Origin of the sequence: Nocardioides sp. (assembly GCF_030150155.1) — a bacterium.
GTDB lineage: Bacteria > Actinomycetota > Actinomycetes > Propionibacteriales > Nocardioidaceae > Nocardioides.
Genome location: NZ_JASLGR010000036.1, coordinates 1 through 57,353, shown reverse-complemented (window position 1 = coordinate 57,353; position 57,353 = coordinate 1). Strand labels below are relative to the sequence as shown.

Sequence of the window (57,353 nt, the reverse complement as noted above, 5' to 3'; positions counted from 1 at the left end):
GCACCGGCTGGAAGACGTCCTCGGGAGCCCCGTCGACGATCGCGGTCAAGCTCAACGCCAGCGACTCCACCCAGTTCGAGCGCACCTCGGCACTGGAGGAGTCCGACGCCACCATCTGGGCGATGGGCCGGGCCACCGTCAGTGCCACCCACCAGTTCAAGGTCGCCGCCGACGGCTCCTTCGACGTCGAGCTCGACCTGCCTGCCGGTCTCACCTCCGGGCAGTACCTCTCGGTCCGGATGGCCAGCGGCAAGTTCGGCACCGGCGACGTGCAGCGCTCGGTGCTGAGCCCCCTGCTCGCCATCGACGGGACCGCCTACGTGGCACCCGACGACGGCGCCGACGTGGCCTGCAAGCCCACCACCGCGGCGACCACCGTCACCGTGCTCACCCCGACGGTGAAGCTCGGTGGCCTGCTCCAGGTCAGCGGCACCGGCTGGTGCCACCCGACCGGCGGCGCCTCGCGGATCGGGGTGAAGATCGACGACGGCACCTACAGCCACCTCGACTCACATGTGCACAGCAACCGCACCATCTGGGCGATCATCCAGGCCGACCACGCCACCGGCAGCTTCACCGCCTCGATCGCGCTGCCCGACGGCACCACCGCGACCTCGATCCCGGCGTTGACCAACGGCTCGCACACGCTCCGCTTCCTGTCCGGCTCGCTGCGGGCCAACGACAAGATCCGTTCGCTCGACGCCGACTTCGTGGTCGGCACCTACCGGCCCAACGGCAGCCCCGACCCGCTCGCCCCCTCCGCGCTCAAGGCCGGCACCCGGGGCGGCCTGAGCGCCGCCCTGAAACCGACGGGCAAGCTCCGCGTGAGCCTGCCCTCGCAGCCGGTCGGCACCTGGGTCTTCCTCTCCGTGTACGTCGCCGACGGATCGCCCCGCTATCCGTGGTCGGACCGCTGGTTCCGGCTCGACGCCCGCCACGGCATCACGGTGCGGGTGCCCTCGGACACCCCGACGGGATCGGTCCGGGTGGTCGCGCAGTCAGGGGAGCAGGGCTCGGTCGGCACGCTGCTGGGCTGGGACCGCACCACCCTGCGCTCGGTGGTGGTGACCCGGACGGTGGCTACCACGGCCAGCGTGGTCGCGCTGCCGACCGCGACCCTGGTCGTCCCCGCGCTGCCCGCCTCCTCGTTCAAGGCCCTGGCCTCGATCGAGCGGCACGGCGCCACCGCCGCCGTGACCGGCCCGGTGGTGACGCTGTCGCTGCCCGAGGCCACCCCGGGAGCGCCGGTCTTCGTCACCGTCTTCCGCGCCGGTGCCCAGATCCAGGCGGGCTGGGTGACCCCCGATGCGGCCCACCAGGTCCGACTCGACCTCGCCTCGCTGGGCGAGGGCGTCTTCCGGATCAGCGCCCAGGACCGCTCCGGTGCGCTGATCGGCTGGGCGCCGGTACGGATCGGGGCCACCGCCGCGACGCCGGACTCCACCGAGCCCGCCGCCTCGACCGGGGCCGAGGTGCCTGCCACGGCGACGCCGTTGACGGTCACCGCCTCGTCGTTCTTCTCCGTCGCCGACGGCTGGCTGCTGGGGCTGGGCGCCGTGGTCCTGGCCGGCACCGGCGTCGTCGTCCGTCTCCGAAAGGTGGCGCCCTGATGCGCTCGCTCTCCTGGACCCGTGCGGGTCGACGTACCGCTGCGATGGTCGCCTTCGGGGCGGCCCTGCTGGCCGCACCGGCCGCGCACGCCATCCCCGACGACGGCGCCGGGGCGAACACCGCCGGCACCTCCGCCTCGGCCAGCCCGCGCAGCCTGACCGCCGGCTCCACCCTGCACTTCACCGTCAGCGGCTTCCCGGCCGGTGAGGTGGTCTACCTCAAGCTCGACGACGGCCAGTTCTGCTCGGCCAAGGCCGTGCACGGCGCCTGCGTCGTGCACCAGCAGCGGCTCTCGTCCTCGGGCTCGGCAGCGGGCTCGTTCGTGCTGCCCAGCGACCTCAAGCCGGGCCGGCACTGGATCCGCTTCCTGGCCAGCAAGGAGATGAAGGACGCGGCCGGCAACTACCTCGGGGTGAAGGGCTACACCACCCGCCGTGGCTCCGACTTCACCATCGTCGCCGGTGCCGCCTCCTCCTCCGGTACGTCGTCCACGGGCGGCACCACCGGCACGACATCGGACGCCGGGACGACGGCGCTCGCCGCCGGCAAGACCCTGGTCGTCACCGACCCCGCCGCGACCGCGACGAGCAGCGCCACCCCGAGTCCTGCGACCACGCCGAGCGCCGCTGCCACGACCGGCAGCGGTGCCGTGGACGAGGAGTCCTCGGCGATGACGCCGCAGGAGAAGGCCTCGATCGAGGCCGCCGTCGACGCGGCCCTGGCCGACGACAGCGCCCCGACCGCCCGGGTGACCACCACCTCGGAGGCAGGCTTCCCGTGGGTCGGCGGCGCCGGGCTGCTGGCCGGACTCGTCGCCGCGGTCGTGCTCGTCGCGCGTTCTCGTCGTCGTGCGTGAGCGCTCGCGCCCGCTGGTCCTGGCACTGGCCCTGGTCGCCCTCGTCCTCGCCGTGCTGGCCAGCCTCACGTTCGGCTCCCACCGGCTCGGGATGGGGGAGACCTGGCGGCTGCTGCTGCACCCCGACGGCTCCACCGCCTCCGAGGTGCTGCACGGCCTGCGGGTGCCCCGCACCGTCATCGGCGCGGTCATCGGTGCGGCCCTGGCGCTGTCGGGCTCGGTGCTCCAGTCACTGACCCGCAACCCGCTGGCCGACCCCGGGATCCTCGGGGTCAATGCCGGTGCGGCCCTGGCCGTGACCGCCGCGGTCGCTCTCACCGGCGTCTCCGGGATCGGGTTCTACCTCTGGTTCGCGCTGCTCGGGGCGGGGATCGCCGCCGCCGGGGTGCTGCTCCTGGCCGGGACCGGTGCCGCCCTGCACAACCCCGCCCGGGTGGCCCTGGCCGGTGTCGCCGTCAGTGCCGCGCTGGCCGCGATCACACAGACCGTGGTGCTGGCCGACCAGGAGGCGTTCAACGAGTTCCGCTACTGGATCGCCGGGTCCCTGGAGGGACGCGGCTGGCACGAGCTCGCCCTGACCGCCCCGCTCTTCGTCCTCGGCGCGGTGGTCGCACTGGTGCTCGCCCCGGCCCTGAACGCACTCTCGTTGGGGGATGACACCGCCCGCTCGCTGGGCGTCCCGGTCGCCCGGGTGCGCACCCTCGGCGTGATCGCCGCCGTCCTGCTCGCCGGTGGCGCGACCGCCGCGGCAGGGCCGATCGGGTTCGTCGGCCTGGCCGTCCCGCTGCTGGTCCGTGCCCTGATCGGCAACGACCAGCGCTGGATCGCCGTGCTGAGCGTGATCCTCGGCGCTGCCTGGCTGCTCGCCGCCGACACCCTGGCCCGGGTGGTGCTCGCCCCGCAGGAGGTCCAGGTCGGCGTGGTCGCCGCCCTGGTCGGTGCCCCGATCTTCATCGCCCTGGTCTCCCGGCGGAAGGTGCCCTCGCTGTGAGCACGCAGATCACCCTCCGTGCCGGTCGTGGGGCCGGTCGTGGAGCCGAGCGTCGCTGGTCCTTCCGCTTCCATCGGCGTACCGCCCTCGTGCTGGCCGTCCTGCTGGTCGCGATCCTCGCGGTGGCCACCACGGCGATGATGCTCGGCGACTACGAGCTGAGTCCGACGCAGGTCTGGTCGGCCCTGGTAGGACGCAGCGACGACCCGCTCGGCACGTACTTCGTCCAGGAGCTGCGGGCGCCGCGGATCGTCGCGGCGGTCACCGTCGGCACCGCGCTCGGCATCGCCGGGTCGCTCTTCCAGAACATCACCGGCAACCCGCTGGGCAGCCCCGACATCCTCGGCTTCACCACCGGTGCGGCCACCGGTGCCCTGATCCAGATCATCGTGCTCGGCGGGACCACCCACGAGGTGGCGCTCGGCGCCCTGATCGGCGGCCTGGCCACCGCGCTCGCGGTGCATCTGCTCACCCGGGCGACCGGGATGACCGGGCAGCGCCTGATCCTGGTCGGCCTCGGTGTCGGAGCGCTGCTCTCGGCCGTCAACACCCTGCTGGTGGTGCGGGCCAACCTGGTCGCCGCCCAGACCGCTGCACAGTGGCTCGCGGGGTCCCTCAACGCGATGCTGTGGCCGCGGGCGCTGCTCACCCTGGGCGCGGTCGTGGTGCTCGCCGTGGCCGCCCTGGCCCTGACCCGGCCGCTGGCCCAGCTCGCCCTCGGTGACGACGTGGCCCGCGCCTCGGGGGTGCCGGTCACCCGGATCCGCACCACCGCGGTGATCCTCGCCGTCGCCCTGGTCAGCGTCGCCACCGCCGCTACCGGACCGATCGCGTTCGTCGCCCTGGCCGCGCCGCAGATCTCGCGCCGCCTGGCCGGATCGTCCACCCCCGGCCTGATCGGCCCCGGCCTGGTCGGTGCCCTCCTGGTGCTGGTCAGCGACGTGCTGGCCCAGCGCCTCTTCGCCCCGACCGAGCTCGCGGTGGGCGTCATCACCGGCGCGCTCGGCGGGGTGTACCTGATCGCCCTGCTCGCCCTGAGGAGAAACAAGTGAACCAGGACTACCGACGCAGCGCCCGCTTGCACGCCAGCGAGCTCGCCGTCGGCTACGGCCAGCGCCGGATCATCGACGGCCTCGACCTGGAGGTCCCCGACGGCGTCTTCACCGTCATCGTCGGCCCGAACGCCTGCGGCAAGTCCACCCTGCTGCGCTCCTTGGCGCGGCTGCTGCCCGCTGCCGGTGGGGCGGTCACGTTGGACGGGCGGGCCGTGTCGACGTACGAGGCGAAGGCGCTGGCCCGCGAGATCGGGCTGCTCCCGCAGAGCCCGACGGCCCCCGACGGGCTCACCGTCGCCGACCTGGTGGGGCGCGGACGCTACCCGCACCAGGGCCTCTTCCGGCAGTGGTCGGCCGCCGACGAGGCCGCCGTCGAGGCGGCGATGGCGGCCGCCGACGTCGCGGTGCTGCGCGACCGGGCCGTCGAGGAGCTCTCCGGCGGACAGCGGCAACGGGTCTGGCTGGCGATGGCGCTGGCCCAGGAGACCTCGCTGCTGCTGCTCGACGAGCCCACCACGTACCTCGACATGAGCCACCAGCTCGAGGTGCTCGACCTGGCCCGCAGCCTGGTCGAGGGCGGCAAGACCGTGATCGCGGTGCTCCACGAGCTCCATCTCGCCTTCCGGTACGCCGACCACCTGGTCGTCATGCGCGAGGGCCGGATCGTGGCCGAAGGGGCACCGAACGAGGTCGTCACCGCGGCGCTGATCGAGGAGGTCTACGACCTGCCCTGCCGGATCATCTCCGACCCGGTCTCGGCGACGCCGCTGGTCATCCCGGAGGCGCGATGAGGCCCGCGGGCGGTGCGGAGACTCCGGCCCGCCGGCGCCCGCCCAAGCGCCCCCGGCCCAGCCCGGTGCCGCGGGTGGCGTCGCCGCTGATCGCGGGTCTGGGCGAGGCACCCGCGGATCTGGAGCGGTTCTGGGACGACGTCGCCCGGGTCGCGCCCCTGATCCAGGTGCACGAGCCCGGCGCCGACGGCGAGCAGACCATGACCGTCACCTTCGTGTGGCGCGACACCGACGGCGACGCCGAGCAGGTGCTGCTCTTCGCCAACCGGCTCACCGACGAGACCTCGCTGGCCCAGACCCTGCTCGACCACGTGCCGGGCACCGACCTGTGGCATGCCTCCTTCACGATGGGCGCCGACTGGCGCGCCTCGTACTCGTTCCTGGTGCATCGCCGTGGGGAGCCCGCGCCGTGGGTGGTCGGCGACCAGGTCGCCATCCGGGCCGCCCTGGACCGCGGTCGCCCCGATCCGCTCAATCCGCTCACCTGCCGCAACCGGGCCGGGGTGGAGCAGTCGGTGGTCGAGGGCCCCGCCGCCCCGGCGCAGCCGTGGCTGATCGAGCGTGGCGGCATCGCTCGCGGCACCCTCGACCGGGGCGAGGGGCCGGGCGGACGGACGCTGTGGCTCTACGACCCGCCGGGGACCGCACCCGACGCGGCGCTGCCGCTGCTGGTCGTGCTCGACGGCGAGGTCTGGGTCGGACCCCAGTCGCTGCCCACCACCCTGGACAACCTGATCGCCGACGGCCTCGCACCGGTGCGGGCCGTGCTGGTCGACTCCGGGGGGCGCGAGGCACGCTGGGCGGACCTCTCGGTGGACGGCACGGGGGCGTCGTACGTCGTCGACGAGCTGCTCGACTGGGTGCGCGCCCGACGCGGGGTCGTGCCCGGCCCCACCGGCGTCGCCGTCGCGGGCCAGAGCCTCGGCGGCCTGACCGCGCTCCGGCTCGGGCTGAGCCGCCCCGACGCCGTCGGCACGGTGATCTCGCATTCGGCCTCGCTGTGGCAGGACGACCTCACCCACCTGCTCGCCGTGCCCACCCCGGGCCGGGACCGGGTCCGGGTCTTCCTGTCCCACGGCTCCCAGGAGTGGGTGCTCGACCCGCCCCACCGGGCGCTGGCGACCCGTCTGGCCGAGGCCGGGATCACCACCGAGGTGAGCGTCCACAACGGCGGCCACGACTACGCCTGGTGGCGCGGGGGAGTGGCCGACGCGATCGCCTGGTCCGCCCGACTTCCGGGTTAGCCACCGCCGACTTCCGGGTTCACCCCCGCCGAGATCCGGGTTCACCACCGCCGAGATCCGGGTTCACCACCGTCGACTTCCGGGTTCACCACCGCATGCGGAATGGGCACACCCGGCTGGGGCGTTAGGTCTGCGTGCGTCTGTCTGTCCTCGACCTCGTCCCGGTCCGCTCCGACCAGTCCTCGGCCCAGGCGGTCGCCGCCTCGGTCTCGTTGGCGAGGACCGCCGACGAGCTGGGCTACCACCGCTACTGGGTGGCCGAGCACCACAACATGCCTGCGGTCGCGGCGACCAACCCGCCGGTCCTGATCGGGATCCTGGCCGGAGCCACCCAGCGGATCCGGGTCGGCTCGGGCGGGATGATGCTGCCCAACCATGCCCCGCTGGTCGTCGCCGAGCAGTTCGCGCTGCTGGAGGCGGCGTACCCCGGTCGGATCGACCTCGGTGTCGGGCGCGCGCCGGGCACCGATCAGGTGACCGCGTGGGCGCTGCGGCACAGCGGCCCTGCCGACGCCGACGACACCGTGAGCCGGTTCCCCGAGATCGTCGACAACCTGCAGGCGATGATGGACCCGCTCGGCGTCTCGGTCGCGGTCAACGGCCGCCGGCACGCGCTGCACGCCACCCCGGCCGCCGCCTCGGCACCGGAGCTGTGGCTGCTGGGCTCCAGCCAGTACGCCGCTGCGCTGGCCGCCCAGAAGGGGCTGCCGTACGTCTTCGCCCACCACTTCGCCTCGCAGACCACCGAGACCGGGCAGGCGCTCGAGCTCTACCGGCGGACGTACGTGCCCTCCCCGGAGCGCCCCGAGCCGCGGACCTTCCTCACCGCCAACCTGGCCGTGGCCGAGACCCGTGCCGAGGCCGAGCGGCTCGCACTGCCGCAGCTGCTCACCATGCTCCGGCTGCGCACCGGCGCCCCGCTGGCGGCCCAGCCGCTGGTGGAGGAGGCGGAGGCCACACCGATCGCGGAGGGTCAGCAGGGCCTGCTGGACGCGATGCGGCAGCGCTGGATCATCGACGACGCGGCCGGTGCTGCAGCCCGGGTGCGTGAGCTGGCCGAGCGGTTCGAGGTCGACGAGGTGATGGTCAACCCGATCACCGGTGCCGTGGCCGGCACTGACCCGGCGACCGCCCCGACCCGCGAGGAGACGCTGCGTCTGCTCAGCGGCCTGCAAAGCTGACAGCGACCCCCAGCGACACACGACAGACCAAAGACGAGTGCCGGCCGACCCCTGGATGAGCAGGGGCCGGCTGGCACTCGTCGTTGTCAGGCCTCCTCGGGCGCGATCGGCTCGTCGAGCTCGATGTCGCTGCGCTCGAGCTCATGGCTGAGCGCCTCGAGCTCGGCCCCACCGGCCATCAGGGTGATCAGCTCGTCGCGGGTGATCTGGTCCTTCTCGTACTCACCCATGCTCCGGCCGCGACGCAGCAGCAGGAAGCGGTCGCCGATCGGGTAGGCGTGGTGCGGGTTGTGGGTGATGAAGACGACCCCCAGCCCTCGCTCCCGGGCCTTGGCGATGTAGCGCAGCACCACACCCGACTGCTTGACCCCCAGGGCCGCGGTGGGCTCGTCGAGGATCAGCACCTTCGCGCCGAAGTACACCGCGCGGGCGATCGCGACACACTGCCGCTCCCCGCCCGAGAGCGTCCCGATCGGCTGGTCGACGTCGCGTAGGTCGATGCCCATCGCGAGCAGCTCGGCCTTGGTGGTCTTGCGCATGAAGTCGACGTCGAGGTGCTTGAACGGGCCCTTCCCCTTGACCGGCTCGGAGCCGAGGAAGAAGTTGCGCCACACCGGCATCAACGGCACCACGGCGAGGTCCTGGTAGACCGTCGCGATGCCCTCGCTCAACGCCTGCCGCGGGTTGGAGAAGTGCCGCGGCGTGCCGTCCACGATCAGCTCGCCCTCGCTGTGCGGGTGCGCCCCGGCCATGATCTTGATGAAGGTCGACTTGCCGGCGCCGTTGTCACCCAGCACACAGGTGACCTCACCGGCCCGGACCCGGGTGGTGATGTCGCGCAGGGCGATCACCGACCCGTAGCTCTTGCCGATCCCGTTGACCTCGATCAGGGCGGTGCCGCGCGGCGGGACGTCGGCCGAGCGGACCTTGGCCGCGGCCGCCTCCCGCTCGGCCTCGGCCTTGGCCAGGGTGGCCTTGCGGGTGGCGTACTCGCGTGCGACCTTGCCCACCCGCTTGCCGGTAGGGGAGATCCGGTCGCCGGCCAGATCGGTCGGCTGCAGGGCGGGACCGGACCGGTCCGGCTCGCCGGCCGGGGTCGGCGGCACCTGGTTGTCACTCATCGTGCGACCTCCGCTCGCTTGCGCACCCAGTTGTTGATCAGCACCGCGCCCAGCAGCATCACGCCGAGGAACGCCTTGAGCCAGTTGCTGTCCCAGCCCGAGTAGACGATGCCCTGGAACGTCATGCCGTAGATCAGGGCACCGAGCGCGGCACCGACGGCCGAGCCGAAGCCACCGGTCATCAGGCAGCCGCCGACGACGGCGCAGATGATGTAGACGAACTCGTCGCCCACACCGGTGGTGGCCTGCGCCGTGCCGGTCTGGAAGAGCGAGAGCATGCCGACCAGCCAGCCGGCGGCAGCGGTGGTCATGAAGAGTCCGACCTTCGTCGAGGCCACCGGTACGCCGACCTGGCGGGCGCTGGCCGGGGCGCCGCCGACAGCGAAGATCCAGTTCCCGGCCCGGGTCCGCATCAGGACCCAGGTGGCGATGATCGTGACGATCACCCACCACATCACCGAGATCTGCAGCTCCAGGCCGAGGAAGTTGAACGTCGAGCCGAAGTAGTTGGTCAGGTCGTAGTAGCCCGGGACGTCACGGACGCCCTGGACCGCGACCTGGCCGATGATCAGCTTGGTGACGGCGAGGTTGACGCCCTGGAGCACGAAGAACGTGCCGAGGGTGACGATGAAGCTGGGCAGGCCGGTCTTGTTGACCAGGATGCCGTTGAGCGCGCCGATGGCGAGGGCCAGGACGAGGGCCAGCACGACGGCCAGCCAGATGTTCATCCCCCAATGGGTGGTGACGATGCCGACGAAGAGACCGGTGGTGCCGGTCATGGTGCCGGCCGAGAGGTCGAACTCGCCGCCGATCATCAGCAGGGCCACGGCGACGGCCATGATCCCGAAGAGGCTGGCGCTGGCCAGCCACGTCGGAGCGCCGGCGGTGGTCATGAAGGTCGACGCCTCGATGGAGAAGAAGGCCATCACGACGATCGCCGCGACGAGTGCTCCGATCTCGGGTCGGCGCAGGATCCGGGTCACCCGACCCGACGAGGCGAGACGCTCGTCGGGCCCGGCGGCACCGGTCGGTGCAGTGGTGGTCGCTGACATCGTGCGGTACCTGTCAGCGCGTTCCGTTGGCGGCGAACTGGGCCACCTGGGCAACGTTGTCCTTGGTCACGAAGGCAGGGCCGGAGTAGACCGGCTGGCCGCCGCCGACGTCGTTGCCGTTGCGGTCCTTGAGTGCGATCACGACGAGCGGCATGTAACCCTGGACGTAGGGCTGCTGGTCGATCGCGAAGGCGATCTTGCCGCCCTCGATCGCGGTGGTGACGTCGGAGGAGACGTCGAAGGTGCCGATCGGGGCGGTTGACTTGGCCGACTCCTCGGCCTGGACGGCCGCCGTACCGACGGCGTTGTTGAGCGTCAGGATGGCGTCGACCGACTTGTCGGAGTTGAGCTTCGAGGCGATCGTCGCCTGAACGTTGGCGATGTTGGAGATGTTGACCTGGAGGTTCTCGACCTTGCCGCCGAATGCCTTCGCGGCGCCCTTGCAGCGGCTCTCCAGACCGATGTTCCCGGCCTCGTGGATGACACAGATCATGTGCTTACCGCCGAGCTCCTTGAACTTGGCGCCGGCCGCTTCGCCGGCGAGTTCCTCGGACTGGCCGATGTGGGTGATCGCCCCGAACGCCTTGGACTCCTCCAGCCCCGAGTTGATCGTGACCACCGGGATTCCGGCCTTGACCGCGTCCTGGACCGCGCCCTTCACTCCGTCGGGGTTGGCCATCGAGACGACCAGGCCGTCGACCTTCTGTGCGATCGCGTTCTCGATCAGCTGGCTCTGCTTCGTCGGGTCGGGGTCACCGTTGTACTGCATGGTGATGTTGAGGTCCTTGCCGGCCTGCGTGGCACCGGACTTCACCACGTCCCAGAACGGGTCGCCGGGGGCCGAGTGGGTCACGACGGCGACGGTCAGCTTCTTCGAGCTGTCGGTCTTCGTCGTGGACGCGCCGTTGGAGCTCGAGGAGCCCGACGGGGACTGGTTGGAGCACGCCGAGAGGGCGAGCACCGTTGCGGCGACGCCGGCGACGACGATCTTGTTGATCCTCATGGTGTGGTGCCTTTCGTGTGGTGTGGTTCTGGGCCGCAACGGCCCCATCAGGATGACGTGGGGAACGAGAAACTGGCCGCAGCGGCATGCGTCGGCTCGGGCCAACGAGATGTCACCACCTTGGCATGGGTGTAGAACGTGATGCCCTCGGGGCCGTGGATATGCGATTCTCCGAAGAGTGAGTCCTTCCATCCGCCGAACGAGTAGTAGGCCATCGGGACCGGGATCGGGACGTTGATCCCGATCATGCCGACGTGGACGTCGCGATGGAACCGACGCGCTGCAGCACCGGAGTCGGTGAAGACGGCGGTGCCGTTGCCGTAGGGGTTGGCGTTGATCAGGTCGATCGCCTCTTCGAGGGTGTCGACCCGGACCACGGCGAGCACCGGGCCGAAGACCTCTTCGCGGTACGCCGACATCGACGGGGCCACCCGATCGAGCAGCGTCGGCCCGAGGAAGTAGCCCTCCTCATGGCCGGGCACGCTCAGCTCGCGGCCGTCGACCACGGGCTCGGCACCGGCCTCGACGGAGTCGGCGATGATCCCGACCATGCGTTCGCGGGCGGCGGCGGTGATCACCGGTCCCATCTCGGAGTCGGTACGCCGACCCGGGCCGACCACCACGCTGCGGGCCTTGGCGGCCAGGGCGTCGACCAGGGCGTCGGCCTGCTCGGCGGTGCCGACGGCGACGACGGTGGAGATCGCCATGCAGCGCTCCCCGGCGGAGCCGAACCCGGCGGCGATCAGGTGGTCGGTGACGTAGTCGAGGTCGGCGTCGGGCAGCACCACGGCGTGGTTCTTCGCACCGCCCAGCGCCTGGACCCGCTTGCCGGCCTCGCTGGCACGGCGGTGCAGGGAGGAGGCGATCGGGGTGGAGCCGACGAAGGAGATCGCGGTGACGTCGGGGTGGTCGAGCAGCGCGTCGACGGCCTCCTTGTCACCGTGCACGACGTTGAAGACGCCCTCGGGCAGCCCGGCCTCGCGCCACAGCTCGGCCAGGATCAGGGCGGCCGAGGGGTCGCGCTCGCTGGGCTTGAGCACGAACGTGTTGCCGCACGCGATCGCGATCGGGAACATCCACATCGGCACCATCGCAGGGAAGTTGAACGGGGTGATGCCCGCGACCACGCCGAGCGGTTGCCGGTAGGAGAGCAGGTCCACGCCGCCGGAGACCTGGTCGGAGTAGTCGCCTTTGAGTAGCGCGGGGATGCCGCAGGCGAACTCGACCACCTCCAGGCCGCGTTGCACCTCGCCACGGGCGTCGGAGAGCACTTTGCCGTGCTCGTCGGTGATCGCCTCGGCGAGCCGGCCCATGTTCGCGGCGACCAGGTGCCGGAACGCGAACAGGATCGAGGTGCGCTTGCTCAGCGAGGTCTGCGACCAGCTGGTGAAGGCGTCACCGGCCGCGCGTACGGCGTCGGCGACATCAGCCGCGTCGGCGGCGGCGACCACGGCGGTCTGTGCGCCGGTGGCGGGGTCGTACACCGGCAGGGTGCGGCCCGAGGTGCCCTCGGCGGGGCGGCCGTCGATCCAGTGGGTGATGCTGCGCATGGTCTGTCCTGTCCTGGGTGGTCGTGTCAGTGCTCGGGGTGGCCCGGCCGGGCCGAGGGCCGCAGGTGGGGCCGCTGGCGCGCCTTGGCGGCGTCGTAGCGCTCCCGGGCGGCGCGGGTGGTGTCGAGGGTGGAGACCTCCGCGACCGGCACGTCCCACCAGGCGGTGTCGGACGGTCCGGGGATCCGCGGGTCGGTCTCGACGTGGATCACGACGGGGCCGCCGCTGATCGAGCGGGCCTGGCGCAGGGCCGAACGCAGGTCGGCGATGGTCTCGGCGCGCAGCACCGTTGCCCCGAGGCTGGCGGCGTTGGCGGCCAGGTCGACCGGCAGCCGGTCGCCGTCGAGTCGACCGGTCGAGGTCTGGCGGCGCCGGTAGTTGGTGCCGAAACGCTGGGAGCCGAGCGACTCCGAGAGTGCGCCGATGGAGGCGAAGCCGTGGTTCTGCACCAGCACCACGGTGAGCTTGATCCCCTCCTGCACGCAGGTGACCAGCTCCGAGCTCATCATCAGGTAGGAGCCGTCGCCGACCATCACCACGACCTCGCGCTCGGGCGCGGCCATCGCGACGCCCAGGCCGCCGGGGATCTCGTAGCCCATGCAGGAGTAGCCGTACTCGACGTGGTAGCCCTTCGGGTCCACGGTGCGCCACAGCCGGTGCAGGTCGCCGGGCATCGATCCGGCGGCGCAGACCACGACGTCGTGCGGGGCCATCGACTCGTTGACCGCGACCAGCACCTCGGTCTGGGAGGGGAGCGGGGCGTGGCCCGCGGTCGCGGCGGTCGCGATCTCGGCCTCCCAGGCGGCCCGGGAGGCGGCGATCTGCTCGCTGCGGTCGGGGCGCTGGCTTCCAGAGGCGCCGGACCGCTCAGCGATCCCGGCGGTCAGGGCGCGCAGCCCCTGACGGGCATCGGCGACCAGGGAGATCGCCGACAGCTTGTGCGTGTCGAAGCCGGCCACGTTGAGGTTGAGGAAGCGGACCTCGGGGTGGGCGAAGAGGGTCATCGACGCGGTGGTGAAGTCGGAGTAGCGGGTGCCGATGCCGATCACCAGGTCGGCCTCGGCGGCCAGGGCGTTGGCGGTGGGTGTGCCGGTGTGTCCGATCGCCCCGACGGCCAGCGGGTGGTCGTCGCCGAGGGCCCCGCGGCCCGCCTGGGTCTCGGCCACGGGGATCCCGGTGGCCTCGACGAACGCCCGCAGGTCGTCCGAGGCCCCGCTGTAGAGGGCCCCGCCGCCGGCGATGATCAGCGGCGTGCGCGACGTACGGATCGCCTCCAGGGCTGCGGCGAGGACCGCCGGCTCGGGCTCGGGGCGTGCCACGTGCCAGACCCGGCGCTCGAACAGCTCCTCGGGCCACTCGTGGGCCTCGGCCTGGACGTCCTGGGGCAGCGCCAGCGTGACCGCACCGGTCTCGACCGGGTCGGTGAGCACCCGCATCGCCTGGAGCAGCGCCGCGGGCAGCTGCTCGGGCCGCGAGATCCGGTCGAAGAACCGCGAGACCGGCCGGAAGGCGTCGTTGACCGAGACGTCGTTGCTGGTGGGCAGCTCCAGCTCCTGGAGCACCGAGCCGCTGGCCCGGGTGGCGAAGACGTCGCCGGGCAGGAGCAGCACCGGGATCCGGTTGATGGTGGCCAGCGCGGCGCCGGTGACCATGTTGGTCGCGCCGGGGCCGACCGAGGCGGTCACTGCGAGGGTGGAGAGCCGGTCGCGGGTCCGGGCGAAGCCAACGGCAGCGTGCACCATCGCCTGCTCGTTGCGTCCGGTCCAGTACGGCAGGTCGCCGGCCGAGCCGGGCTCGGCCGCGATCTCGGACTCCAGTAGTGCCTCGCCGATCCCGGCCAGGTTGCCGTGGCCGAAGATCCCGAAGCAGCCCTCGATCAGACGCTGTTCGACGCCGTCGCGCTCGCTGTACTGGACCGACAGGAAGCGCACGATCGCCTGGGCGACGGTGAGGCGGACGGTCATCGCTGCTCCTCAGGGTGCTGGGGGTGCTGGGTGTGCTGGGTGTGCTCGGTGAACGGGAGCCGCGGATCGATCTCCTGGTCGGCCCAGGTCTCGCGGATCCAGGTGTGGTCGGGGTCGTCGCAGATCAGCCAGGAGCGCTGCGGTCCGGCCATCACGTTGAGGTAGTAGAGGTCGTAGCCCGGCGCCGCCATCGTCGGCCCGTGCCAGCCGGCCGGGATGGTGACGACGTCGCCGTGCCGGACCTCGGCGGTCAGGTCGGTCGCGCCGTAGACCCGCTGGTAGGCGGGGCCGCCCCCGGCCACCTCGTAGTAGTAGATCTCCTCCAGGGCGGTCTCCTCGCCGGGACGCTCCTGGTCGTGCTTGTGCGGCGGGTACGACGACCAGTTGCCGCCCGGGGTGAGCACCTCCACCACGATCAGGTTCGCCGCGGCGAAGGTGGACTCGGTGACGATGTTGTTCACCTGGCGCGAGCACCGGCCGGCGCCACGCAGCTCCACCTCGGTCGCGCTGGCGGGGGAGTAGCGCGCCTCCAGGCGTTCGGTGCACTGCGCCGAGGGCAGCGCGAACCGGCCGCCCTCGACCGAGGTCAGCGTGGCCAGCGCATCGCGCGGGACGTAGACGACGTCGGTGGTCGGGCCGAAGACCCCGCTGCGGCCGATCAGGTCGAAGACCACCGGGCCGGGGACGACGGCGTCGCTGTGGGCCGGGCTGACGGTGACCGTGGCCGCGCCGGCCAGGGGGAGGACCAGCCACTCGGCGCCCTCGGTGGGCCAGGTGTGGGAGCCGCCGGGGGCGAGCTCGACGATCTCGAGACCGGCGTAGGACCATCCGGCGGTGGCGGGGTCGACCTTGCCCGGGGAGGTGAGGTGGCGGGCCGGGGCGCTCACAGCAGTCCCACCGCAGCGTCGACGGCGGCGGCGACGTCACCGTCGCCGGGGTAGAGCAGGGCGCGGCCCACGATCATCCCGAAGACGCTCGGGCACGCGGCGGCGGCACGCCAGCGCTCCAGGGTCGCCGGGTCGTCGAGGTTGGTCTCGCCGCCGAGCAGCAGGATCGGCAGGCTGGTCGAGGCGGCCACCCGCTCCATCTCCTCGACGACGGGCAGCTTGAGCCAGGTCCGTGCCGAGGTCCGGCCCAGCCCGGCAGCGACGGTCGCCGAGCGGATCACCGCCTCGGTGGAGAGGTCGTTGCCGATCCGGCCGTCGACACGGTGGGAGACGAACGGCTCCACCATCGCCATCAGGTCGTGGTCGGCCAGGTCGGAGACCGCCTCGGCACAGGCCTGCAGGGTGGGTGCGGTGGCCCGGTCCTCGGGGTCGATCCGGAGCAGCATCTTGCCGCCGTCGTAGCCCATTGCCGCGATCGTCTCGGCGTCGTAGCCGGTCATCCGGTCGTCGATCTCGAAGACGGTCCCGGCCAGGCCGCCGCGGTTCATCGAGCCGAGCACGACCTTGTCGTCCAGGGCTCCCATCAGGAGCAGGTCCTCGACCACGTCGGGGGTGCCGAGGAAGCCGTCCACGCCCGGGCGGGACAGAGCCGTGGCGACCCGGCTGAGCAGCTCCCCGCGGTCGGCCATCGCGAGCGGGTCCGAGCCGACCCGCAACGCGCCCCGGGCGGGGTGGTCGGCGGCGAGCAGCATCAGTCGCCCGCTGGACCCGATCAAGGTCGTACGCCGTCGCCGGGCCGCCGCGGCACGGCTGATCGCGTCGGGGTCGTGGGCACGGATCGAGGCGAGCTCGGCGATCAGGTCGCGGGCGGGAAGCCCGAGCAGGTCAGACATGGGTCGACTCCTGGGGGTCGGGGTGGGGCGTCGGGGTGGTCGCGAGCAGGGCCTCAACCTCGGCGCTGGTCGGCATCGCCTCCGAGCACGACAGCCGCGAGGCGACGATCGCCCCGGCGGTGTTGGCGAAGCGGAGGGTCTGCTCCAGTGGCCAGCCGGCGAGCAGGCCGTGGCACAGCGCTCCGCCGAAGGCGTCGCCGGCACCGAGGCCGTTGACCACCTCGACGGGGGTCGGGGGCACCACGGTGGTGGTCTCGCCCTGGCGGCCGAGCACCCCGGCGGGGCCCTGCTTGACCACGGCCAGGTCGAGTCCGGCGGCCAGCAGTGCGGCGGCGGCGCGGTCCGGGGCGGTCTCGCCGATCGCGACCTCGCACTCCTCGCGGTTGCCGACCGCGACCGTCGCCCAGCGCAGCGCCTCCCGGGCGGCGCTGGTGGCCTCGGCGGCCGAGGACCAGAACATCGGGCGGTAGTCGAGGTCGATGACGGTGGTGGCACCGGGGTTGCGGGTGGCGCGTGCCTCCAGGGCCGCCAGGGTGGCCGACCGGCTGGGCTGCTGGCACAGCCCGGTCAGGGTGACCCAGAAGATCCGGGCCTCGGCGATGGTGTCGAGGTCGAGCTCGTCGGCTCGCAGCTGCAGGTCAGGTGCGGTCGGGGTCCGGTAGAAGTAGAGCGGGAAGTCGTCGGGCGGGTGGATCTCGCACAGGGTGATCGGGGTCGGCCAGACCGGGTCCGTGCCGACGTACCGCGGATCGACGCCGAAGCCGGTGAGCGCGGTCCTGACGTAGTCGCCGAACGGGTCGGCACCGGTCTTCGTGATCACGGCGCTGCGGCGGCCGTAGCGGGCGGCGGCGATCGCCACGTTGGTCGGGCTGCCGCCGAGGAAGCGGGCGAAGCGGGGCACGTCGGCGAGCCCGACCCCGATCTCCTCGGGGTAGAGGTCGATCCCGACCCGGCCCATGGTGAGGACGTCGAGCGTCATCGGCCCAGACCGTTCAGGAACTCCAGGCTGGCCCGGACGTCGCTCAGCGGGCCTTCGCCGGTGGGTGCCTCGGTGAGGATGGTGTCCTGCTCCATCACGTACCAGCCCTGGTAGCCGGCGGCGCTGAGCGCTGCCACGATGCCGGCGATGTCGACGTCGCCGGAGCCCAGCGGCACGTACATCCCGGCCCGGACCGCGTCGGTGTAGGTCAGCTCGCCGCTGCGGACCCGGGCGGCCAGGTCGGCGCGGACGTCCTTGAGGTGGGCGTGCTTGATCCGGGTGGGCACCCGGCGGACCAGGTCGAGCGGGTCGGTGCCGCCGACGAGCAGGTGGCCGGTGTCCAGGGTGAGGCCGATGCTGCTGCCCTCGACCACCCGGTCGACCTCCGCGGCCGTCTCGACCATCGTGCCGACGTGGGGGTGCAGGGTGGCCTCGATGCCGTGCTCGGCGGCCACCGCCGCGAGCCGGTCCAGGTTGGTCAGCAGGGTGGCCCAGCCGGTCTCGTCGAGCACCGGCCGGTCGTCGTACCCGTCGCTGCCCGAGGCCGCGGCCAGGACCAGGGAGGTCGCTCCGGCGGCGACGAAGTGCGCCAGGGTGGCGGTGATGTCGGGCACCGGGTCGTGGTCGGGGTCGAAGAGCACGACCGGGACGAAGCCGCCGACGGCGCTCATCCCGTGCTCGGTGAGCAGGGCGGCCGCCGCGGTCGGGTCGGCCGGCAGGAAGCCGTCGGGGCCGAACTCGGTGGCGGCCACGCCGAGCGCGCTCATCTCGGTCAGGACGCGGTCGGGGGAGAGCTGGTAGCCCCAGCCCGGCACCTCGCACACGCCCCAGCTGATCGGGGCGGCGGCGATCCGCAGCCCGGTGCTCATCGGCGCACCTCGTCGATGGTGACCCGGCGGCCCTCGACCCGCGACAGCGTCGCGGCCTCGGCCACGAGCAGTGCCTCCAGGGCCTCGTCGACGGTGCACGGCGACGTGCTCCGACCGGCGGCGACGTCGATGAAGGCGTTCATCTCCGCGCGGTAGGCGGGGGTGAACCGCTCCCAGAAGGAGGGGTGCGCGCCGCCGTCGGGGAAGGTGGTGCCGGGCTCGGCCGAGAGCAGGGCGGCGTGGTCGTCGAGACCGACGGCGAGGGTGCCGCGGGTGCCGGCCAGCTCCATCCGGACGTCGTACCCACCGCCGTTGTAGCGACTGCCCTGGACGGTCACGAGGGTGCCGTCGTCGAGGGTGAGCAGGCAGGCGGTCTCGTCCACGTCGCCGGCTTCGGCGAAGAAGGCGGCACCGCGGTTGGCGCCCCACGCGATCACGTCCACGACCTCGCGGCCGCTGACCCAGCGCAGGATGTCGAAGTCGTGGATCAGGCAGTCGCGGTAGATCCCGCCGCTGGTCGGGATGTACGACGCGTGCGGCGGGGCCGGGTCGGCGGTGACGGCGTGCACGCGGCGGAGCTCGCCGATCGACCCGTCGGCGACGGCAGCGCGGGCGGCGGCGTAGCCGGCATCGAAGCGGCGCTGGAAGCCGATCTGCACCTGGACCCCGGCGCGCTCAACGGCCTCGCGGACCGCGCGGGTCTCGGCCAGGCTGAGGGCGACCGGCTTCTCGCAGAAGACCGGGATCCCGGCCTCGGCCCCGGCGGTGATCAACTCGGCGTGGGAGCCGGTGCCGCTGGCGATCACGAGGGCGTCGATGCCGCTGCTCAGGACGCCGTCGACGCCCGTTGCGGACTCGACGCCGAGGGTGGCGGCGGCCTCGTCGGCGCGGGCCTGGTCCATGTCGCCGAGGACCAGGGAGCCGACCGCGGGGTGGGCGGCGACCACTGCCGCGTGGGAGGTCCCGATCCGGCCGACTCCGAGGAAACCGATGCGCATCTGCGGCCCGTCGGCGGGCGATGATGTGTGCTGTGTCACATCGGCTATCGAACTCTCCCTGTCCTTCCATGTCAACTAGTTGTCAGGACATTTACTAATTGTGGGTAGACAAGTGAGTAGAGTGGGCGCCATGACGGAGACCACGCGACTGGAGCTCACCGTGGATCGCGCCAGTGACGTGCCGCTCTACCAGCAGGTCGCCGACCAGATGGTCGACGCGATCGAGTCGGGCCGCCTGGAGGCGGGCACTCGACTGGAGGGTGAGCTCCAGCTCGCCCAGCAGTCGGGGCTGTCGCGTCCGACGATGCGCCGCGCGATCGAGCTGCTGGTCGATCAGGGACTCCTGGTCCGCCGACGCGGCTCGGGCACCCAGGTGGTGCACGGCCAGGTCCGCCGCGAGCTCGAGCTGACCAGCCTGTACGAGGACCTCAGTGACTCCGGCCAGACCCCCGGCACACGGGTGCTGGTCAACCGGGTCGAGACGATCGAGGGCGAGCTCGCCGACGAGCTCGGCGTGGCGGCCGGCAAGGCGCTGCGCCTGGAGCGGCTCCGGCTCAGCGGGGGAGCGCCGCTGGCGATCCTGGTGAACTGGCTCCCCGTCGACCTGATCCAGCCCTCCGACGCCGAGCTGGAGACGCACGGCCTCTACCAGCTGCTCCGCGATGCCGGGGCCCGGCCGCAGGTGGCCCGTCAGGTGATCGGCGCCCGGGCGGCGACCGAGGCCGAGGCCCGGCTGCTGGAGTGTGCGGCGGGTGATCCTCTGCTGACGATGCGGCGCACGGCGTACGACGATTCGGGCCGCGTCGTGGAGGTAGGGCACCATTGCTACCGGCCCGAGGGTTACTCGTTCGAGGTGACCTTGGTGCAGCGCTGAGTGGTGTCGTCGTACGCCGTCCGCTGCGGTTCGACCGGGGTCCGGCGCCGACGTCGCGCGGATTAGGTGTGGTACACGTCCCGTCTTAGACTGGCGTGTCGGTCCAACGTGGGTCCGTCCTGTCTGGCCTCGCGGCTGTCTGCGCCTCGTGCGTGGGGAGTAGGCCAGAAAGAACGTCCACGAGGTCCACCGGAGCCACCTGGCACCGGAGGTTCCCGGGCCGGACGGTAGACACCAGACACCGAGCAGTTAGTGAGGACATGCCGAAGAAAGAAGGCGTGATCGAGATCGAGGGCACCGTTGTGGAGGCCCTCCCCAACGCGATGTTCCGAGTGGAGCTCAGCAATGGGCACAAGGTTCTCGCCCACATCAGCGGCAAGATGCGGCAGCACTACATCCGGATCCTCCCCGAGGACCGGGTCGTCGTGGAGTTGTCGCCCTATGACCTCACGCGTGGACGGATCGTCTACCGCTACAAGTAGTAGCCGCCCTCTCAAGAGAAAGGGGTGCGACCATGAAGGTCAACCCCAGCGTCAAGCCGATCTGTGACAAGTGCAAGGTGATTCGTCGCCACGGCCGCGTCATGGTCATCTGCGAGAACCCGCGCCACAAGCAGCGCCAGGGCTGAGCCGGTGCCTCCGGGCACCGCACTCGCAGCACACAACTGAATACATCACATCGACCTGCTAGCTGGCTCCGGCCCGCGAAGCACCCCCGGTTCAGAGGCTGGGGCTCGGACGCCATCCGGGACGCAGATCGAATGACACCTCTGATGAAAACGAAGGAATCAAGATGGCACGCCTCGTTGGTGTTGACCTCCCGCGCGACAAGCGCGTCGAGATCGCTCTCACCTACATCTACGGCATTGGCCGTACCACCTCGCAGCAGCTCCTTGCCGCGACCGGTGTCGACCCGAACACCCGTGTTCACGCCCTGAGCGAGGACGACCTGGTCGCCCTGGCGAAGGAGATCGAGGGTCGCAACCTGACGATCGAGGGTGACCTCCGTCGTGAGGTGCAGTCCGACATCCGTCGCAAGATCGAGATCGGCAGCTACCAGGGTCGCCGTCACCGCATGGGCCTCCCGGTCCGCGGTCAGCGCACCAAGACCAACGCTCGTACCCGCAAGGGCCCGAAGCGCACCGTTGCCGGCAAGAAGAAGGCGAAGTAAGCCCTCGCGGGCTGAACGCCTCTCACCCCAGATCAGCTAGGAGCTACTGAATGCCTCCCAAGAGCCGTCAGGCTGCTGCGAAGACCAAGATTCGCCGCAAGGAGAAGAAGAACATCGCTCAGGGCGAAGCCCACATCAAGAGCACGTTCAACAACACCATCGTCACGATCACGGACCCCACCGGTGCCGTGATCTCGTGGGCCAGTGCCGGCACCGTCGGCTTCAAGGGCTCGCGCAAGTCCACCCCCTTCGCTGCTCAGATGGCCGCCGAGGCCGCTGGTCGTCGTGCGATGGACCACGGCATGAAGAAGATCGACGTCTTCGTCAAGGGTCCGGGCTCGGGCCGCGAGACCGCGATCCGTTCGCTGGGTGCTATCGGCCTCGAGGTCGGCACCATCCAGGACGTCACGCCGACCCCGCACAACGGCTGCCGCCCGCCGAAGCGTCGCCGCGTCTGAGTGTTCCGCTTCTGCGGAGCGCTCGGCGCCTTCATCTGAGACTTGTAAGGAGACCCTGAAATGGCCCGTTACACCGGCCCCATGACCCGCAAGTCCCGCCGTCTCGGCGTGGACCTTGTTGGTGGCGACTCGTCCTTCGAGCGTCGCCCCTACCCCCCGGGCCAGCACGGCCGCGCCCGGATCAAGGAGAGCGAGTACCGCTCGCAGCTGCAGGAGAAGCAGAAGGCTCGCTTCTCCTACGGTGTCCTGGAGAAGCAGTTCGCCAACTACTACCACGAGGCCAAGCGCCGCGATGGCAAGACTGGTGACAACCTGCTCCAGCTCCTCGAGAGCCGTCTCGACAACGTGGTCTACCGTGCCGGCTTCGCCCGCACCCGCCGCCACGCCCGCCAGCTCGTGGTCCACGGCCACTTCCTGGTCAACGGCAAGAAGGTCAACATCCCCTCGTACCAGGTCTCGGCTCACGACGTCATCGACGTCCGTGAGAAGAGCTGGGGCATGACCCCGTTCATCGTGGCTCGCGAGACCCACGGCGAGCGCGTCGTTCCCGCCTGGCTCGAGGCGTTCCCGAACCGCATGCGCGTTCTGGTGCACCAGCTCCCGACCCGGGCCCAGATCGACATCCCGGTCCAGGAGCAGCTCATCGTCGAGTACTACTCGAAGCTCTGATCTACGTTTGACCCCGTCGGCGTCCCACTTCGGTGGGGCGCCGACGGATCCACTTCCGAGCGTCAGCGAGGAAGAGCCGGTATCGTCGCCACTCAGTTAGTTCGGGCCTGTCAAATAGCGGGTAGGTCCGGGAAGGAAACACACAGTGCTGATCGCACAGCGTCCCACCCTGTCGGAAGAGACCGTCGACGAGTTCCGCTCGCGGTTCGTGATCGAGCCCCTCGAGCCGGGCTTCGGTTACACCCTGGGCAACAGCCTTCGTCGTACCCTCCTGTCGTCGATCCCCGGTGCGTCGGTGACGAGCCTGAAGATCGACTCCGTGCTGCACGAGTTCTCCACGATCGACGGTGTCCGCGAGGACGTCACCGAGATCATCCTGAACCTGAAGGGTCTGGTCGTCTCCTCCGAGCACGACGAGCCCGTCACCATGTACCTGCGCAAGTCCGGTGCCGGCGACGTCACCGCTGCTGACATCGCCCCGCCGGCCGGTGTCGAGGTGCACAACCCCGACCTGAAGATCGCGACCCTGTCCGACAAGGGCAAGATCGAGCTCGAGCTGGTCGTCGAGCGTGGCCGTGGCTACGTCTCCGCCGTGCAGAACAAGGGCGCCGACAACGAGATCGGCCGGATCCCGGTCGACTCGATCTACAGCCCCGTGCTGAAGGTCAGCTACAAGGTCGAGGCCACGCGTGTCGAGCAGCGCACCGACTTCGACAAGCTGGTCATCGACGTCGAGACCAAGCCGTCGATCGCCCCGCGCGACGCGCTCGCCTCGGCGGGCAAGACCCTCGTCGAGCTCTTCGGCCTCGCCCGTGAGCTCAACGTCGAGGCTGAGGGCATCGACATCGGCCCGAGCCCGGTCGACGAGCAGCTCGCTGCCGACCTGGCCCTCCCGGTCGAGGACCTCAACCTCACCGTCCGCTCCTACAACTGCCTCAAGCGTGAGGGCATCCACACCGTGGGTGAGCTCATCGGCCGTTCGGAGCAGGACCTGCTCGACATCCGCAACTTCGGTGCCAAGTCGATCGACGAGGTCAAACTGAAGCTGCACGAGATGGGTCTGTCCCTCAAGGACAGCGCTCCGGGCTTCGACCCGTCGGCCGCTCTCGCCGCCTACAGCGACGATGACGACGACGCGTTCGTCGAGGACGAGCAGTACTGAGAAGTTTCACCGCCGGAGGCCGCGACCGCGGCCTCCGGTCCAAATCGCACATCGTCCGATGCGCGTCTACCCCGGTACCTGACACGGCCGGAGAGGAAAGGAAGAGGCTATGCCTACTCCCAAGAAGGGTGCCCGCCTCGGCGGTTCGCCCGCCCACCAGAAGCTGATCCTGTCGAACCTCGCCACGGCGCTGTTCGAGCACGGTCGCATCACGACGACGGAGGCCAAGGCTCGCACCCTGCGCCCCCTCGCCGAGAAGCTCATCACCAAGGCGAAGAAGGGCGACCTGCACAACCGTCGCGAGGTCCTCAAGACCATCCGCGACAAGTCGGTCGTGCACACCCTCTTCACCGAGATCGCCGAGACGTTCGCCGAGCGTCCGGGTGGCTACACCCGGATCACGAAGGTCGGTCCGCGTAAGGGCGACAACGCCCCGATGGCGGTCATCGAGCTCGTGACCGAGGCCTACGCCCCGAAGCCCGTCGCCAAGAAGGCGGCCAAGGCCAAGGCTCCGGTCGTCGAGGAGAAGGCTGCCGAGACCGTCGAGGAGGCTCCCGAGGCTGCTGCCGAGGAGACCACCGAGGCTGCCGAGGCCCCCGCCGAGGAGACCGCTGAGGTCGCCGAGGAGAAGACCGAGGCCTGATCTCCCCGGAGATCGTCTGAGGACGTCGAGGACGCCCGCCACCATCACGGTGGCGGGCGTTCTTGCTGTCTGCGGCCTTTTCGGGACCGGGGCCGGGCTCTGGGACAATGGCACCCGTGCGTATCCGGATCGACTTCGCCTACGACGGCACCGACTTCAGCGGCTGGGCGCTTCAGCCCGGACTGCGCACCGTCCAGGGCGAGCTGCAGGCGGCCCTGGCCCGCGCGCTGCGGGTCCCCGAGGTCTGGGTGACGGTGGCGGGACGGACCGATGCCGGCGTCCACGCCCGCGGCCAGGTGCTCCACCTCGACGTCGAGGAGGCCGATCTGGTGTCCTCGGCCGGCCGGAGCCCGCAGACCCCGCTGGACGCCCTCACCCGCCGCCTCAACGGCATCCTGCCCGGAGACATCCGGGTGCACCGCAGCACCGCGGCACCGGCACACTTCGACGCCCGGTTCAGTGCGACCTGGCGACGCTACGCCTACCGGATCGCCGACGACCCCACGGCGTACGACCCACTGCGGCGCCACCACGTGCTGCACTGGGCCCGACCGCTCGACGTCGACGTGATGAACACCTCGGCCGCCGACCTGATCGGCCTGCACGACTTCGCGACCTTCTGTAAGGCCCGCCCCGACTCGACCACCATCCGGGAGCTGCGCAGTCTGGTCTGGCAGCGCGATCCCGACGGCCTGCTCACCGCCACGGTGCTGGCCGATGCGTTCTGCCACTCGATGGTGCGGGCGCTGATCGGCTGCCTGATCGCGATCGGTGAGGGCCGCAAGCCGGAGTCCTGGGCGCGCGAGCAGCTCGCCGCCCGGACCCGTTCCAGTGCGATCCACATCGCCCCGGCCCGTGGGCTGACCCTCGAGGAGGTCGGCTATCCGCCGGACGAGGAGCTCGAGGGACGGCTCCTGATCACCCGCAACCGACGCGACCTGAGTGAGGTGGCCCCCCATGAGTGACGAGCTGACCGAGGAGCACTACTTCACCGCCGACCCGACGGTCGCCTTCGAGCGGATCCCCGTCCACGCCGAGGTGTGGGACCGCACCTTCGAGCTCACCAGCGGCTCGGGTGTCTTCGCCAAGGGTCGGGTCGACATCGGTACGTCGATCCTGTTCCGTGAGACCGAGCCGCCGGCCCCGGGGCGCATCCTCGACGTCGGCTGTGGCTACGGCGTCATCGGGCTGGCGATCGCGGCCCTGGTGCCGGAGGCGACCGTCACGGCGGTCGACGTCAATGAGCGGGCGCTGCTGCTGGCCAACGAGAACGCCGCCCGGCTGGGGCTGAGCAACTACCGCGCCTGCCTGCCGGCCGAGGCCGCGGGGGAGTACGACGAGATCTGGTCCAACCCGCCGATCCGGATCGGCAAGCCCGCGCTGCACGAGCTGCTGCTGCACTGGCTGCCGATGCTGACGCCGGCCGGCCGTGCGGTGATGGTGGTCGGCAAGAACCTCGGTGCCGATTCCCTGACCACCTGGCTGGGTGCGCAGGGCTTCCCCACGACGCGGCTGGGCAGCGCGAAGGGGTTCCGGGTCCTCGAGACCCGGAGGGTCTGATCGGGTAGAGACCCGGCGGGTCTGATCCGCAGGCAGCGCGGCCTCAGGCTGGGACGGTGGCCCCGGCGAGCCTGACCGGCAGCCGGTCCAGGCCGTAGACGATCGACAGGTTGCGGAAGCCGAGCTCGTCGAGGTCCTCGGTCGCCATCTGCAGGTCCGGGAAGCGTCGGGCCAGGCCGACCAGCGCCGCGCGCAGCTCCATCCGGGCCAGCTCGGCGCCGACGCAGCGGTGCATGCCGTGGCCGAAGGCGAAGTGCATCGTCTCGGTGTTGCGCAGGTCGAACTGCTCGGGGTTCGGCATCGCCTTGGGGTCGCGGTTGGCGCCCGAGAGCGACACGATCACGACGTCGCCCTTGGCCACGGTGTGGCCGAAGAGCTCGTGCTCCTCCTTGGCGAAGCGCGGGAAGGCGATCTGGACCGGGCACAGGTAGCGCAGCATCTCCTCTACTACGCCGTTGACCTCGGCGGGGGTGCCCTCGCGCAGCAGCCGGTAGGCCTCGGGGTTCTGGGTGAGTACGTAGGCGCCCATCGACAGCATCGCCGCGGAGGTCTCGTAGCCGCCCAGGAAGAGGCCGTCGGCCAGGCCCCCGAGCTCGACGTCGTCGAACTCCTCGCCGTGGGTCCTGATGATCTCGCCGAGCAGGCCGTCGCCGGGGTCGGTGCGCTGTGCGGTGACGGTGTCGATCAGGAAGGTGCGGGTCTCGGTGGCAGCACCGAAGGCGCCGCCGGCGCCGCCGGCCTCGTCGGAGATGTCGAACCGGGCGATGCCGAGCTCGTGGAACTCCTCGCGGACCTCCTCGGGCATGCCGAGCAGCTCGCAGATCACCTGGAACGGGATCTGGAAGCCGAATCGGTCGACCAGGTCGACGGTGCCGTCGCCGGCCCGGGCCTCGGCCTCCATGTCGTCCAGGGCGCGCTCGACGATCTGGTCGATGCCCTCCTCCAGCCGGCGCAGACGGCGCATGGTGAACTCGGGAGTCAGCACGCCCCGCAGCCGGGTGTGGTCGGGGGCGTCGGTGAAGCCGAGGCCGCCCACGCCCTCGGCGCCGTCCTGCTTGCGGTTGCCCAGCAGGTGCCGGATGTCGTTGGAGTACGACGTCGCGTCGGCGAGGACCGACTTCGCCTCCTCGTGGCCCGAGACCAGCCAGATCTTGATGCCGAGGATGTCACCGATGGCGTGCACCGGATCCGCGGAGCGCTGCGCGGCCAGCGCGGCCACCGGGTCGACCCCGTCGCGGCGCAGCGGATAGGTCAGATGCTCGGGCACGCGCTGCAGCGTGGTGATGTCGGGCAGGCCGCCGGATGACTTGCGCATCGCCCATCGAAGCGCGACCCTGCGAACGGCTGCCTTGAGACCCATACTCCTAGTTTGACGGATCATGCAGTGGATTTCCTCTCGGGATCGCCCTGGTACGCCCCTGAGTGTCGAAAGATTCGCTCTCGACGTGCTTGCGCGCGGGCCTCGACGGGGATGCGAACAAGGCCCGGAACCGCTTCGGGAGTGCGGTTCCGGGCCTTGTTCGTTTTTCCAAGGAGCGCCAGATGGACTGGGTCAGCTCTTCGAGCTGGAGGCGTCGGAGTCGAGGGTCAGGGTGACCGTCTTCTCCTTGTCGTCGCGGGTGTAGGTCAGCGTGACCTTGTCGCCGGGACGGTAGGCGCGGATGGTGGCGACCAGGGAGTCGCTGCCGACGATCTGGTGGTCGTCGACCTTGGTGATGATGTCCCCGGTCTTGAGGCCCGCCTTGGCGCCCGCGGAGCCGCTGGAGACGTCCTTGATCTGGGCGCCCGGCAGGGTGAACGGGGAGACGGTCTGGGACTGACCCTGGCTGGGGCTCTGCGACTCGCCCTGGCTCGGGGACTGGCTCTGGCCACCGCCGAACGGGAAGGTGAAGCCGCCCGAGCCGTCGCCCTGGCCCTGGCTGCCGCCGGAGCCACCCTGGCCCTGGCTGCCACCGGAGCCGCCCGAGCTGGACGTGTCGGCGCCGACGTCGTGCACGGTGATGCCCAGGCGGGCGTGGGTCGGGGTCTCGCCCTTGATCATCTGCTCGATGATCGGCTTGACCTCGTCGATCGGGATGGCGAAGCCCAGCCCGATCGAGCCGGAGTCGGAGGTGGTGGAGTCCGAGGCGGTCCGGATCGACGCGTTGATGCCGACGACCTGGCCGTCCATGTTCACCAGCGCACCGCCGGAGTTGCCGGGGTTGATCGCGGCGTCGGTCTGGATCGCCGGATACACGGTGGCGTTGTTGTTGCTGTCAGATCCGACGTTGACCGGCCGGTTCAGGGCGCTGACGATGCCGGAGGTGACGGTCGAGTCGAGACCGTACGGCGACCCGATCGCGACCACGCCCTGGCCGACGGCAAGAGCGTCCGAGGAGCCGATGGTGGCCGGCTTGAGGCCGGTCTTGTCGACCTTGATCACCGCGGTGTCGGTGAGCGGGTCGGTGCCGAGGATGGTCGCGCTGGCCGAGGAGCCGTCGTTGAAGTCCACCCGGATCTTGCCGGTCTTGCCGGCGATCTCGACGACGTGGTTGTTGGTCAGGATGGTGCCGTCGGCGGTCAGGATGATGCCCGAGCCGGAGCCGGACTCCGAGGTGCCGGCGACCTCGATCTTCACCACGCTGGGCAGCACGTCGGCGGCGACCGCCTGGATGCTGCCGCTCGGCGCGACGGCGTTGGTGCCCTTCGAGGACGACGACCCCGAGGAGGAGAAGATGCTGCCCGAGCTGCTGGTGTCGTGGGTGTTGTCGAACAGCGCGGCGCCGCCGTACCCCGCGGCAGCGGCGAGCACGACCGTGGCCGCCACGGCGGCGGTGGCCAGCCCGGCCTTGCGGCGCGGCTTGCGCTCAGCGGTGGCGACGGCGGTCGGAGCGACGGTGGTGTCGTTGAGCCACAGCGGCGTGGTCGCCTCGGGGTTTCCGGCCGGGGGAGGCCCGGAGGGACCCGCGTAGGGTGAGGCGGGCGGGGCCGCCTGCTCGAACTGCTGCGTAGGCTCGGCGTCCGGGTTGCTCGGGCCGGTCGGCTCGGGCGTCTGGTCGTTGTCGCTCATGGGCTCCACTCTGCCGTGTGATCCTGTGACGGTCCTGAAAGGCACCTGCTGTTTACCTTCATAGGAGAGAGTGGCCAGGGTGTCCACCCCGACGAGTGCCGAGTCCTCGCCCTTGATCCGTTCGGGGTTCGCGCCGACGCCGCGAACGCTGGTCGATCTCTTCCGTGAGACGGCCGCTCAGGCTGCCGACGAGCCGGCCCTGCACGCGGCCAACGGCCTGCTGACGTACGCCGAGCTGGAGGAGGCTGCCGACGGGCTGGCCGCCGAGCTCGCTGCGGCCGGGATCGGCCCGGGGGACAAGGTCGGTGTGCGGATCAGCTCCGGCACCCTGGACCTGTACGTAGCCATCCTCGGCGTCCTGTTCGCCGGGGCCGCCTACGTCCCGGTCGACGCCGACGACCCCGAGGAGCGGGCCCGACTGGTCTTCTCCGAGGCCGCCGTGGTGGCGGTGATCGGCAACGACCTGGCGATCGACCTACGCCGTCCCGGCGGTGCCCCGCGGGTCGAGGTCGAGGACCCGACGCCGGCCGACGACTGCTGGGTGATCTTCACCTCCGGCTCCACCGGCACCCCCAAGGGCGTCGCCGTCACCCACCGCAACGCCGCCGCGTTCGTCGACGCCGAGGCCCGGATGTTCCTCACCGCGGACCCGATCGGGGTCGGCGACCGGGTGATGGCGGGCCTGTCGGTCGCCTTCGACGCGAGCTGTGAGGAGATCTGGCTGGCCTGGCGCCACGGCGCCTGCCTGGTCCCGGCGCCGCGGGCCCTGGTCCGCTCCGGCGTCGACGTCGGTCCGTGGCTGGTCGCGAACCGGATCACGATCGTCTCCACGGTCCCGACCCTGGTCGCGCTGTGGCCAGAGTCCAGCCTGGCCGCCGTACGACTGCTGATCACCGGGGGAGAGGCAATGCCGCCCGAGTTGGCCACCCGGCTCCAGGCCCCCGGACGCGAGGTGTGGAACACCTACGGCCCGACCGAGGCCACCGTGGTGGCCTGCGGTGCGCTGGTCACCGGTGAGGGCCCGGTCCGGATCGGGCTGCCGCTGGACGGCTGGGACCTCGAGGTCGTCGACCCTGCCACCGGGGTGCCGGTGGCCGAGGGAGCCAGCGGGGAGCTGATCATCGGCGGCGTCGGCCTGGCCCGCTACCTCGACCCGGCCAAGGACGCCGAGAAGTACGCCCCGATGCCGACGCTGGGCTGGGAGCGTGCCTACCGATCGGGCGACATCGTGGTGCGGGACTCGGCCGGGCTGCTCTTCGGTGGTCGCGCCGACGACCAGATCAAGCTCGGTGGCCGCCGGATCGAGCTCGGCGAGATCGACAACGCCCTGCTCGACCTCGACGGGGTGCGCGGCGCCGCCGCCGCGGTGCGGACCACCGCGGCCGGCAACCAGCTGCTGGTCGGCTACCTCGCCGTCGCCGACGGCTTCGACCAGGCCGCGGCGATCGAGCGGCTCCGTGCCGAGATGCCGGCCGCGATGGTGCCTCGGCTCGCCGTCGTGCCCGAGATCCCCACCCGGATCTCGGGGAAGGTCGACCGCGACGCCCTGCCGTGGCCGCTGCCGCGCAGCACCGGGGCCGGTGGCGAGGGTGCCGGTGGCGCCGACCTCGACGGCACCGCCGGGTGGCTGGCCGGACTCTGGCTGGAGATCCTCGGCGCCGATGCGACGGCGCCCACCGACGACTTCTTCGACCTCGGCGGCGGCTCCCTGACCGCCGCGCAGCTGGTCTCTCAGATCCGCGCTCGGGTCCCCGAGGTGGCGATGGGCGACGTGTACGAGCATCCGACCCTGGGTGGGCTGGCCGGCTACCTCGACTCCCTCGGCGGGCCGGGGGAGGGCGGCACCGTGCAAGACCGTGAGGTGCCCGCCGTACCGCGCAAGACGCAGGCCGCGCAGGTGCTCGCCACCGTCGGGCTGCGCACCCTGGCCGCACCGCGCTGGGTGACCTGGATCGCGCTGGCCTCGACGCTGGCCCACCACCGCTGGTCGACCTGGTTCCCGGCCGCACCGGCCTGGGTGCTGGTGCTGGCCACGCTGGCGTTCCTCACCCCGCCGGGGCGGATGCTGCTGGCCGCGGGCCTGGCCCGGCTGGTGCTGCGCGGGCTCGAGCCCGGCGACTACCCGCGCGGGGGCAAGGTCCACCTGCGGCTCTGGTTCGCCACCCACGCCGCCGACGAGCTCGCTGCGACCAACCTCGCCGGTGCGCCCCTGATGCTCTGGTACGCCCGGCTGCTGGGCTGCCGGGTCGGTCGTGAGGTCGACCTGCACTCGCTGCCGCCGGTGACCGGCCTGCTCACCCTGGGCCGGGGCTGCTCGATCGAGCCCGAGGTGGACCTGTCGGGCACCTGGATCGACGGCGACACCGTCCACATCGGCGCGGTCCGGGTCGGTCCCGGAGCCCGTGTGGGGGCCCGCTCGATGCTGCTGCCTGGTGCCGACGTCGGCACCGGTGCGGAGGTCCAGGCCGGCTCGGCCGTCTTCGGGAAGGTCCCGGCCGAGGAGTTCTGGAGCGGCTCGCCGGCCACCCGCGGTGCGGGCCACGCCCGCGGCCCCTGGCAGGAGCGGGTGCCGCGCTCGCCGGCCTGGCTCGCCCTGTACGCCGCCACCGCACTGCTGATCGCGGCCCTGCCGGTGCTCGCGGTGCTGGCCGGGATCGGCGTGGTGGTGGCCCTGGCCGGCACCCCGGCCGACGGCTCCGAGGTCTGGCTGCTGCTGGCCTGGGCACCGCTCGGCGTGCTGGTCGGCCACCTCGTGCTGGCGTTCGCGATCTGGCTGCTGGTCCGACTGGCGGCGCTCTCGATCAGCCCCGGCGTGCACCCGGTCCGGAGCCTGACCGGCGTCAGCGTCTGGGCCACCATGCGGCTGCTCGACGATGCCCGGACCTGGCTGTTCCCGCTCTACTCCTCGAGCCTGACCCCGCTGTGGCTGCGTGCCCTCGGTGCCCGGATCGGCGCCGACGTGGAGGCCTCCACGGTGTTGATGCTGCCCAGTCTGACCCAGGTCAACGACCTGGCGTTCCTGGCCGACGACACCCTGATCGGCGGCTACGAGCTGGGCGGCGGCTGGATCCGGGTCGAGCGGGTCAAGATCGGCAAGCGGGCCTTCGTCGGCAACTCCGGGATGGCGGCACCCGGCAGGCGTGTGCCCAAGGCGTCCCTGGTCGCGGTGCTCTCGGCGGCCCCGAACCGCAAGCGGGTCGCGAAGGGTGCCAGCTACGTCGGCAGCCCACCCGCGCCCCTGCGGCGTACCTCGGCCGAGGCCGACACCGGTCGGACCTACCAGCCGCCGCGGCGGCTGCGGATCGCCCGTGCGCTGATCGAGCTGTGCCGGCTGATCCCGGCGGCGCTGGGGATGGCGCTCACCGGGGGCGTGGTGCTCGTCCTGGTCGAGCTGTGGCGGGGCGTGGCCTGGTGGGTCGCGGTGCTCGCCGCCGGCCCGGTGCTCTGGACCGCGGGCCTGGTCGCCGCCCTGGTCACGGTCGCGGCGAAGTGGGCGCTGGTCGGCCGGCTCCGTCCCGGCGGACACCCGTTGTGGAGCTCGTTCGTGTGGCGCAACGAGCTGGCCGACACCTTCGTCGAGGTGATCGCGGCGCCGTGGTTCGCCACCCACGTCACCGGCTCGCCGCTGCTGCCGTGGTGGTTCCGGCTGCTCGGCGCCCGGATCGGCACCGGGGTCTGGATCGACTCCTACTGGCTGCCCGAGACCGACCTGGTCGAACTCGGCGACGGTGCCACGGTCAACGCCGGCACCGTGGTGCAGACCCATCTCTTCCACGACCGGCTACTCGCCCTCGACACGGTCACCCTCAAGCGCGGTGCGACGCTGGGGCCCAATAGTGTGATTCTCCCAGCGGCGACGCTGGGGCGGCACGCGACGGTGGGTCCGGTGTCGTTGGTGATGAGAGGGGAGTCAGTGCCGGACAAGACTGCGTGGATCGGCAACCCGATCGGTCCGTGGACCCCGAGCCTGGCCCGGGACGTCGACTGATGCTGCCGACCGCCGACCCCTATCTGCCCGGCCACGGCGACCGCTCCTGGAGCGCGCTGCACTACGACCTCGCCCTGGACTACACCGTCGAGGACAACCGGCTGCGTGGCGAGGCCCGGATCACCGGGCGCGCCGAGGAGACGCTGACCCGGATCGTGCTCGACCTGGCCCACCTTGCGGTGGCGAAGGTGACCATCGACGGCAAGGCCCCGGCCAAGTACGCCGTGCGCGGCGAACGGATCGTGCTCACCCCGCGGGCCCCGATCGCGGCCGGCACCGAGTTCACCCTGATGCTCAAGTACGCCGGCGTGCCCCGCCCCACCGTGCTGGCCCACCACGGCGACGCCGGCTGGGAGGAGCTCACCGACGGCGTCATCGTCGCCGGGCAGCCGCACGGCGCGCCGACCTGGTTCCCGTGCAACGACCGGCAGGACGACAAGGCCTCCTACACGATCTCGGTGACCACCCAGCCGGGCTACACGGTGGTGGCCAACGGGGTGCTGGCCGGGCGGATCCGTCGCGGCAGCGGCGAGACCTGGACCTACCGTCAGGACGAGCCGATGGCGCCGTACCTGGCCACGGTGCAGATCGGTCGCTACGACCTCACCCACCTCGAACCGGGGGAGGCGAAGGTGCCGATCGCGCTGGCGGCCGTGCCGGGCACGGCCTGGGGTGACGCCTTCGGGGCGCAGGCGCAGATCATGGACGCCTTCGTCACGATGTTCGGGCCGTACCCGTTCCCGACGTACACGGTCGTCATCACCGACGACGACCTGGAGATCCCGCTGGAGTCGCAGTCGCTGTCGACCTTCGGGCGCAACTTCCTCGACCCCGACTGGGAGCTCAACCGGCTGGTCGCCCACGAGCTGGCCCACCAGTGGTTCGGCAACACGGTGACGGCCGCGTCGATGCGCGACATCTGGCTGCACGAGGGGTTCGCCTGCTACGCCGAGTGGCTGTGGTCGGAGGCCTCGGGCCGGGCCAGTGCGGCCGCCTGGGCCGAGCACCACCACCGGTCGCTGGCGGCCAAGCCCCGCGACCTGATCCTGGGCGAGCCCGGTGCTGCCGACATGTTCGACGACCGGGTCTACAAGCGTGGCGCCCTGACGCTGCACGCGCTGCGGCGCCGGATCGGGGAGGAGACGTTCTTCGCGCTGCTTCCCGAGTGGGTACGTCGTCACCGCGGCGGCACCGTCACGACGGCGGACTTCCGCGCCCTGGCCGAAGAGCTCTCGGGCCAGGACCTGGCGGAGTTCTTCGACGCCTGGGTCTACTGCACCGCCCTGCCGCCGCGCCCCTAGCCGACTTCCGGGTTCACCACGCGCGAGATCCGGGTTCACCACCGCCGAGATCCGGGTTCACCACCCGCGAGATCCGGGTTCACCACCCGCCAATGCAACGGACCCGGGCAGTCCCGATCATGGTGATCGGGACGACCCGGGTCCGGAGGATCAGAGCAGTCTGAGGTGCCCTCAGGCCCAGCGCTCTTCGGCCGGCACGAAGGTCAGCCCACGGTCGCCGGTGTAGATCTGCTTCGGACGAGCGATCTTCTGCTCCTTGTCCTGGGTGAGCTCCAGCCACTGGGCGAGCCAGCCCGGCGTACGGCCGATGGCGAAGAGCACGGTGAAGAACTCCGGCGGGAACTGGAGCGCCTCGTAGATCAGACCCGAGTAGAAGTCCACGTTCGGGTAGAGACGGCGCTTGACGAAGTACTCGTCAGAGAGCGCGATCCGCTCCAGCTCCACGGCAACGTCGAGGAGCGGGTTGGTCCCGGTGACCTCGAAGACGTCCTCGGCAGCCTTCTTGATCAGCTTGGCGCGCGGGTCGTAGTTCTTGTAGACCCGGTGGCCGAAGCCCATCAGGCGCTCGTTGCCGGCCTTGACACCCTCGATGAACGCGGGGATGTTCTCGACGGTGCCGATCCGCTTGAGCATCCGCAGCACGGCCTCGTTGGCGCCACCGTGGAGCGGGCCGAAGAGGGCACCGACGCCGGCGGCGACGGCCGAGTACGGGTCGACCTGGGTCGAGCCGACGGAGCGTACGGCGTTGGTGGACGCGTTCTGCTCGTGGTCGGCGTGCAGGATGAGCAGGGTGTCCAGAGCCTTGGTCAGGCGGGGGTCGGGGGCGTACTTCGACTCCGACATCTTGAACAGCATGGAGAGGAAGTTCTCCGAGTAGTTCAGCTCGTTGTCGGGGTAGACGTACGGCTTGCCCTGCGCGTGGCGGAAGGCCCAGGCACCGAGGGTCGGCATCTTGGCGATCATGCGGATGATCTGGATGTCGCGGTTGTCGGCGTCGGAGATGTTGCGCGACTCGGGGTAGAAGGTGGACAGGGCACCGACCGAGGCCATCAGCATGCCCATCGGGTGGGCGTCGTAGCGGAAGCCCTGCATGAAGTCCTTCACGTTCTCATGGACGAACGTGTGGTACGTGATGTTGTGGACCCACTGGTCGAACTGCTCCTTGGTGGGCAGCTCGCCGTGGATCAGCAGATAGGCGACCTCGAGGAACGTGGACTTCTCGGCCAGCTGCTCGATCGGGTACCCGCGGTACTCCAGGATGCCCTTGTCGCCATCGATGTAGGTGATGGACGAGCGGCACGAGGCGGTGTTGACGAAGCCGGGGTCGTAGACAGCAAGACCGAGGTTGTCCTCGCCGGCCTTGATCTGACCGATGTCAGCGGCGCGGATGGTGCCGTCGACGATCGGGACCTCGTACTCCTGTCCGGTGCGGTTGTCGCGGACGGTAAGAGATTCAGTCACGCGCCTACCGTATATCCCCCTGTTTTGACCCTGCGCGGCGACCCCGCGTAATCTTCTGCGGTCGAGGCTCCTGCCGCTCTCGCGTGCGAGGGCAGACCGGTAACCATCCCGGCTGTGTTCGTCAGAGGCCTCGAGAGCACCACCACCTGACCGGCAATCCGCCGGTGAGGAACAACGAACAAGTGAGGCACACCGTGGGCACTTATGCTCCGAAGCCCGGCGACATCGAGCGCGCCTGGCACGTGATCGACGCGTCGGACGTCCGTCTGGGCCGCCTGTCCGTGCAGGTTGCGAACCTGCTCCGTGGCAAGCACAAGGCGATCTTCGCCCCCAACGCTGACACCGGCGACTTCGTCATCGTCATCAACGCCGACAAGGTCTCCCTGTCCGGCAACAAGCGCACCACGAAGCTGGCCTACCGTCACTCCGGTTACCCGGGTGGTCTGACCGCGACCCCGATCGGCGACATCCTCGACAAGGACGCCCGCAAGGCGATCGAGAAGGCCGTGTGGGGCATGCTGCCGAAGAACAAGCTCGGCCGCCAGATGATCAAGAAGCTGAAGGTCTACTCGGGCCCGACGCACCCCCACACCGCCCAGAAGGCTGTTCCCTTCGAGATCACGCAGATCTCCCAGTAATCGAAGAGGTTTGAATCGTGACTGAGAACGAGTACACCAACGAGGTCGAGGAGACCTTCGAGACCGACGCCGCCGGTGTCGCCTACACCAGCGAGTCCGCTGCGTCCGTCGACACCCCGGCTCGCCCGGCCACCATCGCCCCCGGCTCGGCCACCGGCCGCCGCAAGGAGGCTGTCGCCCGGGTTCGCCTGGTCCCCGGCACCGGTGTGTGGACCATCAACGGCCGCCAGCTCGAGGACTACTTCCCGAACGCCCTTCACCGCCAGATCGCCGCGGAGCCCTTCGCTGCGCTCGGTCTCGAGGGTCGTTTCGACGTCATCGCCCGCATCCACGGCGGCGGCATCGCCGGCCAGGCCGGTGCGCTGCGCCTGGGCGTTGCCCGGTCGCTGAACGGCATCGACGTCGAGGGCAACCGTCCCACCCTCAAGAAGGCTGGTCTCCTGACCCGCGACGCCCGCGTCGTGGAGCGCAAGAAGGCCGGTCTCAAGAAGGCCCGCAAGGCGAGCCAGTTCAGCAAGCGCTGATCTAGCCAGCAACGCATGCGCCTTTTCGGCACGGACGGGGTCCGGGGCCTGGCGAACGGTGAGACGCTCACCGCTTCGCTGGCCCTGGACCTCGCTGTTTCTGCGGCCCGCGTCCTCGCCGACGCCGGGCAATTCGAAGGCCACCGACCGCGTGCGGTGGTCGGTCGCGACCCCCGGATCTCGGGCCAGTTCCTCCAAGCCGCGGTCGCGGCAGGACTGGCCTCGGCCGGCGTCGACGTCATCGACCTCGGCGTGATCCCCACCCCCGGCATCGCGTTCCTCACCGGATCGCTCGAGGCCGACCTCGGTGTGGTGATCACCGCCTCCCACAACCCGATGCCCGACAACGGGATCAAGTTCCTCGCCCGTGGCGGCGTCAAGCTCGACGACGCCCTCGAGGACGCCATCGAGCAGCGCCTCGGTGAGGTCTGGACGCCGCCCACCGGCGCCGGCGTCGGACGGATCACGGCCTACGTCGGCGGCATCGACGACTACGTCGACCACCTGGTCGGCACCGTGACGACGCCGCTGGCCGGCCTGACCGTCGTGCTCGACTGCGCCAACGGCGCGGCGTTCGAGTCGGCGCCGCTGGCCTTCGAGCACGCCGGTGCGAAGGTCATCCCGATCCATCACCAGCCCACCGGTCTCAACATCAACGACGGTGTCGGCTCCACCCACATCGACGGCCTGTCCCGTGCGGTGATGGAGCACGGTGCCGACGCCGGCTTCGCCTTCGACGGCGACGCAGACCGCTGCCTGGCCGTCGATGCGAGCGGCACCGTGGTCGACGGCGACCAGATCCTCGGCATCCTCGCGATCGCGATGCAGGAGGTGGGCCGGCTGCACGACCAGACCCTGGTCGCCACCGTGATGAGCAACATCGGCCTGCACCAGGCCATGCGCCGGGCCGGCATCGAGCTGCGCACCACCGCCGTGGGCGACCGCTACGTGCTGGAGGCGATGAAGGCCGGCGGGTTCAGCCTCGGCGGCGAGCAGTCCGGTCACGTCATCATGAGTGCGCACGCCACCACCGGCGACGGCACCCTGACGGCGCTGCACGTGGCCGAGCAGATCGCCCGCACGGGTCGCTCCTTGGCCGACCTGGCCGGGGTGGTCGTGCGCTCGCCGCAGATCCTGGTCAACGTCGGCGGGGTCGATCGGAGCCGGTGCGCCTCCGATGAGGGTCTCGCTGCCGCCGTACGGCTGGCTGAGGAGGCGCTGGGGGAGGGCGGTCGGGTGCTGCTGCGCCCGTCCGGCACCGAGCCCCTGGTCCGGGTGATGGTCGAGGCCCCCACCAGCGAGCAGGCCCACGAGGTCGCCTCGCAGCTGGCCGCGGTCGTGCGCGAGCGGCTCGCGCTTCCCTGAGCAGTCCGGCTCGCCCCTGCCGATCCGGGAGGGGCGAGCCGCTCAGAGCTTGCGGACCCTGACGTACTCCACGGAGTGGTCGGCGGCCTTGCGCAGCACCAGGTTGGCGCGCGAGCGCGTCGGCAGCACGTTCTCGGTCAGGTTGGGGCCGTTGATCGTGTCCCAGATCCGGCTGGCCTCGGCGACCGCCTCGTCCAGGGGCAGCGCGGCGTACTTGCTGAAGTAGGAGTCCGGGTCACGGAACGCCGTCTCACGCAGGCGCAGGAAGCGCTCGGTGTACCACTCCTTGATGTCGCGGGTGGTGGCGTCGACGTAGATCGAGAAGTCGAAGAAGTCCGAGATCGCCAGGCCGGTGCGGCCGTCCTCGCGCACCCGTGCGGGCTGGAGCACGTTGAGGCCCTCGACGATCACGATGTCGGGCCTCTTCACCGCCACCGGCTCGTCGGGCAGGACGTCGTAGACCAGATGCGAGTACGTCGGGGCCAGCACCTCGTCGCGGCCCGACTTGATGTCGACCACGAAGCGCAGCAGCGCCTTGCGGTCGTAGGACTCGGGGAAGCCCTTGCGCTGCATCAGCCCCCGGCGCTCGAGCTCGGCGTTGGGGTACAGGAACCCGTCGGTGGTCACCAGCGCCACGTTGGGGTGCTCGGGCCAGTGCGCGAGCAGCTGCTGCATGACACGCGAGACGGTCGACTTGCCGACGGCCACCGAGCCCGCCACGCCGATCACGAACGGCGTACGCGGCGAGATCTGGCCGTGCAGGAACTCCTCCTGCTCCCGGTGCAGCTTGCCGGCGGCCGAGACGTAGAGGGAGAGCAGTCGCGACAGCGGCAGGTAGACCGAGGCGACCTCGTCGAGGTCGATCTTGTCCGAGAGGCCGCGCAGACGCTCGATCTCCTCGGCCGAGAGCGGCAGCGGCGTCTCCGGGGCCAGCTCAGCCCATGCTGAGCGGCTCAACTCCACCCACGGGGAGGACTCACCGGTCTCGTGGCCGTGGGAGGTCATGGAAGAAGATCGTAGACTCCACCCTATGTGCGGGATCGTTGGGTATGTCGGTGGACAGTTCGCAGAGGGTGTGATCGTCGAGGGACTTCGCCGGATGGAATACCGCGGATACGACTCCGCCGGGATCGCTGTCGCGTTCGAGGGGCGTCTTGAGGTGCGCAAGCGTGCGGGCAAGCTCGCCAACCTGGACAAGGTGCTCGGCGAGGACGCGCTGCCGGCGGCGACCAGCGGGATCGGGCACACCCGGTGGGCCACCCACGGTGGGCCGACCGACGGCAACGCGCACCCGCACCTGGGGGAGCAGGGCCGGGTCGCGGTCGTGCACAACGGCATCATCGAGAACTTCGCCGAGCTCCGTGCCGAGCTCGAGCAGGCCGGTCACCACCTGAAGTCGGAGACCGACACCGAGGTCGCCGCGCACCTGATCGAGGCTGCCGTCGTCTCCGGTGCCGACCTGACCACCGCGATGCAGCGGGTCTGCACCCGGCTGGAGGGTGCCTTCACCTTCGTCGCCGTCGACGCCGAGGACCCCGACCGGATCGTCGCGGCGCGACGCAACAGCCCGCTCGTGGTCGGCCTGGGCGAGGGCGAGAACTTCCTCGGCTCCGACGTGGCCGCCTTCATCGGTCACACCCGCTCCGCGATGGAGCTCGACCAGGACCAGGTCGTCACCATCACCCGTGACGGCGTGAGCGTCACCAACTTCGACGGTACGCCGGGCCAGGGCCGCGAGTACCACGTCGACTGGGACCTCTCGGCCGCCCAGAAGGACGGCTACGACTGGTTCATGCGCAAGGAGATCTTCGAGCAGCCGCGCGCTGTCGCCGACGCGCTGCTGGGCCGCAAGGGCCTGGACGGCAAGCTCCAGCTCGACGAGATGCGGCTGTCCGACGACGAGCTGCGCGAGATCGACAAGATCATCATCATCGCCGCCGGGACGTCGTTCTACGCCGGCATGGTCGCCAAGTACGCGATCGAGCACTGGTGCCGGATCCCGGTCGAGGTCGAGCTCTCCAGCGAGTTCCGCTACCGCGACCCGATCGTCGACAACGGCACCCTGGTGGTCGCGATCAGCCAGTCCGGCGAGACCGCCGACACCCTCCAGGCGATCCGGCACGCCCGGGTGCAGCGCTCCAAGGTGCTGGCGATCTGCAACACCAACGGTTCCACCATCCCGCGTGAGTCCGACGCGGTGATCTACACCCACGCCGGCCCGGAGATCGGTGTCGCCTCGACCAAGGGCTACATCACCCAGCTGATCGCCTGCTACCTGCTGGCGCTCTACCTGGCCCAGGTCAAGGGCACCCGCTACGGCGACGAGATCACTCAGGTCGTTGCCCAGCTCGAGGCGATCCCGGCCGCGATCGAGGAGGTCCTGGCCGAGGCCGAGCAGGTCTATGCGCTGGCACGCGAGCACGTCGACAACCGGGCCTTCCTCTTCCTGGGCCGTCACGCCGGCTATCCGGTGGCCCTGGAGGGGGCGCTCAAGCTCAAGGAGCTGGCCTACCTGCACGCCGAGGGCTTCGCCGCCGGCGAGCTCAAGCACGGCCCGATCGCCCTGGTCGAGGAGGGCCTGCCGGTGCTGTGCATCGTGCCGCCGCAGGGCCGCGACCAGCTGCACGACAAGATGCTGTCGGGCATCCAGGAGGTGCGCGCCCGCGGGGCCCGCACGATCGTGCTGGCCGAGGAGGGGGACGAGCGGGTGGCGCCGTACGCCGACGTGCTCGTGCGCCTGCCGAAGGTGCCGGTCCTGCTCCAGCCGCTGGTGGCGGTCGTCCCGCTCCAGCTCTTCGCCTGCGAGCTGGCCACGGCGATGGGCCACGACGTCGACCAGCCGCGCAACCTGGCGAAGTCGGTCACCGTCGAGTGACCTGAGGACTCTCCGCCCACGACCCCCGGATCCGTCCGGGGGTCGTCGTCGTTTCGGAAACGCGTAACCAGGACGACATGTCTTGCCCATATGATCGGTTGGCAGTCACACTTGCTACTGATTCCGCAGGATGAGCGGGCCTGACGCTACTGATTCCGAACTTTGAGGTGTTCTGATGTCCAACGCCGAGACCCTTGCGCTCGACCCGACGTACGTCTTCCACTCCTGGTCGGCCCAGGGGGCACTCAAGCCCCTGGTGATCGCCGGCGGCGAGGGCGCCCACGTCTGGGACGCCGAGGGCCGCCGCCTGCTCGACTTCTCCTCCCAGCTGGTCAACGTCAACATCGGGTTCGGCCACCCGGCCGTGGTCGAGGCGATCCAGCGTCAGGCCGCCACCCTGGCCACGATCGCCCCCGCGACGGCGAACCACGAGCGCGGCGTCGCCGCCCGCATGATCCTCGACCGCGCCCCGGCCGGCTTCGCCAAGGTCTTCTTCACCAACGGCGGCGCCGATGCCAACGAGAACGCCATCCGGATGGCGCGCGCCTACACCGGCCGGGAGAAGGTGCTCTCCACCTACCGCAGCTACCACGGCAACACCGGTGCTGCGATCGCCGCCACCGGCGACTGGCGTCGTCCTGCGGGCAACGAGTTCTCCCGCGCCCACGTGCACTTCTTCGGCCCCTACCTCTACCGCAGCGAGTTCTGGGCGAGCACGCCCGAGCAGGAGTCCGAGCGCGCCCTACGCCACCTGCGCCGCACCATCGAGGCCGAGGGCCCGGCCACCATCGCGGCCCTGCTGATCGAGTCGATCCCCGGCACCGCCGGCATCCTGATGCCGCCGCCGGGCTACCTGAGCGGCGTGCGTGCCCTGGCCGACGAGTTCGGCATCGTGCTGATCACCGACGAGGTGATGGCCGGCTTCGGCCGCACCGGCCAGTGGCTGGCACTGGACGCCTACGACTACACGCCGGACCTGATCACCTTCGCCAAGGGGGTCAACTCCGGTTACGTCCCGGTCGGTGGTGTGATCATCTCCGAGCCGATCTCCGCACACTTCGACGCGCGCGTCTTCCCCGGTGGCCTGACCTACTCCGGCCACCCGCTCGCGATGGCCTCGATCAACGCCACCCTCGGCGCGATGGAGTCCGAGGGCATCGTCACCCACGCGCGCCGGATCGGCGAGGAGATCATCGCCCCGACCCTGGCAGGCTTCGCCCAGACGTACGACGTCGTCGGCGAGGTCCGTGGCACCGGGGTCTTCCACGCCATCGAGCTGGTCTCCGACCGCGACGCCCGGACCCCGCTCGACGCCGCCACGATGGGTCGGATCAAGGCGGCTCTGCTCGAGCGTGACCTGCTGCCGTTCGTGCAGGACAACCGGATCCACGTCGTTCCGCCCTGCATCGTCAGCGAGGACGAGGCCCGCACCGGCCTGGCCATCATCGGCGACGTGCTCGCCACCCTCTGACCCTCACCCCACTCGTTCGACTCTCACGAAAGCGCCACAGCATGTCTCTCCCTCTGGTTGACCACGTCGTCGGCGGCTCCTTCATCGCCGGTGAGGGCACCCGCCTCGGTGACGTCTACGACCCCGCGCTGGGCGAGGTGACCAAGCAGGTCCGCTTCGCCAGCACCGCTGACGTCGACGCTGCCGTCGCCGTGGCCAAGGCGGCGTACGCCGACTGGTCGCAGGCCTCGCTGGCCAAGCGCACGTCGGTCCTCTTCGCGTTCCGTGAGCTGCTCAACGCCCGCGTCGGGGAGCTGGCCGAGATCATCACCGCCGAGCACGGCAAGGTGCTCTCCGACGCCGCCGGCGAGATCGCCCGCGGCCTGGAGGTCGTCGAGTTCGCCTGCGGCATCGCGCACCTGTCCAAGGGCGCCTACTCCGAGCAGGCCTCCACCGGCGTCGACGTCTACTCGCTGCGCCAGCCGCTCGGCGTGGTCGGCATCATCAGCCCGTTCAACTTCCCTGCGATGGTCCCGATGTGGTTCTTCCCGATCGCGATCGCGTGCGGCAACACGGTGGTGCTCAAGCCGAGCGAGAAGGACCCGTCGGCGGCGAACTGGATGGCGTCGCTGTGGAAGGAGGCCGGACTGCCCGACGGCGTCTTCAACGTCGTCCACGGCGACAAGGAGGCCGTCGACGCGCTGCTGGCCTCGCCCGACGTGGCGTCGATCAGCTTCGTCGGGTCGACCCCGATCGCGCAGTACATCTACGAGACCAGCGCCCGCAACGGCAAGCGGGTCCAGGCGCTCGGCGGCGCCAAGAACCACATGCTGGTGCTGCCCGACGCCGACCTCGACCTGGTCGCCGACTCCGCGATCAACGCCGGCTTCGGCTCCGCGGGCGAACGCTGCATGGCCGTCTCCGTCGTCGTCGCGGTCGACTCCATCGCCGACGACCTGATCGCCAAGGTCACCGACCGGATGGGCAAGCTGCGCACCGGCGACGGCCGCCGCGGCTGCGACATGGGACCCCTCATCACCGGCGCTCACCGCGACAAGGTCGCCTCCTACATCGACGTCGCCGTCGCCGACGGTGCCGAGGTCGTCGTCGACGGCCGCGGGGGAGAGGTCGACGGTGCCGAAGGCGGCTTCTGGCTCAACCCGACCCTGATCGACCGGGTACCGGTCACCTCGAAGGTCTACACCGAGGAGATCTTCGGCCCGGTCCTCTCCATCGTCCGGGTCTCGGGCTACGAGGAGGGCCTGGCGCTGATCAACTCCGGAGCCTTCGGCAACGGCACCGCGATCTTCACCAACGACGGCGGTGCGGCCCGCCGCTTCCAGCGCGAGGTCGAGGTCGGCATGGTCGGCATCAACGTGCCGATCCCCGTCCCCGTCGCCTACCACTCCTTCGGCGGCTGGAAGGCGTCCCTCTTCGGCGACGCGAAGGCCTACGGCATGGCCGGTGTGGACTTCTTCACCCGGGAGAAGGCGGTCACGTCGCGGTGGCTGGACCCGTCGCACGGAGGGATCAACCTCGGCTTCCCGCAGAACGACTGAACCGTGGGGCCGGTTAGCGTGAGGGCATGAGATCCGCGCACACCGTCGAGCAGATCCGCGCTGCTGAGGCGGCACACCCGGACCTGGCGTCGGGGGCGCTGATGCAGCGGGCGGCGTACGGCCTCGCGACCGCCGTGGTCGACTACCTCGGCGGCGCCTACGGGCGTCGGATCGTGCTGCTGATCGGCTCCGGGGACAACGGCGGCGACGCCCTGTACGCCGGGGCCGTGCTGGCCCGACGCGGCGCGCGGGTCGAGGCCTGGCTGCTCGCCGACCGGGCCCACCCCGGTGGCCTCGCCGCACTGCGGGGCGCCGGGGGCACGCTGTCGGAGCCGCGGCCGCTGCGGGCCGGGGCGGTCGACGCCGTGATCGACGGCATCGTCGGGATCGGCGGGCGACCGGGGCTGCCGGCCCGGGTCGCCGAGGCCGTCATCCCGATCAACCGCTCCATCCCGTTCATCGCCGTCGACCTCCCCAGCGGGGTCGACGCCGATACCGGCGAGCTCGACGGGATGGCGCTGCGGGCCGACCTGACCGTCACCTTCGGCACCCACCGGATCGCCCACCTGGCCGACCCCGCCGCCGAGCAGTGCGGCGTCGTCGAGCTGGTCGACCTCGGCCTCAGCCTGCCCGCCGCCGCCGTCGAGGCGCTGCAGCCGGCCGACGTCGCCGCCCTGGTGCGGCGCCCGGCCTCCGCCGCGCAGAAGTACACCCGTGGCGTCGTCGGGATCCGGGCAGGCTCGGCCACCTACCCCGGTGCCGCCCTGCTCGCCGTCGCCGGAGCCAACACCGGGATCGCCGGCATGGTCCGGTACGTCGGCTCCGCCGCCGCCCTCGTCACGGCCGCCCACCCCGAGGTCGTCGGCTCCGGTCGGGTGCAGGCCTGGGTGGTGGGGCCCGGTGGGGGCGACGAGGCCGCCGAGCACCTCACGGCCGCGCTGGCCGACGACGTACCCGTCGTGGTCGACGCCGACGCCCTGAGCGCGCTGCGGGCCCTGATCGACGGCGGTGCGCTGAGCCGCCCGGCGACCCTGGTGCTGACCCCGCACGCCGGTGAGCTCGCCGCCCTGCTCGACGTGGAACGCCGTGAGGTCGAGGCACGGCCGCTGCACCATGCCCGCACCGCCGCCGACCGGTTCGGTGCCGTCGTACTGCTCAAGGGGCGCCGCACCGTGATCGCCGCCCCTGAGGGCCGGACCCGGGTCAACACCACCGGGACGCCCTGGCTGGCCACCGCCGGAGCCGGCGACGTGCTCGCCGGCCTGATCGGCAGCCTGCTCGCCGCCGGGCTGACCCCGTTCGACGCCGCCAGCGCCGGCGCCTGGATCCACGGAGCCGCCGCCACCGGCGCCAGCCGGAGCGGAGCCGTCGGAGGTGGCCTCGGTCACGGCCATCCCCTGATCGCGCGTGCCGTAGCAGCGGCGATCCCGGCCGTGGTGGGAGACTGGGAACCGTGAGTGCGGAGATCGTCGTCGACCTGGCCGCCATCCGACACAACGTGAAGGCGCTGGCCGCAGCGATCGGGACCCCCGTCATGACGGTGGTCAAGGCCGACGGCTACGGCCACGGCATGGTCGAGGTCGCCCGTGCCGCCCGCGAGGCCGGAGCCCCCTGGCTCGGCGTCGCCACCCTCGCCGAGGCCGTCGAGCTGCGCGACGCCGGTGACACCGGCCGACTGCTGTGCTGGCTCAGCGTGCCCAGCGACGACTTCGCCCCCGTGCTGGAGCGCGACGTCGACGTCAGCGCCTACGACATCGCGATGCTGGACCGGATCGCCGAGGCCGCCGCCCGGACCGGCACGGTCCCGCGGATCCACCTCAAGGTCGACACCGGGCTCTCGCGCGGCGGCTCGATGCCGGTCGACTGGCGCGAGCTGTTCGAGCACACCCTGGCCGGTCAGCAGGCCGGGCTGTGGACGTTCGTCGGCATCTTCAGCCACTTCGCCTCCAGCGAGGAGCCCGACAACCCGGCCAACGAGTCCCAGGAGCGGGTCTTCCGCGAGGCGCTCGCGCTGCTCGACGAGGTCGGCCTGGTGCCCGAGGTCCGCCACATCGCCAACTCCGCGGCCGCCCTGATGCGGCCCAGCGCCCGGTTCGACCTGGTGCGGTGCGGGATCGCGTCGTACGGCCTCGATCCCACTCCCGACCTCGGGCCGGACCGCCACCACCGGGTGGACCTGTGGCCCGCGATGACCGTGGCCGGTGAGCTGGCGATGGTCAAGCACGTGCCCGCCGGCGCCGCGGTGTCCTACGGCGGCCACTGGGTGGCACAGTGCGACACCATCCTCGGGCTGGTCCCGGCCGGGTACGGCGACGGCATCCCGCGCGCCGCCGCCGACCGCGCCCAGGTGCAGGTCGCCGGGGTCCGACGCCCGCTGCGCGGCAGCGTCTGCATGGACCAGTTCGTAGTCGAGCTCGGCCCCACCGAGGAGGGCCTGCACGCCGGCGAGCCGGTGGTGCTGATGGGGCCCGGTCACGACGGCGAGCCGACCGCCCAGGACTGGGCCGAGGCGACCGGGACCATCCACTACGAGATCGTCACCCGGCTGGGTGGCAGACTGGTGCGCCGTTACCGCGACTCACACGCTGAGTCGCAGGCCGAGGCGCCGACCGAGCCGAGCGGCCAGAGCGGCCAGAGCGGCGAGAGCACAGGGGGGATCTGATGGGCGTGACCGCGCGCGTCGCCGGCGCCCTCGCCGGTGCTGCAGGGCTCGCCGCAGCAGGCGGAGCCGTGCGCGTGGTGCAGCGCCGTCGCACCATCTCCCGGCGTGCCGGGGAGACCACCCCGTTCGGCTCGCTGCGCTCCCCGGGCCGCACCGTCGTCGCTGAGGACGGCGTGCCACTGCACGTCGAGGTCGACGAGGCCGACTCCGACATCACGATCGTCTTCGCGCACGGCTACGCCCTCAACCTGGACTGCTGGCACTTCCAGCGGGCCGCCTTCCGGGGCCTGGTCCGCACCGTCTTCTACGACCAGCGCTCGCACGGGCGCAGCGGTCGCGGGGACATCAAGGACGGCACCATCGACCGGCTCGGCCGCGACCTCAAGGCCGTCATCGACGCCGTCGTCCCCGACGGCCCGGTGGTCCTGGTCGGGCACTCGATGGGCGGCATGACCCTGGTCTCCTTCGCCGAGCAGTACCCCGAGCTGCTGGGCACCAAGGTGATCGGCGCCGCCCTGATCTCCACCACCGCCGGCGGTCTCGACCCGGCGCGACTCTTCTTCCCGATCGTGCCGGTCCGGCTCAGCTCCGGACTGACCAACGGCACCATCAGGACCCTCGCCCGTGGGCATCGTGCCGTGGACGGCGTACGACGTCTGGGACGGACCATCGCCACCGTGACGACCGATGCGTTCGCGTTCGGCGACGCGGTGCCGGCCGCCTACGTCGAGTTCGTCGACGACATGCTCTCGGCGACCCCGTTCCAGGTGGTCGCGGAGTTCTTCCCCGGGTTCAAGGAGTTCGACAGGTTCGACGAGGTCGGCAACCTGTCGGCGATCCCGACGACGATCATCTGCGGCACCGCCGACAAGCTGACCTCGATCGGGCACAGTCGCAAGCTCCACTCCCGGATCGCCGGCTCGACCCTGATCGAGTGCCCCGGCGCAGGACATATGGTGATTCTCGAGCGACACGGGCAGGTCAACGCTGCCCTGGATCAGTTGCTCTCGGCAGCACGGGTGGCACAACGTTGAGTGAGACGATGACCGGACTGACCACCGAGCGGGTCGGTCCGGAGGCGGCGTCCGACGTGCTCGCGATCGTGCGGGCGGCGTTCGGGGAACGACCGCCGATGGACCCTCCGGCCGACGCCCTGGCCGAGACCGAGGAGACGATCGCGGCCAAGCTGACCGGCCTGGGCGGTCTGATCGCGCGCGTCGACGGCCGTCCCGTCGGGGCACTGATCCTCGACCCGGTGGGCAAGACGGTCTACATCCGACGGTTCTCGGTGATCCCGGGGGAGCAGGGCCACGGCATCGCCCGGGCGATGGTCGACCGGGTCGCTGCGGCGGCCGGGGACCGGTTCACCGACATCACCGTGATCGCGCGTGAGGAGATCCCGCGCAACCTCCGGTTCTGGGACCGGCAGGGCTTCCGCGAGACCGCGCGCACGTCGCCGTACGTCGAGATGCGCCGGCCCCTGCACACCCACGTCGCCACCCTGGACACGGCCGAGGCCACCCAGGCGCTCGGGCACCGGCTGGGCTCGGTGCTGCGTGCCGGTGATCTGCTGGTCCTGTCCGGCGAGCTCGGCGCGGGCAAGACCACGTTCACCCAGGGCCTGGCCGAAGGGCTCGGCGTCCGGGGGCCGATCACGTCCCCGACCTTCGTGATCGCCCGGGTGCACCCGTCGATCCTGGCCGCCGGCGGGCCGTCGCTGGTCCACGTCGACGCCTACCGGCTGGGCGGTGTCGCCGAGCTGGACGACCTCGACCTGGACACCGACCTCGACGACGCCGTCACGGTGGTCGAGTGGGGCACCGGGCTGGCCGAGGGGCTGAGCGACTCGCGGCTGGAGATCGTGATCAATCGGGCCCTGACAGCCGAGGACGTGAGCGAGGATGATCTCGCCGCCGGCATCGACCCGCGACGGGTGGAGATCACCCCGATCGGGGAGCGCTGGCACGACGTCGACTGGGCCGCCATCACAGCGATCACGGGAGTGAGTGACGATGCTGCTGAGCTTTGATACAGCCACACCGCAGGTGAGTGTGGCGCTCCACGACGGCACTGACGTGGTCGTCGAGGAGATCTCCGAGAAGTCGATGAAGCACGGTGAGCTGCTCGCGCCGCTGATCGCCTCGGTGTTGGAACGTGCCGGGATCGCCCCGGGCGACCTGACCCGGATCGGGGTCGGCGTCGGACCGGGGCCGTTCACCGGCCTGCGGGTCGGCCTGGTCACCGCCCGGACGATGGGCTTCGCGCTCGGGATCCCGGTCGACGGGGTCTGCACCCTCGACATCCTGGCGTTGGAGGCGGCCTCGACCGGTGCTGTCTCCGGGCCGTTCCAGGTCGCCACCGATGCACGGCGCAAGGAGGTCTACTTCGCCACCTACGGGCCGTTCGGTGACCGCTTCACCGGCCCGATCGTCGACCGCCCCGCGACCCTGCACAACCACATCGTCACCGTCGGTGAGGGCACGGTGCTGTACCCGGCGGCGTTCCCCGAGTCCGCCGGCCCGGTGCGTCCCTCCGCCGGCTGGCTGGCCCGCGGTCTGGTCGACGGGCGCTTCGAGGTGCTCGCCCCCGAGCCGCTGTACCTGCGCCGTCCCGACGCGTTCGGCCCCGCGAGCCCCGCGAGCCCCGCGAGCCCCGCGACGTAGCCCGATGGTCGCCGCGGCCCTGATCCGCCCGGCCACGCCCGAGGACGTGGCCGCCGTCGCCGACTCCGAGCTGGAGTCGTTCCCCGGTGACGCCTGGACCCCTGAGTACCTCGACGCCGTCGTCGCGGGGCAGCTGCCTACGGTGCGGCTGCTGGCCTGCGAGTACGACGCCGTCGTGGTCGGCCACGCGATCGTCTCGATCCTGTTCGAGGACGCCGAGCTCCAGCGGATCGCGATCTCGCCGGCGTACCGTCGTCGGGGCCTGGCGCGGCAGGTGCTGCACGCGGTGCTGGCCCTGGCCGCCGAGGAGGGCGCCGAGCGGATGCTGCTGGAGGTCCGGGAGGAGAACGCTCCCGCCCTCGGGCTCTATCTCGACGAGGGCTTCGTGGAGATCGACCGGCGCGAGCGGTACTACGCCGACGGGGCGACCGGGATCGTCCTCGAGCGCCGACTTCCGGGTTAACCACCGCCGAGATCCGGGTTCGCCACGGTCGAGTTCCGGGTTCGTCACGGTCGAGTTCCGGGTTCGCCACCGGCGACTTCCGGGTTCACCACGGTCGGCGCGCTCTCACTGGGCGGATCCGGTCTTTGCGTGACCTCCCGAACAGACCCGACCCTGGGCCTGCCACGGACAGCCCGCGGCGAGCGATCCGCGCAGGAGCGACCATGCCCACACCCGAAGGCCAACACTGTGGCTGCGCCGACTCCGCGGCGTCCGTGATCACCCAGATCCAGAACCTCTACGCGCGCCTGGCCCAGGCGGCCGACTACGGCACGCTGGAGGAGTACGGCGCGCTGCTCCACACCGACCTGATCTGGGAGATGCCGCACTCACCCGGAGCGGCCATCGCTCAACAGGTACGCCGTGGGCGCGAGGATGTGCTGGCGGGAGCGCGTGAGCGGCGTACGGCTGGAATCCAGGGGCCGGGCACAGCCACCTGGCACGTGCTGACCAACATCGCCGTGACGCCCGGGGCTGACGGGGCCGGTGAGGCGTACGGCGTCGCGTACTGGCACTTCTACAGCGACGTCGACACCACCCCCGTGCTGCGCAGCACGGGGGTCTACCGTGACCGCTTCGTGCACACGACCGACGGCTGGGTGCTGGCGCACCGCCAGATCGGTCGCGGCTGAACCGGGCCCGTGCGGCGGTCGGCTCGGGTGTGACGCACCGAACGGCGGCTCGCACCGTCGCTGGCGCGCGCGGCGACACCTGAGACAATGGCGTCGTGACTGACGAACCGCTCGTGCTCGGACTCGAAACCTCGTGTGATGAGACCGGCGTCGGCATCGTGCGGGGGCACACGCTGCTCGCCGATGCCGTGGCCAGCAGCGTCGAGCAGCACGCGCGCTTCGGTGGCGTGGTGCCCGAGGTGGCCAGTCGGGCCCACCTCGAGGCGATGGTGCCGACCATCGAGCGGGCCTGCGCCACTGCCGGGATCACCCTCGCCGACGTCGACGCGTTCGCCGTCACGGCCGGCCCCGGCCTGGCCGGAGCGCTGCTGGTCGGCGTCGCCGCCGCGAAGTCGCTCGCGCTCGCGACCGGCAAGCCGATCTACGGCGTCAACCACCTCGCCGCCCACGTAGCCGTCGACCAGCTCGAGCACGGCGCCCTGCCCGAGCCGTCGATCGCGATGCTGGTCTCCGGCGGCCACTCCTCCCTGCTCAAGGTCACCGACCTGACCGTCGGCGTGACCCCGATGGGGGCCACCATCGACGACGCTGCGGGGGAGGCCTTCGACAAGGTCGCTCGCCTGCTCGGCCTCGGATTCCCCGGCGGCCCCATCATCGACCGTACGGCGGTCAGCGGGTCGTCCATCGCCATCGACTTCCCCCGGGGCCTGAGCACCAAGCGTGACCTGGAGCGGCACCGGTTCGACTTCTCCTTCAGCGGCCTCAAGACCGCAGTCGCCCGCTGGGTCGAGGCGAAGGAGCGTGCCGGTGAGGCGGTGCCGGTGGCTGACGTGGCTGCCAGCTTCCAGGAGGCGGTGTGCGACATCCTGGTCCGCAAGGCGCTCGATGCCTGCCAGTCCCAGGGCGTGGAGGACCTGGTGATCGGCGGTGGGGTCGCGGCCAACTCGCGCCTCCGGGTCCTCGCCGAGGAGCGTGCCGCGAAGATCGGCGTACGTGTCAGGGTGCCGCGTCCGGGTCTGTGCACCGACAACGGAGCGATGGTCGCGGCGCTGGGCTCGGAGATGGTGGCGCGGGGGCGTACCCCCAGCGTGCTGGACTTCCCGGCGGACTCGTCCCAGCCGATCGAGTCGGTCCTCGTCTGAGTGGTGAACCCGGATCTGGGCGGTGGTGAACCCGGATCTGGGCGGTGGTGAACCCGGATCTCGGCGGTGGTGAACCCGGAAGTCGGCGAAATGGCGGCGGCCCCGCCTCCTCCCGCTGACGCGGGACGAGGCGGGGCCGCCGTTGCTCTCAGGCTGACAGCTCCTCGTGCGTGGCACGGTCACCGTGGCCGGGCCACCAGGCGGCGTGCCCGATCAGGGCAGTGAGGCCCGGGGTCAGGAACATCGCCATCACCCCGGCCGCCAGGCAGATGCCGAAGGCCACCGAGAAGCCCATCGTGACCAGGAACGAGTTGCCGCCGAGCATCAGGGCGGCGAACGTGCCGGCCAGGATGACACCAGCCGAGGCGATCGTCGGGCCGGTGTGGCGGATCGCCCAGGCCGCGGCGTCGCGCGGGCCCTTGCCCTCGCGTGCCTCCTCGCGTAGTCGGGTCACCATCAGGATGTTGTAGTCGGTGCCCAACGCCACCACGAAGAGGTAGATCAGGATCGGCAGCATGAAGACGAGGCCGTCGTCACCCTTGATGGTCTGGAAGACCAGCGTGGCCGAGCCCAGGGTGGCGCTGAAGCCGAGTCCCACCGAGATCATCAGGTACCACGGCGCGACCAGCGAGCGCAGCACCAGCATCAGGATGAGCAGGGTGATCAGCGCCGCGACCGGGAAGACGACCTTGTAGTCGCGCTCCATCGCCGCCTTGAAGTCGACGAAGACCGAGGTCAGACCGCCGACATAGGCCTGCGTCCCGGCCGGTGCCGCCGCGTGCACGGCAGGACGGATGGCGTCCTTGATCGAGGCGATCGCGGCGTCCGAGGACGGGTCGCTCTTGAGCAGCAGCTGCGCGATCGCCGTCGACGGGTCGGTCGGCGAGGCGGTGACGGCCGGGGCACCGGCACCGGCGGTCGCCAGGGCGGCGTCGGGGACCTTCGCCAGGGCGGCACCGAACTCGCTCAGCTGCGCCTGGGTCAGCGCGCCCTTGTCGGAGTGCAGCACGACGATCGTCGGCTGGGTGGCACCGGCGCTGAAGCCCTTGTCCTCCATCCGCTTCTGCGTCACGACCGACTCGATCGCCTGCGAGGAGTTGGTCTCGGAGAGGTTGAAGAGCGGCTTGAAGTTCAGTGCCGCGATGGAGAGCAGCACCAGGACCGCACCGGCCACGGCGGCGTAGCGACCCGGGTTCTTGCCGACGGAGGTGCCGAGCCGGGCGAAGCCCGTGCCGGTCGGCTCGTTCTGCCACTTCTTCGAGGGCCAGAAGACGGCCCGGCCGAGCACGGTGACGACCGCTGGGACCAGGGTGAGCGCGGCCAGCAGCATGGTGGCGACCGCGATCGCGAGCGCCGGGCCCATCGACTTGAACATGCCCAGCGAGGAGAGCGTCAGGGTGAGGAACGCGACCACGACGACGCCACCGGCCGAGGCGATCGCCTCGCCGGCCCGCTCTACAGCGGCGGTGACGGCGCTCTTGTGGTCGGCCCCGCCACGACGCATCTCGCGGAACCGGAAGAGGAAGAACAGGAAGTAGTCGGTGCCGATGCCGAACAGGACCACGCCGAGGATGACGTTGAGGGAGTCATCGGCCTGGAGGTTGAAGGCATGGGTGCTGATCGCGATCAGGCCGTGGGCGATGATGAACGCCACGATCACGATCACGATCGGGGTCACCGCCGCGAGCACGCTCCTGAAGATCCAGCCCAGCAGCACGATGATGAGCAGGATGGTGGCCAGCATGACGATCGCCTCGGCGTTCTTGCCCGACTGCGACTGGTCGTAGGACTGGGCCAGCGACCCCGTCACACCGACGCGCAGGTCGGTGCCCTTGACCGCCGAGGCCAGGTCGTCGCGCAGCGTCTTGACCTGGTCGAGGTCGGACTGCTTCTGACCGGTGACGCCGTCGGCGAGATCGATGTTGACGATCGCCGCCTTCTGGGCGTCGGGGGAGACGGTGGTGGCCTCGACCGAGCTGAACGCCGAGCCGAGCTTGAGGCCCTTGCCGATCGCGTCGATCTTGGTGAGGTCGGCCGCGCTCAGCGCGGAGCCGTCCTCATGGTCGAAGACGACGGTGGCGCCGACGTCCTGCTTCGACGGGAACGCGTCGCTGAGCAGGTTGGTCGCCTTGATCGACTCGTAGTGGTGGGGGAGGAAGTCGGACTGGTCCGACGACGACTTCATCGACGGCGCGAAGGCGGCGATGAGCACCGCGAGGATCAGCCAGGTGGCGATGACGAACCACGGACGTTGGGAGGCCAGCCGGCCTAGGGCAGCGAACATGGCACGAAAGTACCTGAGAGCACCGACAAAGGACCCTGACATTTATCCCGAACCGGGTGAACTCAGGGGGACCTCAGGGCAGACCCCGAGCGCCGAGCGCGCCCAGAGCCCCGCGAGGCCCCGACCTTCCCCGGAGCGCCGAGAGCCCTCAGAGCGGCGAGACCAGCAGGCACCGACCCTCGCCGGCGATCCGGGTCAGCACGATCGTGGCCTCGTCCGGCCCCGACAGCGACAGCGAGCGCCGCAGCGTCTCCGGTACGACGGCCACGCCGCGCTTCTTGATCGTGAGCCGCCCGACGCCGCGTTCGCGCAGAGCCGCGCGGAGCTGCTTCTCCCGGTACGGCAGCTCCTCCAGCACGCGGAACCCGGCGGCGAACGGCGTCGTGTAGGCCGCGTCGGAGGTGACGTACGCGATGTGCTCGTCGACCAGGCCACCCGAGACCCCGGCCGCGACGGCCGAGACCAGGCCCGCCCGGATCACGGCACCGTCGGGCTCGTAGAGGAACTCGCCGACGTCACGGACCAGGCCGGCCCGGGCGGCGACGTCACCGACGGCCAGCGGGTCGTCCTCGTCGGTCAGGGTGGCCAGGCCGCCGTCGCGGATCACGGTCGCCCGACGGCGTACCGTCGCCAGACGCCCGGCCCACAGCGCCGCCTCCTTGACGTCGCCGCCGTCGCTGACCCACTCGCCCTCGACGTCGTCGGGCACCAACGCGTGGTCGATCCCGGGCGCCACCTTCACGCACGCATCGCGCGCGAACAGTGTCGACACCCAGTCCCACGGCGGCGTCCAGCCGTCGGTGGCAAGCTCGCGACCGCGACCGCGCCCGCCGGCCGAGCCCGTGTTGTTACGCCGCCGTGCCGGGTCGGCGAAGGCCACGGCGAAGGGGGAGTGGTCCACCGCCGTCGCATCGGCCTGGCTGACGGCCCCGGGCAGGCCCAGCGCCTCCAGGTTGGCTGCCGCCACGGCGACCCGCTCGGGATCGAGGTCGACGCCGGCGACCACGAGTCCGGCCCGCGCCGAGGCGATCAGGTCGCCGCCGATGCCGCAGCCCAGGTCGATCACCGAGGCGGCCTCGAAGGCGGCCAGGCGTGCGGCGCGGTGGGAGGCCACGGCCAGGCGGGTGGCCTGCTCCAGACCGTCGGGAGTGAAGTACATCGACGCGGCCAGGGCGCCGAACTTGGCCTCGCCGCGACGGCGCAGCTCGACCTGGGTGAGTGCGGTGGCGACGTACGACGCCTCGGCCTCCTTACGCAGCAACGCCTGTGCTCGCAGCGGTTCCTCGGAGGAGAGCTCGTGTGCCCGCGCCAACAGGGCCTGTCCGGGGGAGGTGAGCAGCCAGGCGAACGCGTCGAGATCCACTCTGGGAACCTATCGGGCTCCCCGGTGCCTAGCACTCCCTTCCGGCGAGTGCTAACGTCGGAACTGGCACTCTCGACTTGAGTGTGCCAATCCGAACGTGAAGCAACCGTACGTTTGAAGGAGTCGGCACCGTGTCGATCAACATCAAGCCTCTCGAGGACCGCATCATCATCCAGCAGGTCGAGGCCGAGCAGACCACCGCGTCAGGTCTCGTCATCCCCGACACCGCCAAGGAGAAGCCGCAGGAGGGCGAGGTCCTCGCTGTCGGCCCCGGCCGTATCGACGACAACGGCAACCGCGTGCCGCTCGACGTCAACGTCGGTGACAAGGTCATCTACAGCAAGTACGGCGGCACCGAGGTCAAGTACGCCGGTGGCGAGTACCTGATCCTGTCGGCTCGTGACATCCTCGCGGTGATCGGCTGATGCCGAAGATCCTCGAATTCGACGAGCACGCTCGTCGCTCCCTTGAGCGCGGCGTCGACGCGCTGGCGAACGCCGTCAAGGTGACGCTCGGCCCCAAGGGTCGTTACGTCGTCCTCGACAAGAAGTGGGGCGCCCCGACGATCACGAACGACGGTGTGACCGTCGCTCGTGAGGTCGAGCTCGACGACCCCTTCGAGAACCTTGGTGCGCAGCTCACCAAGGAGGTCGCCACCAAGACCAACGACGTCGCCGGTGACGGCACGACGACCGCGACCGTGCTCGCGCAGGCGCTGGTCCACGAGGGTCTGCGGGCCGTTGCGGCCGGCACGAACCCGATGGGCCTCAAGCGCGGCATGGACCTGGCTGCCCAGGCGGTCTCGGCCAAGCTTCTCGAGACCGCGAAGCCGGTCGCTGAGAAGGCGGAGATGGCCTCGGTGGCCACGATCTCCAGCCGTGACGAGCACATTGGCGAGCTTCTCGCCGAGGCGTTCGACAAGGTCGGCAAGGACGGCGTGATCACGGTCGAGGAGTCCTCGACCCCCACGACCGAGCTCGAGTTCACCGAGGGCATGCAGTTCGACAAGGGCTACATCTCGGCGTACTTCGTCTCCGACCCGGAGCGGATGGAGGCCGTCCTCGACGACCCGTACATCCTGCTCGTCCAGGGCAAGATCTCCTCGATCCAGGAGCTCCTCCCGCTGCTGGAGAAGGTCATCGCCGCCGGCAAGCCGCTCTTCATCATCGCCGAGGACGTCGAGGGCGAGGCGCTCTCGACCCTGGTCGTGAACAAGATCAAGGGCACGTTCAACGCTGTCGCGGTCAAGGCTCCGGCCTTCGGTGACCGTCGCAAGGCGATCCTCGAGGACATCGCGATCCTCACCGGCGCCCAGGTGGTCGCTCCCGAGGTCGGGCTCAAGCTCGACCAGGTCGGCCTCGAGGTGCTCGGCACGGCTCGCCGCGTGGTCTCCTCCAAGGACAACACCACGATCGTCGACGGTGGCGGCAACGCCGACGCCGTCAGCGCTCGCGTCGGCCAGATCACCGGCGAGATCGCCAACACCGACTCCGACTGGGACCGGGAGAAGCTCCAGGAGCGTCTCGCGAAGCTCGCCGGTGGCGTGTGCGTGATCAAGGTCGGTGCTCACACCGAGGTGGAGCTCAAGGAGAAGAAGCACCGGATCGAGGACGCCGTCTCCGCGACGCGCGCCGCGATCGAGGAGGGCATCGTCGCCGGTGGTGGCTCCGCGCTCATCCACGCGGTCAGCGTCCTCGACGGTGACCTCGGCCTGACCGGTGACGAGGCGGTCGGCGTCCGTGTGGTCCGCCGGGCCGCCGACGAGCCGCTGCGCTGGATCGCCGAGAACGGCGGTGAGAACGGCTACGTCGTGACCACCAAGGTGCGCGAGCTCGGCGTCGGCCAGGGCTACAACGCTGCCACTGGTGAGTACGGCGACCTGGTCGCCCAGGGCGTGCTCGACCCGGTCAAGGTGACCCGGTCGGCGCTGGTCAACGCCACCTCCATCGCGGGCATGCTGCTCACCACCGAGACCCTGGTGGTGGACAAGCCCGAGGAGGAGGAAGAGGCCGCAGCCGGTCACGGCCACGGTCACGGGCACGGGCACTGACCTGAGTCCTCACGAAGCATCTCAGGACCCGCCCGGGGCCATCGGCCCCGGGCGGGTCTGGGTTTTCCTCGTGCTGTTGGCGAGCCTGAGCATGCTCGGCCCCTTCAGCATCGACACACCGTTTCCGGCGTTCGCCGAGATGCGCGGCGAGTTCGGGGTCGGCACGTCGGAGATGCAGTGGGTGGTCAGCACCTACATGCTGGCGTTCGCAGCGATGAGCCCCTTCCACGGCCCGCTCTCGGACGCCATCGGGCGCAAGCCGGT

52 protein-coding genes (1 of these 52 running past the window's edge) are annotated in these 57,353 nt (G+C 70.9%); 36 read left to right on the top strand and 16 right to left on the bottom strand.

Features of this window, described 5'->3' with window-relative positions; genetic code table 11:
• From Q1V88_RS11790 to Q1V88_RS11760, 7 genes are all read left to right on the top strand, one after another.
• Positions 1-1,610 carry the 3' portion of a hypothetical protein gene (locus tag Q1V88_RS11790; RefSeq protein ID WP_300681391.1) on the top strand. 904 nt of this gene lie to the left of the window's left edge, so the window shows 1,610 of its 2,514 coding nt (coding positions 905-2,514); the start codon falls outside the window, past its left edge; its stop codon occupies positions 1,608-1,610.
• The gene (locus Q1V88_RS11785) at positions 1,610-2,467 is read left to right on the top strand and encodes a hypothetical protein (protein ID WP_300681390.1); all 858 of its coding nucleotides are present in this window, start codon (positions 1,610-1,612) and stop codon (positions 2,465-2,467) included. The genes Q1V88_RS11790 and Q1V88_RS11785 overlap by 1 nt, the downstream gene beginning before the upstream one ends.
• On the top strand, positions 2,460-3,458 hold the full coding sequence (locus tag Q1V88_RS11780) for an iron ABC transporter permease (RefSeq protein WP_300681389.1): 999 nt from the start codon (positions 2,460-2,462) through the stop codon (positions 3,456-3,458). The genes Q1V88_RS11785 and Q1V88_RS11780 overlap by 8 nt, the downstream gene beginning before the upstream one ends.
• Positions 3,455-4,510, top strand: a complete 1,056-nt coding sequence (locus tag Q1V88_RS11775; RefSeq protein WP_300681388.1) for an iron chelate uptake ABC transporter family permease subunit — start codon at positions 3,455-3,457, stop codon at positions 4,508-4,510. The genes Q1V88_RS11780 and Q1V88_RS11775 overlap by 4 nt, the downstream gene beginning before the upstream one ends.
• On the top strand, positions 4,507-5,304 hold the full coding sequence (locus tag Q1V88_RS11770; protein WP_300681387.1) for an ABC transporter ATP-binding protein: 798 nt from the start codon (positions 4,507-4,509) through the stop codon (positions 5,302-5,304). The genes Q1V88_RS11775 and Q1V88_RS11770 overlap by 4 nt, the downstream gene beginning before the upstream one ends.
• The gene (locus Q1V88_RS11765) at positions 5,301-6,548 is read left to right on the top strand and encodes an enterochelin esterase domain-containing protein (protein WP_300681386.1); all 1,248 of its coding nucleotides are present in this window, start codon (positions 5,301-5,303) and stop codon (positions 6,546-6,548) included. The genes Q1V88_RS11770 and Q1V88_RS11765 overlap by 4 nt, the downstream gene beginning before the upstream one ends.
• Positions 6,549-6,682: 134 nt before the next feature.
• Positions 6,683-7,729, top strand: coding sequence for an LLM class flavin-dependent oxidoreductase (locus Q1V88_RS11760; RefSeq protein WP_300681385.1), 1,047 nt, complete (start codon positions 6,683-6,685; stop codon positions 7,727-7,729).
• A gap of 86 nt (positions 7,730-7,815) precedes the next feature.
• Here the strand turns inward: Q1V88_RS11760 and Q1V88_RS11755 are convergent, their stop codons facing one another.
• From Q1V88_RS11755 to Q1V88_RS11710, 10 genes are read right to left on the bottom strand one after another with little or no spacing between them, the layout of a single operon-like run.
• Positions 7,816-8,850: an ATP-binding cassette domain-containing protein gene (locus Q1V88_RS11755; RefSeq protein WP_300681384.1), complete on the bottom strand. Its 1,035-nt coding sequence runs from the start codon at positions 8,848-8,850 to the stop codon at positions 7,816-7,818.
• Positions 8,847-9,902: an ABC transporter permease gene (locus Q1V88_RS11750; protein ID WP_300681383.1), complete on the bottom strand. Its 1,056-nt coding sequence runs from the start codon at positions 9,900-9,902 to the stop codon at positions 8,847-8,849. Before Q1V88_RS11750 ends, Q1V88_RS11755 begins: the two co-directional genes overlap by 4 nt.
• Positions 9,903-9,915: 13 nt before the next feature.
• Positions 9,916-10,905 carry a sugar ABC transporter substrate-binding protein gene (locus Q1V88_RS11745; protein WP_300681382.1) on the bottom strand — a complete coding sequence of 330 codons (990 nt, stop codon included), beginning with the start codon at positions 10,903-10,905 and terminating at the stop codon, positions 9,916-9,918.
• A 47-nt stretch (positions 10,906-10,952) separates the two neighbouring features.
• Positions 10,953-12,455, bottom strand: coding sequence for a CoA-acylating methylmalonate-semialdehyde dehydrogenase (locus Q1V88_RS11740; protein ID WP_300681381.1), 1,503 nt, complete (start codon positions 12,453-12,455; stop codon positions 10,953-10,955).
• A gap of 26 nt (positions 12,456-12,481) precedes the next feature.
• Positions 12,482-14,419 (bottom strand): 3D-(3,5/4)-trihydroxycyclohexane-1,2-dione acylhydrolase (decyclizing), encoded by a 1,938-nt coding sequence (gene iolD / locus Q1V88_RS11735; protein WP_300681380.1) that lies wholly within the window; start codon positions 14,417-14,419, stop codon positions 12,482-12,484.
• Complete coding sequence (gene iolB, locus Q1V88_RS11730; protein ID WP_300681379.1) at positions 14,416-15,306, bottom strand: 5-deoxy-glucuronate isomerase; 891 nt, start codon at positions 15,304-15,306, stop codon at positions 14,416-14,418. The genes iolD and iolB overlap by 4 nt, the downstream gene beginning before the upstream one ends.
• A complete protein-coding gene (locus tag Q1V88_RS11725) occupies positions 15,303-16,199 on the bottom strand; it encodes an aldolase (RefSeq protein WP_300681378.1) in 897 nt (298 codons plus the stop codon). Before Q1V88_RS11725 ends, iolB begins: the two co-directional genes overlap by 4 nt.
• The gene (gene iolC, locus Q1V88_RS11720; RefSeq protein WP_300681377.1) at positions 16,192-17,178 is read right to left on the bottom strand and encodes a 5-dehydro-2-deoxygluconokinase; all 987 of its coding nucleotides are present in this window, start codon (positions 17,176-17,178) and stop codon (positions 16,192-16,194) included. The genes Q1V88_RS11725 and iolC overlap by 8 nt, the downstream gene beginning before the upstream one ends.
• The gene (locus Q1V88_RS11715; RefSeq protein ID WP_300681376.1) at positions 17,175-18,047 is read right to left on the bottom strand and encodes a sugar phosphate isomerase/epimerase; all 873 of its coding nucleotides are present in this window, start codon (positions 18,045-18,047) and stop codon (positions 17,175-17,177) included. Before Q1V88_RS11715 ends, iolC begins: the two co-directional genes overlap by 4 nt.
• Positions 18,044-19,045, bottom strand: a complete 1,002-nt coding sequence (locus tag Q1V88_RS11710) for a Gfo/Idh/MocA family oxidoreductase (RefSeq protein WP_300681375.1) — start codon at positions 19,043-19,045, stop codon at positions 18,044-18,046. Before Q1V88_RS11710 ends, Q1V88_RS11715 begins: the two co-directional genes overlap by 4 nt.
• A 130-nt stretch (positions 19,046-19,175) precedes the next feature.
• On the opposite strand from Q1V88_RS11710, the gene Q1V88_RS11705 reads away from it, so the two are divergent.
• The 10 genes from Q1V88_RS11705 (at position 19,176) to Q1V88_RS11660 (ending at position 25,581) form a co-directional block, all read left to right on the top strand.
• Positions 19,176-19,919: a GntR family transcriptional regulator gene (locus Q1V88_RS11705; RefSeq protein WP_300681374.1), complete on the top strand. Its 744-nt coding sequence runs from the start codon at positions 19,176-19,178 to the stop codon at positions 19,917-19,919.
• A gap of 260 nt (positions 19,920-20,179) precedes the next feature.
• Positions 20,180-20,401, top strand: coding sequence for a translation initiation factor IF-1 (infA, locus tag Q1V88_RS11700; RefSeq protein ID WP_011757309.1), 222 nt, complete (start codon positions 20,180-20,182; stop codon positions 20,399-20,401).
• Between the two features lie 32 nt (positions 20,402-20,433).
• Entirely contained in the window at positions 20,434-20,547 is a 114-nt protein-coding gene (gene rpmJ / locus Q1V88_RS11695) for a 50S ribosomal protein L36 (RefSeq protein ID WP_004008316.1), read from the top strand.
• A 164-nt stretch (positions 20,548-20,711) separates the two neighbouring features.
• On the top strand, positions 20,712-21,089 hold the full coding sequence (gene rpsM, locus Q1V88_RS11690) for a 30S ribosomal protein S13 (protein WP_300681373.1): 378 nt from the start codon (positions 20,712-20,714) through the stop codon (positions 21,087-21,089).
• A gap of 50 nt (positions 21,090-21,139) precedes the next feature.
• Positions 21,140-21,547, top strand: coding sequence for a 30S ribosomal protein S11 (gene rpsK, locus Q1V88_RS11685; RefSeq protein WP_300681372.1), 408 nt, complete (start codon positions 21,140-21,142; stop codon positions 21,545-21,547).
• 60 nt (positions 21,548-21,607) lie between these two features.
• Complete coding sequence (gene rpsD, locus Q1V88_RS11680; RefSeq protein WP_300681371.1) at positions 21,608-22,216, top strand: 30S ribosomal protein S4; 609 nt, start codon at positions 21,608-21,610, stop codon at positions 22,214-22,216.
• A gap of 145 nt (positions 22,217-22,361) precedes the next feature.
• Entirely contained in the window at positions 22,362-23,378 is a 1,017-nt protein-coding gene (locus Q1V88_RS11675; protein ID WP_300681370.1) for a DNA-directed RNA polymerase subunit alpha, read from the top strand.
• Between the two features lie 109 nt (positions 23,379-23,487).
• Positions 23,488-24,021, top strand: a complete 534-nt coding sequence (rplQ, locus tag Q1V88_RS11670) for a 50S ribosomal protein L17 (protein ID WP_300681369.1) — start codon at positions 23,488-23,490, stop codon at positions 24,019-24,021.
• 116 nt (positions 24,022-24,137) lie between these two features.
• On the top strand, positions 24,138-24,986 hold the full coding sequence (gene truA / locus Q1V88_RS11665) for a tRNA pseudouridine(38-40) synthase TruA (protein ID WP_300681368.1): 849 nt from the start codon (positions 24,138-24,140) through the stop codon (positions 24,984-24,986).
• Positions 24,979-25,581, top strand: coding sequence for a methyltransferase (locus Q1V88_RS11660; protein ID WP_300681367.1), 603 nt, complete (start codon positions 24,979-24,981; stop codon positions 25,579-25,581). Before truA ends, Q1V88_RS11660 begins: the two co-directional genes overlap by 8 nt.
• Positions 25,582-25,624: 43 nt before the next feature.
• On the opposite strand, the gene Q1V88_RS11655 is transcribed toward Q1V88_RS11660, so the two are convergent.
• The gene (locus Q1V88_RS11655; RefSeq protein ID WP_300681366.1) at positions 25,625-26,896 is read right to left on the bottom strand and encodes a cytochrome P450; all 1,272 of its coding nucleotides are present in this window, start codon (positions 26,894-26,896) and stop codon (positions 25,625-25,627) included.
• Positions 26,897-27,133: 237 nt separating this feature from the next.
• On the bottom strand, positions 27,134-28,630 hold the full coding sequence (locus Q1V88_RS11650) for a trypsin-like peptidase domain-containing protein (RefSeq protein ID WP_300681365.1): 1,497 nt from the start codon (positions 28,628-28,630) through the stop codon (positions 27,134-27,136).
• A 79-nt stretch (positions 28,631-28,709) separates the two neighbouring features.
• On the opposite strand from Q1V88_RS11650, the gene Q1V88_RS11645 reads away from it, so the two are divergent.
• Both Q1V88_RS11645 and Q1V88_RS11640 read left to right on the top strand, forming a co-directional pair.
• Entirely contained in the window at positions 28,710-32,618 is a 3,909-nt protein-coding gene (locus Q1V88_RS11645) for a Pls/PosA family non-ribosomal peptide synthetase (protein WP_300681364.1), read from the top strand.
• Positions 32,585-33,919, top strand: a complete 1,335-nt coding sequence (locus tag Q1V88_RS11640; protein WP_300681363.1) for a M1 family metallopeptidase — start codon at positions 32,585-32,587, stop codon at positions 33,917-33,919. Before Q1V88_RS11645 ends, Q1V88_RS11640 begins: the two co-directional genes overlap by 34 nt.
• 171 nt (positions 33,920-34,090) lie before the next feature.
• Here the strand turns inward: Q1V88_RS11640 and Q1V88_RS11635 are convergent, their stop codons facing one another.
• A complete protein-coding gene (locus Q1V88_RS11635; protein WP_300681362.1) occupies positions 34,091-35,380 on the bottom strand; it encodes a citrate synthase in 1,290 nt (429 codons plus the stop codon).
• Positions 35,381-35,574: 194 nt separating this feature from the next.
• Between Q1V88_RS11635 and rplM the strand changes: the two genes are divergently transcribed.
• Genes rplM through glmM form a run of 3 tightly spaced genes read left to right on the top strand, consistent with a single transcriptional unit; the run spans position 35,575 to position 37,907 of the window.
• Positions 35,575-36,018 (top strand): 50S ribosomal protein L13, encoded by a 444-nt coding sequence (rplM, locus tag Q1V88_RS11630; RefSeq protein ID WP_300681361.1) that lies wholly within the window; start codon positions 35,575-35,577, stop codon positions 36,016-36,018.
• Positions 36,019-36,035: 17 nt separating this feature from the next.
• Positions 36,036-36,542 carry a 30S ribosomal protein S9 gene (rpsI, locus tag Q1V88_RS11625; RefSeq protein ID WP_300681360.1) on the top strand — a complete coding sequence of 169 codons (507 nt, stop codon included), beginning with the start codon at positions 36,036-36,038 and terminating at the stop codon, positions 36,540-36,542.
• Between the two features lie 15 nt (positions 36,543-36,557).
• A complete protein-coding gene (gene glmM / locus Q1V88_RS11620) occupies positions 36,558-37,907 on the top strand; it encodes a phosphoglucosamine mutase (protein ID WP_300681359.1) in 1,350 nt (449 codons plus the stop codon).
• Positions 37,908-37,949: 42 nt separating this feature from the next.
• Here glmM and coaA read toward each other — a convergent pair whose 3' ends face one another.
• The gene (gene coaA / locus Q1V88_RS11615; RefSeq protein ID WP_300681358.1) at positions 37,950-38,912 is read right to left on the bottom strand and encodes a type I pantothenate kinase; all 963 of its coding nucleotides are present in this window, start codon (positions 38,910-38,912) and stop codon (positions 37,950-37,952) included.
• A gap of 25 nt (positions 38,913-38,937) precedes the next feature.
• Here coaA and glmS point away from each other — a divergent pair, with 25 nt between their 5' ends.
• The 11 genes from glmS to tsaD all read left to right on the top strand — a co-directional run bounded on the left by glmS (position 38,938) and on the right by tsaD (position 51,392).
• Entirely contained in the window at positions 38,938-40,782 is a 1,845-nt protein-coding gene (glmS, locus tag Q1V88_RS11610; RefSeq protein WP_300681357.1) for a glutamine--fructose-6-phosphate transaminase (isomerizing), read from the top strand.
• 175 nt (positions 40,783-40,957) lie between these two features.
• Entirely contained in the window at positions 40,958-42,253 is a 1,296-nt protein-coding gene (locus tag Q1V88_RS11605; RefSeq protein WP_300681356.1) for an aspartate aminotransferase family protein, read from the top strand.
• A gap of 41 nt (positions 42,254-42,294) precedes the next feature.
• Positions 42,295-43,791, top strand: coding sequence for a CoA-acylating methylmalonate-semialdehyde dehydrogenase (locus Q1V88_RS11600; RefSeq protein ID WP_300681355.1), 1,497 nt, complete (start codon positions 42,295-42,297; stop codon positions 43,789-43,791).
• Positions 43,792-43,817: 26 nt separating this feature from the next.
• A complete protein-coding gene (locus Q1V88_RS11595; RefSeq protein ID WP_300681354.1) occupies positions 43,818-45,248 on the top strand; it encodes an NAD(P)H-hydrate dehydratase in 1,431 nt (476 codons plus the stop codon).
• On the top strand, positions 45,245-46,453 hold the full coding sequence (alr, locus tag Q1V88_RS11590) for an alanine racemase (RefSeq protein WP_300681353.1): 1,209 nt from the start codon (positions 45,245-45,247) through the stop codon (positions 46,451-46,453). Before Q1V88_RS11595 ends, alr begins: the two co-directional genes overlap by 4 nt.
• Entirely contained in the window at positions 46,453-47,487 is a 1,035-nt protein-coding gene (locus Q1V88_RS11585; protein ID WP_300681352.1) for an alpha/beta hydrolase, read from the top strand. Before alr ends, Q1V88_RS11585 begins: the two co-directional genes overlap by 1 nt.
• 8 nt (positions 47,488-47,495) lie before the next feature.
• Positions 47,496-48,482, top strand: a complete 987-nt coding sequence (gene tsaE / locus Q1V88_RS11580) for a tRNA (adenosine(37)-N6)-threonylcarbamoyltransferase complex ATPase subunit type 1 TsaE (RefSeq protein WP_300681351.1) — start codon at positions 47,496-47,498, stop codon at positions 48,480-48,482.
• 16 nt (positions 48,483-48,498) lie between these two features.
• Positions 48,499-49,116 carry a tRNA (adenosine(37)-N6)-threonylcarbamoyltransferase complex dimerization subunit type 1 TsaB gene (tsaB, locus tag Q1V88_RS11575; RefSeq protein ID WP_366914084.1) on the top strand — a complete coding sequence of 206 codons (618 nt, stop codon included), beginning with the start codon at positions 48,499-48,501 and terminating at the stop codon, positions 49,114-49,116.
• A 4-nt stretch (positions 49,117-49,120) separates the two neighbouring features.
• On the top strand, positions 49,121-49,579 hold the full coding sequence (rimI, locus tag Q1V88_RS11570; RefSeq protein WP_300681350.1) for a ribosomal protein S18-alanine N-acetyltransferase: 459 nt from the start codon (positions 49,121-49,123) through the stop codon (positions 49,577-49,579).
• Between the two features lie 203 nt (positions 49,580-49,782).
• The gene (locus Q1V88_RS11565) at positions 49,783-50,250 is read left to right on the top strand and encodes a nuclear transport factor 2 family protein (RefSeq protein ID WP_300681349.1); all 468 of its coding nucleotides are present in this window, start codon (positions 49,783-49,785) and stop codon (positions 50,248-50,250) included.
• Between the two features lie 95 nt (positions 50,251-50,345).
• Positions 50,346-51,392: a tRNA (adenosine(37)-N6)-threonylcarbamoyltransferase complex transferase subunit TsaD gene (gene tsaD / locus Q1V88_RS11560; RefSeq protein ID WP_300681348.1), complete on the top strand. Its 1,047-nt coding sequence runs from the start codon at positions 50,346-50,348 to the stop codon at positions 51,390-51,392.
• A 148-nt stretch (positions 51,393-51,540) separates the two neighbouring features.
• On the opposite strand, the gene Q1V88_RS11555 is transcribed toward tsaD, so the two are convergent.
• Together Q1V88_RS11555 and Q1V88_RS11550 are read right to left on the bottom strand one after the other, a co-directional pair.
• Complete coding sequence (locus Q1V88_RS11555) at positions 51,541-53,676, bottom strand: MMPL family transporter (RefSeq protein WP_300681347.1); 2,136 nt, start codon at positions 53,674-53,676, stop codon at positions 51,541-51,543.
• 148 nt (positions 53,677-53,824) lie between these two features.
• Positions 53,825-55,039 (bottom strand): class I SAM-dependent methyltransferase, encoded by a 1,215-nt coding sequence (locus Q1V88_RS11550; RefSeq protein ID WP_300681346.1) that lies wholly within the window; start codon positions 55,037-55,039, stop codon positions 53,825-53,827.
• A gap of 131 nt (positions 55,040-55,170) precedes the next feature.
• Between Q1V88_RS11550 and groES the strand changes: the two genes are divergently transcribed.
• From groES to Q1V88_RS11535, 3 genes are all read left to right on the top strand, one after another.
• Positions 55,171-55,464 (top strand): co-chaperone GroES, encoded by a 294-nt coding sequence (groES, locus tag Q1V88_RS11545; RefSeq protein WP_300681345.1) that lies wholly within the window; start codon positions 55,171-55,173, stop codon positions 55,462-55,464.
• Entirely contained in the window at positions 55,464-57,089 is a 1,626-nt protein-coding gene (gene groL, locus Q1V88_RS11540) for a chaperonin GroEL (RefSeq protein ID WP_300681344.1), read from the top strand. The genes groES and groL overlap by 1 nt, the downstream gene beginning before the upstream one ends.
• A gap of 70 nt (positions 57,090-57,159) precedes the next feature.
• Positions 57,160-57,353, top strand: a 194-nt coding sequence (locus Q1V88_RS11535) for an MFS transporter (protein ID WP_300681343.1), incomplete at its 3' end; no start/stop codon positions are given.

Bases quoted from the DNA above. Each gene is read 5' to 3' on its own strand.
- Q1V88_RS11745 (WP_300681382.1), bottom strand. From the start codon at position 10,905: ATGAGGATCAACAAGATCGTCGTCGCCGGCGTCGCCGCAACGGTGCTC.
- iolC (WP_300681377.1), bottom strand. From the start codon at position 17,178: ATGACGCTCGACGTCCTCACCATGGGCCGGGTCGGGATCGACCTCTAC.
- glmS (WP_300681357.1), top strand. From the start codon at position 38,938: ATGTGCGGGATCGTTGGGTATGTCGGTGGACAGTTCGCAGAGGGTGTG.
- Q1V88_RS11785 (WP_300681390.1), top strand. From the start codon at position 1,610: ATGCGCTCGCTCTCCTGGACCCGTGCGGGTCGACGTACCGCTGCGATG.
- Q1V88_RS11705 (WP_300681374.1), top strand. From the start codon at position 19,176: ATGACGGAGACCACGCGACTGGAGCTCACCGTGGATCGCGCCAGTGAC.
- Q1V88_RS11555 (WP_300681347.1), bottom strand. From the start codon at position 53,676: ATGTTCGCTGCCCTAGGCCGGCTGGCCTCCCAACGTCCGTGGTTCGTC.
- Q1V88_RS11710 (WP_300681375.1), bottom strand. From the start codon at position 19,045: ATGCGCATCGGTTTCCTCGGAGTCGGCCGGATCGGGACCTCCCACGCG.
- Q1V88_RS11655 (WP_300681366.1), bottom strand. From the start codon at position 26,896: ATGCGCAAGTCATCCGGCGGCCTGCCCGACATCACCACGCTGCAGCGC.
- rpsM (WP_300681373.1), top strand. From the start codon at position 20,712: ATGGCACGCCTCGTTGGTGTTGACCTCCCGCGCGACAAGCGCGTCGAG.
- glmM (WP_300681359.1), top strand. From the start codon at position 36,558: ATGCGCCTTTTCGGCACGGACGGGGTCCGGGGCCTGGCGAACGGTGAG.
- Q1V88_RS11725 (WP_300681378.1), bottom strand. From the start codon at position 16,199: ATGTCTGACCTGCTCGGGCTTCCCGCCCGCGACCTGATCGCCGAGCTC.
- rpsD (WP_300681371.1), top strand. From the start codon at position 21,608: ATGGCCCGTTACACCGGCCCCATGACCCGCAAGTCCCGCCGTCTCGGC.
- Q1V88_RS11765 (WP_300681386.1), top strand. From the start codon at position 5,301: ATGAGGCCCGCGGGCGGTGCGGAGACTCCGGCCCGCCGGCGCCCGCCC.
- Q1V88_RS11605 (WP_300681356.1), top strand. From the start codon at position 40,958: ATGTCCAACGCCGAGACCCTTGCGCTCGACCCGACGTACGTCTTCCAC.
- Q1V88_RS11740 (WP_300681381.1), bottom strand. From the start codon at position 12,455: ATGCGCAGCATCACCCACTGGATCGACGGCCGCCCCGCCGAGGGCACC.
- Q1V88_RS11755 (WP_300681384.1), bottom strand. From the start codon at position 8,850: ATGAGTGACAACCAGGTGCCGCCGACCCCGGCCGGCGAGCCGGACCGG.
- Q1V88_RS11650 (WP_300681365.1), bottom strand. From the start codon at position 28,630: ATGAGCGACAACGACCAGACGCCCGAGCCGACCGGCCCGAGCAACCCG.
- Q1V88_RS11565 (WP_300681349.1), top strand. From the start codon at position 49,783: ATGCCCACACCCGAAGGCCAACACTGTGGCTGCGCCGACTCCGCGGCG.
- Q1V88_RS11595 (WP_300681354.1), top strand. From the start codon at position 43,818: ATGAGATCCGCGCACACCGTCGAGCAGATCCGCGCTGCTGAGGCGGCA.
- Q1V88_RS11585 (WP_300681352.1), top strand. From the start codon at position 46,453: ATGGGCGTGACCGCGCGCGTCGCCGGCGCCCTCGCCGGTGCTGCAGGG.
- rplQ (WP_300681369.1), top strand. From the start codon at position 23,488: ATGCCTACTCCCAAGAAGGGTGCCCGCCTCGGCGGTTCGCCCGCCCAC.
- Q1V88_RS11715 (WP_300681376.1), bottom strand. From the start codon at position 18,047: ATGAGCACCGGGCTGCGGATCGCCGCCGCCCCGATCAGCTGGGGCGTG.
- rpsK (WP_300681372.1), top strand. From the start codon at position 21,140: ATGCCTCCCAAGAGCCGTCAGGCTGCTGCGAAGACCAAGATTCGCCGC.
- infA (WP_011757309.1), top strand. From the start codon at position 20,180: ATGCCGAAGAAAGAAGGCGTGATCGAGATCGAGGGCACCGTTGTGGAG.
- rimI (WP_300681350.1), top strand. From the start codon at position 49,121: ATGGTCGCCGCGGCCCTGATCCGCCCGGCCACGCCCGAGGACGTGGCC.
- tsaE (WP_300681351.1), top strand. From the start codon at position 47,496: ATGACCGGACTGACCACCGAGCGGGTCGGTCCGGAGGCGGCGTCCGAC.
- Q1V88_RS11600 (WP_300681355.1), top strand. From the start codon at position 42,295: ATGTCTCTCCCTCTGGTTGACCACGTCGTCGGCGGCTCCTTCATCGCC.
- iolD (WP_300681380.1), bottom strand. From the start codon at position 14,419: ATGACCGTCCGCCTCACCGTCGCCCAGGCGATCGTGCGCTTCCTGTCG.
- Q1V88_RS11660 (WP_300681367.1), top strand. From the start codon at position 24,979: ATGAGTGACGAGCTGACCGAGGAGCACTACTTCACCGCCGACCCGACG.
- coaA (WP_300681358.1), bottom strand. From the start codon at position 38,912: ATGACCTCCCACGGCCACGAGACCGGTGAGTCCTCCCCGTGGGTGGAG.
- groL (WP_300681344.1), top strand. From the start codon at position 55,464: ATGCCGAAGATCCTCGAATTCGACGAGCACGCTCGTCGCTCCCTTGAG.
- Q1V88_RS11750 (WP_300681383.1), bottom strand. From the start codon at position 9,902: ATGTCAGCGACCACCACTGCACCGACCGGTGCCGCCGGGCCCGACGAG.
- rpmJ (WP_004008316.1), top strand. From the start codon at position 20,434: ATGAAGGTCAACCCCAGCGTCAAGCCGATCTGTGACAAGTGCAAGGTG.